Origin of the sequence: Kitasatospora sp. NPDC098652, assembly GCF_044760155.1 — a bacterium.
Lineage (GTDB): Bacteria > Actinomycetota > Actinomycetes > Streptomycetales > Streptomycetaceae > Kitasatospora.
On record NZ_JBIWAQ010000010.1, the window covers coordinates 238498 to 294694 of the forward strand.

Below are 56197 nucleotides of genomic sequence, written 5' to 3' on the forward strand. Positions count from 1 at the left end.
GTGGTCAAGGCCACCGCCTGGACGGTCGCCCTGGGCGCGATCGGCGTCGCCTCCTGGCAGTTCGTCGGCAGCCTGCGCAACAACAACCAGGCCGTCGCCACCCCGCAGACCTCGATCAGCAGCACCGCCGCGAGCGCCCGCCCGACGGCCCACCCGCCGGTGCCGATCCAGATCAAGGAAGCCTTCTCCTACAACCCGCGGGGCGACTCCCCGGAGTCCCTCTGGCTGCTCCCGAAGGTCTTCGACGGGGACCCGAACACCGCCTGGGTGACCAAGAGCTACAACGACCCCTTCGGCCCCAAGCCGCCGTTCAAGGACGGCACCGGCCTGCTGATCGACCTCGGCTCGGTGCAGTCGGTCAGCTCGGTGAGCGTCCAGTTCACCGGCACCCACACGGCCGAGCTCCGGGTGCCGAACGCCCAGGCCGCCGCGAAGCCGCAGGACGCCCAGCCCGAGGCCTTCAACGTGCTGGACAAGCAGACCGGCTCCACCACCGACTTCACCCTGAGCAGCCCGACGAACACGCGTTACCTCTTGATCTGGATGACCAGCCTGCCGAAGGATACGAGCGGCGGCGGTTATCGCGGTCAGGTCAACGAGGTGAAGGTCTTCGGCTGACCGCCCGCCCGCGCAGACCGGACGACGGCGACAAGGGGTAGCAGTGGCGGACGACGACGCGGCGCTGCTCGCCCGGCACGTCGCCGGCGACCAGGAGGCCTTCGGCCTGCTGGTGAACCGCCACCGGGACCGCCTCTGGGCGGTCGCCCTGCGCACCCTGGGCGACCGCGAGGAGGCCGCGGACGCCCTCCAGGACGCCCTGGTCTCCGCCTTCCGGGCCGCCGCCGGCTTCCAGGGCCGCTCGGCGGTCACCACCTGGCTGCACCGGATCGTGGTCAACGCCTGCCTGGACCGCGCCCGGCGCAGCGCCACCCGGCGCACCACCCCGCTGGACGAGGACCCGCAGCGGCTGGACCGCCTGGTCGGCACGGCCGAGCCGGCCGACTCCCCGGTGGTCCGGGCCGAGGTGCAGCGCGAGCTGACCGCGGCGCTCGCCGAACTGCCCCCCGAGCAGCGGGCCGCGCTGGTCCTGGTCGACATGCAGGGCTACCCGGTCGCCGAGGCCGCCGAGCTGCTGGGCGTCCCGGTGGGCACCGTGAAGAGCCGCTGCGCCCGCGGCCGGGCCCGGCTGCTCCCCCTGGTCCGGCACCTGCGCGAGACCGACGGCGAGACCAAGGGCGGGACCGACAGCGGGACCGACGGCGGGAACGGCGACGGGAACGGCGACGGACGGCACGTTTCACGTGAAACACCGGCCGGCCGGCCCCCGGGGCGCCCCGCCCCCGACCCGTCCGGAACCGCCCCGCCCCCGCCGGACGGGACCAGGGGGAACCCGACAGGCCCCCGCACCGTCACAGGGACAGGCCCGAGCACCGGCCGCACGATGCTGGAAGGAGACGCGAGCACACGATGACCGCCCCCCTCTCCTCCCCCGGACCCACCGACGCCCACCCCTCGGTCGACGAGCTGGCCGACCTCGCCGAGGGCCTGGTCGAGCCCGCCGGGGCCGCCGAGGCCCTGCACCGGCACCTGGACGGCTGCGCCGAGTGCCGCGGCACCGTCGAGGCGCTGGCCGAGGTGCAGACGCTGCTCGGCACCGTCGAGCCCGAACCGATGCCCGCCGACGTCGCCGCCCGGCTGGACGCCGCCCTCGCCGAGGCCGCCCGCGCCGACCACCTCTCCCCGGCGGAGTCCACCGGGCCCACCGGTGCCGCCGGACGCCCCGGGCGGGCCCCCGCCACCGCCCGCCGGACGGAGTTCCCCGCCACGCCCGTACGGGCCGCCGCGGCGCCCTCCGCGCCCCCGGCCCGCCCGTCCTCGACCTCCGGCCCCGGCCGCCCCCGCCCGCGCCGCCGCCGGTTCGCCCTGCTGCTCGGGGCGGCCGCCGCGCTGGCCGCCGTCGGGCTCGGCAGCGCCCTGCTGCTGCACCAGGACGACTCCCCCGCCCGCACCACCGCCTCCGCCGCCTCGGCGGGCACGGTGGGCTCCCCCGGCGAGCAGAGCGCCCGCACCCCGCACCTGACGGGCCCCGGCACCGTCTACCAGGAGGACCGGCTCGCCGACCAGGTGCAGCAACTGCTGGACCGCTCCGGCTCCCAGCCCGGACTGCGCGCCACCGGGCCCGGCAAGTCCGGCGCCGCGCCCGCCGACGGTTCCCGACCGGAGCTCTCCGGCCCCGCCTCGCCCACCGCACCGGTCTCCCCCGCCGACTGCCGCGCCCCCGCCCCGGGCCCCCCGCTGGCCACCGACCGGGGCAGCTACCAGGGCTCCCCGGTGGACGTCCTGGTCTACCCCGCCCCCGGTCGGCCCGGATTCGTGGACGTCTTCCTGCGCTCCCCCGACTGCGGCCCGGTCGTCCTGCAACGGACCGTCCCCGGCCACTGAGCAGCCCTTCCCAGCCACCGGACGGCCGTTCCCATGCGATCGACGACCGGGGCGGCACGCCACTTCCGGAGTTCGGGCGCCTGGTACTGATCCGCCTGGGAATGCGAGAGACTGGTCAGTCGTTGTCCCGGGCGGCGGAGCAGGACCGCCCTCCCCGCAGCAAACGCGGGTCGCGATGCGAACCAGGAGAAGCAGTGAGCGACGTCCGTAACGTGATCATCATCGGTTCCGGCCCGGCCGGGTACACGGCCGCGCTCTACACGGCCCGTGCCTCCCTCAAGCCGCTGGTCTTCGAGGGAGCCGTCACCGCCGGTGGTGCGCTCATGAACACCACCGAGGTCGAGAACTTCCCCGGCTTCCGGGACGGCATCATGGGCCCCGAGCTGATGGACAACATGCGGGCGCAGGCGGAGCGCTTCGGCGCCGAGCTGATCCCCGACGACATCGTCGCGGTGGACCTCACCGGTGAGGTCAAGACCGTCACCGACTCCGAGGGCAACGTGCACAAGGCCCGCGCCGTGATCGTCACCACCGGCTCCCAGCACCGCAAGCTCGGCCTGCCCAACGAGGACAAGCTCTCCGGCCGCGGCGTCTCCTGGTGCGCGACCTGCGACGGCTTCTTCTTCCGCGACCAGGACATCGCGGTGGTCGGCGGCGGTGACACCGCCCTGGAGGAGGCCACCTTCCTCTCCCGCTTCGCCAGGAGCGTCACGATCATCCACCGCCGGGACAGCCTGCGTGCCTCCAAGGCGATGCAGGAGCGCGCCTTCGCCGACCCGAAGATCCGCTTCGAGTGGGACAGCGCCGTCGACGCCATCCACGGCGACCCCAAGCTGACCGGCGTCACCCTGCGCGACACCAGCACCGGTGAGACCCGCGAGCTGCCCGTCACCGGCCTGTTCATCGCGATCGGCCACGACCCGCGCACCGAGCTGTTCAAGGGCCAGCTCGACCTCGACGCCGAGGGCTACCTCAAGGTCGACGCCCCCTCGACCCGGACCAACATCGAGGGCGTGTTCGGCGCCGGCGACGTCGTCGACCACACCTACCGCCAGGCCATCACCGCCGCCGGCACCGGCTGCTCCGCCGCACTGGACGCCGAGCGCTACCTGGCCGCCCTGGACGACGCCGAGAACAAGACCGCCGTCGCGGTCTGACCTCCCCGCCACCGACCGAACCCCGCGGGGGTGTTCCACGTGAAACACCCCCGCCCCGGCCAGGCAGAAACAGAACGGGCCCGCCCGTTGTTCACCTGGCAGCAGCCCCCTCCGTCCTAACCCGAGGAGTCCCCGTGGCCGGCGCCACCACCACCGTCACCGACACGACCTTCAAGACCGACGTCCTGGACAGCGACAAGCCCGTCCTGGTCGACTTCTGGGCCACCTGGTGCGGCCCGTGCCGCCAGGTCGCCCCGCTCCTGGAGGAGATCGCGGCCGAGCACGGCGACAAGCTGACCGTCGCCAAGCTCGACGTGGACGCCAACCAGGTGACCGCCGCCGAGTACAACGTGATCTCGATCCCGACCCTGATCCTCTTCAAGGGCGGCCAGCCGGTGAAGCAGATCACCGGTGCCCGTCCGAAGGCCGCGCTGCTGCGCGAGCTGGACGGCCTGTTCTAGGCCTCTTCCAGGCCTCCCGGGCATCTCCGGTCAACCCGGACCCGACGGCGGCGGGGCTCCCCCTTCGAGGGGAGCCCCGCCGCCGTCGTCGTACCGCTCAGAACGGCCGCAGGGCCGGCTCCTTCCGCGCACCGCCGAGCAGCCGCTCCAGCGCCCCCTCCACGTCGCCGCGCCAGGAGAGCGTGGTGCGCGCCTCCAGCCGCAGCCTCGGGTAGCGCGGGTGCGGCCGTACGGTCTTGAAGCCGACCGCGAGCAGGTGGTCGGCCGGCAGCACGCAGCTGGTGGGCACCCGGCCCGCCCAGCCGAAGGCCTCGATCGCCCGCACCCCGCGCCCCAGCAGGTCCTTGGCGACGGTCTGCACCAGCACCCGGCCCAGCCCCTGGCGCTGGTAGCCCGGCAGCACCCGGCTGACCATCAGCTGAACGGCGTCCGGCGCGACCGGGCTGGTCGGGAAGGACTGCGAGCGGGGGACGTACGCGGGCGGCGCGTAGAGCACGAAGCCGGCCGGCCGGTCGTCCACGTAGACGATCCGACCGCAGGACCCCCACTCCAGCAGCACCGCGGAGATCCACCCCTCCTTCTCCAGCTCCGGCTTCCCCGACTCCACCGCCTCCTTCGCGCTGACCGGGTCCAGCTCCCAGAACACGCAGGAACGGCAGCCCGTCGGCAGGTCCGCGAGGTTGTCCAGCGTCAGCGGAGCGATCCGGCGTCCCATGGCCCGCACCTCCTCCTCCCTTTCACGGTCGAGCATGCCCCCACCAACGCCGATGGGTGCATGTTTCACGTGAAACAGCGCTCACGTGGCACATGCACCCATCGGGTCGTCGCCCCTAGGGCGTGTCTGACAATTCGCGTCGGATCAGCGCGCGGCGTTGGGGTGCGTGCATCGCAAGGCGGAGGAGGGAGTCCATGCGGTGGGGGCACCTCCCGGCCGAAGGCTGGGGGCCATCGGCGACTGACGACAACGCGGCGAGGTGCGCTTGTGCCCTGGGGGTACCTCCCGGCCGAAGGCTGGGGGAGCGTCGCGCGCCCGGCGGGAATTGTCAGACACGCCCTAGGTCCGGCCGACCGGCTCAGCCCTGCGACAGCCGCAGACCGTCCTCGCCCGGGGCCATGCTGTCCAGGATCCGGTTCAGGTCCTCGACCGAACCGAACTCCAGCACCACCTTGCCCTTGCCCAGCTTCCCGCCGCGCTGCGACACCTCGACCTTGACCCGGGTGTCGAAGCGGTCCGACAGCCGGCTCGCCAGGTCGTTGAACGCCGGGGAGATGATCCTCCCCGCCTTCGGCGCCGGGCGCTTCTCCCCCTTCGGCTCCTCCGAGCGCAGCAGGACGACGAGCTCCTCGACGTTGCGCACCGTGAGGCCCTCGGCGATGATCCGCGCGGCCAGCTTCTCCTGCGCCTCGGGATCCGTCAGCGGCAGCAGCGCCCGGGCGTGCCCGGCCGTCAGCGTGCCGGCCGCCAGCCGACGCTGGACGGACGCCGGGAGCCTCAGCAGCCGCAGGGTGTTGGAGACGTGCGGACGCGAGCGGCCGATCCGGTCGGCCAGCTCCTCGTGGGTGCAGGAGAAGTCCCGCATCAGCTGGTCGTAGGCGGCCGCCTCCTCCAGCGGGTTCAGCTCGGCCCGGTGGAGGTTCTCCAGGAGGGCGTCCAGCAGCAGCTTGTCGTCCTCGGTGGCCCGGACGATCGCCGGGATCCGCTCCAGCCCCGCCTCGCGGGAGGCGCGCCAGCGGCGCTCGCCCATGATCAGCTCGTAGCGCTCGGCCGCGACCTGGCGCACCACGATCGGCTGGAGCAGGCCGACCTCCTTGATGGAGGCCACCAGCTCGGCCAGCTTGTCCTCGTCGAACACCTCGCGCGGCTGGCGCGGGTTGGGGGTGATCGCGTCCAGCGGAAGCTCGGCGAAGGAGGCACCGGGCACCGGCGCCGGCACCGGCTGCTCCGCCTGCCGCCCGACGGCCGCGCGGGCCGCCACCGTGGCGCGGCCGCCCGGCAGCACCGGCACCGAGGCCGGTGACGTCGTGCCGGTCGCCACCACCGAGGTCGGCGCGGACGTGGCGGCGGCGGGCTGCGCCGCCCCGCCGTCGGCCGGTACTGCGGGGCCGATCAGCGCCCCGAGCCCTCGTCCCAGACCCCTGCGACCACTCACTGATGACCCTCCGTCGTACCGTGCTGTGCCATCGGGGCGCCGTGCCCCGTACCGCTGCCGTCCCGCTGCTGACCGACCGACGAGCCGCCGCCCTGGCCCACCGCGCGCAGCGCGAGCTCGCGGGCGGCCTCCAGGTACGAGAGCGCCCCGGTGGAGCCCGGGTCGTAGGTCAGCACCGTCTGCCCGTAGCTGGGCGCCTCCGAGATGCGGACCGAGCGCGGGATCGCCGTGCTCAGCACCTCGGCCTGGAAGTGGGTCCGGACCTCCTCGGCCACCTGGGCGGCCAGCCTGGTCCGGGCGTCGTACATGGTGAGCAGGATGGTCGAGACGTGCAGCGTGGGGTTGAGGTGGGCGCGCACCAGCTCGACGTTGCGCAGCAGCTGGCCGAGGCCCTCCAGCGCGTAGTACTCGCACTGGATCGGGATCAGCACCTCCTGACCGGCCACCAGGGCGTTGACGGTCAGCAGGCCCAGCGAGGGCGGACAGTCGATCAGGATGTAGTCCAGCGGCTGCTCGTAGGCGGCGATGGCGCGCTGCAGCCGGCTCTCCCGGGCCACCAGCGAGACCAGCTCGATCTCGGCGCCGGCCAGGTCGATGGTGGCGGGGACGCAGAAGAGCCCCTCGACGTCCACGACCGGCTGGACCACGTCGGCCAGGGGCTTGCCCTCGACCAGGACGTCGTAGATGGACGGCACCTCGGCGTGGTGGTCGATGCCGAGGGCGGTGGAGGCGTTGCCCTGGGGGTCGAGGTCGACCACCAGGACGCGCAGTCCGTGCATGGCCAGCGAGGCGGCCATGTTCACGGTGGTGGTGGTCTTGCCCACCCCGCCCTTCTGGTTGGCGACCACGATCACCCGGGTGGCGGCGGGCCGCGGCAGCCCCTCCCCCGCCCGGCCGATCGCCTGAACCGCAGCCTGGGCAGCCCGTGCGATGGGCGTGTCATCGATCTGGTCGATGGTCTCCGAGTCCTGCATGGGGCTCAGTGTTTCACGTGAAACCGGAGCGGCAACAGTCGCGGCCCGAAAGCGGCTGAGCCCGAGGCGGAGCCGGAAATCGAGACCGTCGGAGAGCAGAGAGCGACGTTTCACGTGAAACACCATGCCCGCTATGCCGGAAATCTGACGTTGCGACACTCCGGTGTTCCACCGGAGGCCCACCCGTCACCTGAACGACGACGGGCGGACGGTTCCCCCCTTCCGAGGGGAGCCGTCCGCCCGTCGTTCCGAACCGAGGACCTCAGCGGGTGCCGCGGCGGCGCCCGCCCCGGGCGCGGTCACCGGTCTTGGCACCGGCGTTGCGCCCGGCCCGGGCCGCCTTGGCCCGCTTGGTCGCGGCCTTCACCCCGCCGGGGCTCTCCCCCGCCTTGACCTGCACCACCCGGGTGGAGGTCTCCAGGGTGCCCTCGCCGACCGAGATGACGGTCCACTCGACGGCGCCCAGCTTGGCCAGCCCGGCGCGCGAGTCGGCCAGCTCCTGCTCGGCGCTGTCGCCCTTGAGCGCCAGCATCTGCCCGTGCGGGCGCAGCAGCGGCATGCCCCAGCCGGCCAGCCGGTCCAGCGGTGCCACGGCCCGGGCGGTCACCACGTCCACCGCGAGCTTGCCGATCATCTCCTCGGCGCGGCCGCGCAGCACCGTGACGTTCTCCAGCCCCAGCTCCCGGACGACCTCCTCCAGGAAGGTGGTCCGGCGCAGCAGCGGCTCCAGCAGGGTCACCGAGACGTCCGGGCGGGCCAGCGCCACCGGGATGCCGGGCAGGCCGGCGCCGGAGCCGACGTCGCACAGGGTGGAGCCGGTGGGCAGCAGCTCGGCCAGCACCGCGCAGTTCAGGACGTGCCGGTCCCACAGCCGGGGCACCTCGCGGGGCCCGATCAGCCCGCGCCGGACGCCCGCCGTGGCCAGCAGCTCGGTGTAGCGGACGGCGGCGTCGAAGCGGTCGCCGAAGACCTCCCGGGCAGCGGCCGGCGCCTCGGCCAACACGTCCAGCTCGGGCAGCTCGGCCCGCTCCTCCGCGTCAGGGTTCACGTCCGCCCCCGGACGGCCGGTGGCCGCGTTCTCCGTGTCCATCTCGACCTCTCCGATCTCCGGATCCACCGACCCGCTCAACGCACTGTTTCACGTGAAACATCCCAGAAGGAACAACGACCCCGCCCGCACGAGGCGGACGGGGTCGCGTTCGACAAGACTCACCGGTCACCGAGGCGACCGGTCATCGTCCCGACGGCCTCAGGCCGGCAGCACGACCACGCACCGCTGGGGCTCCTCGCCCTCCGACTCGCTGCGCAGACCGGCGGCCGCGACCGCGTCGTGGACGACCTTGCGCTCGAAGGGCGTCATCGGCCGCAGCTTGACCTGCTCGCCGCTGCTCTTCGCCTGCTCGGCGGCCTTGGCGCCGAGGGCGGCCAGCTCCTCGCGCTTGCGGGCCCGGAAGCCGGCGATGTCCAGCATCAGACGGCTGCGCTCGCCGGTCTCCCGGTGGACGGCCAGCCGGGTCAGCTCCTGCAGGGCTTCCAGCACCTCGCCGTCCTGGCCGACCAGGCGCTGCAGCGCGCGGTCGTTGCCGTCGCTGACGATGGACACCAGGGCGCGGTCACCCTCGACGTCCATGTCGATGTCACCGTCGAGGTCCGCGATGTCGAGCAGACCCTCCAGGTAGTCCGCCGCGATGTCGCCCTCCTGCTCCAGGCGGGTGATGATGACGCTCTCGTCGGTGCTGGCGACGTCCTCGGCCTCGACGGCGGAGGTGGTGCCTTCCGTCACTGATGGACTCCTTCGGAGATGGGGCCCGGCTGGCGGGCGGGGAACGAAGCTCTTCGCAGAAGCCGGGTCAGGACTTCTTCTTCGGCCGCTGGCCGCCGCGCTTGGGCTGCTGCCGGGTGCCCTGCTTGGTGCCGCCGGGCTTGGCCGCGGTCTGCTTGGCAGCCGTCGTCTTGGCGCCGGAGTCCGCCGGGACGGCGTCCTCGGCGGCCTGCTCGACCTGGGTGGCCTCGCTCGCCTCGGTCGCCTGGCCGGCACCGGCCTGCTGGCGCTGGGCCTTGCTCTGGCGGCGGGGCTGCTGGCGGCTCGCCCGGACCGACTCCTCCACCACGGCGGCGGCGGAGGCCGCCTCGGCGATGGCCGTCTTGGACGGGGGCAGCATGCCCCAGAGCGCGCCCTTGATCTCCGTACCGTCCGAACGCAGTCGGCCGGCCTTCTTGAGCCGCGCCTGGCGCTCCTCGAAGGCCTTGCTGCCCGGGGTCGGGTTGTTGTGGATGACGACCAGCTGCTGGCCCATCGACCAGACGTTGGTGGTCAGCCAGTAGACCAGGACACCGACCGGGAAGTTGATGCCCATCACGGCGAACATGACCGGGAAGACGTACATCAGCATCTTCTGCTGCTGCATGAACGGCGTCTTGACCGTGAGGTCGACGTTCTTGGTCATCAGCTGGCGCTGGGTGACGAACTGCGACAGCGACATCATGACGATCATCACCGCGGTGACGATCTTGACGCTGGTCTCCGGGCTGCCGAGGAAGGTCGCGGACAGCGGGGCGCCGAAGATGTGCGCCTTGCCGGCGCTCACCAGCAGGCCGCCGTGGATCACGCCGATGTCGTGGCCCTTGGCGACGTTGGACAGCACGCCGTAGAGGGCGGTGAAGAAGGGCGCCTGGACGATGATGGGAAGGCAGCTGGAGAACGGGTTGGTACCCGCATCCTTGTACAGCTTCATCATCTCTTCGGACTGGCGCTGCCGGTCGTTCTTGTAGCGCTCCTGGATGGCCTTCATCTTCGGCTGGATCGCCTGCATGGCCCGGGTCGCCTTGATCTGCTTCACGAAGAGCGGGATCAGGCAGATCCGGATGACGACCACCATCGACGCGATGGCCAGACCCCAGGCCCAGCCACCGTCCGGGTCGAAGACGTTGCTGTACAGCGAGTGGAACTGGACGATGATCCAGGACACCGCTGTGTAGAGGGGACTCAGAAAACCGAAGGTCACCGGTCAGACTCCTTGGGCATCGGGCTTCGCCACCGGCTCCGGCTCGGCGGTCCCGCTCTTGGGGCTCAGCAGATCACGCAGCCGGCGGTGCCACACCGGGTGCTTGCGGGGCGGTACGTGGTCCACCCCGCCAGGTGACCAGGGGTTGCAACGGAGGATGCGCCACACGGTCAGTCCGCCGCCCTTGACCGCCCCGTGCACCTTCACGGCTTCGTAGCCGTAGTGCGAGCACGAGGGGTAGTAACGGCAGACCGGACCGAGCAGTGGGCTGATCGTCCACTGGTACACCCTGATCAGACCCATCAGCAGGTACTTCATCGCCCTGCTCCCGTCGGCGCCGTGGCGGCGGGCTCGGCCCTCAGCAACCGCTTGAGCGCCGCGTCCAGGTCGCGTTCCAGCTCCTGGTACGAGGCGGTCGCGGCCTGGGGCAGCGCACGCACCACTATCAGGCTACCGGCGGGCAGCCTGGACAGACGATCACGAACGAGATGGCGCAACCGGCGCTTCACCAGGTTGCGGACGACCGCCGGGCCAACGGCCTTGCTCACGACGAAACCCGCACGCGCCGAAGGAGTCCCCTCGGCGACGTGCGGGCGGAAGTCGCTGGTCCGGTCGGTCTGCCCCTGCGGGTCACCGTCTCTGCTGAGATGGACGACCAGAAGGGGCCGGCCGGCCCGACGACCGCGTTTCACCGCGGTCGCGAAGTCCTGGCGCCGCCGCAGCCGATTCTCGGAGGGCAGCACAACAGACTCTGGTGCGGATCAGGCGGACAGGCTGGCGCGGCCCTTGCCACGGCGGGCAGCCAGGATGGCGCGGCCGGCGCGGGTACGCATCCGCAGCCGGAAGCCGTGGGTCTTCGCGCGACGACGGTTGTTCGGCTGGAAGGTGCGCTTGCTCACTCGGGGGCTCCTGAGGTGAATCGTAGGATGACGGGGTGTCGCTTGGCCGTCACCGTGCGTCCGCGTGATCTCCCTGGAATTCGGAAATCCGGCCCATCGCCCCAGTTCGGCTGGGGTCTGAGGCAATCCACGGCGCCCGTGCTGCGCGCCTTATGGAGCGGGTGGACCCGCGGACATGCGGCAGCGGCCATCGACAACTCGACCTGGTTACGGTACGCGGGACGGGCGCCGAGGGTCAAACCAGCTGCTTCGGGACGCCGTTTACCCACAGCCTGTGGACAACGACTTGATCCGTCTCTGTTCGCTGACTACCGTTGCAGGACTTGTCTGGTTTGTTCTTCGAAAGCGTGCACCAGTGGCTGATGGCAACAGCGACCTCGTCCCGGTCTGGGCGAGGGTCGTCGAGCGGCTGGTCAACGACCCCGACGTCGGGGAGATGGACAAGCAGTGGGTGCAGCGCACCCAGCCCATGTGGATGATGCACGACACCGCCCTGCTGGCGACCCCGAACGAGCGGGCCAAGCAGGTGCTGGAGGGTCGGCTGCTGCCCCAGCTGACCGACGCGCTCAGCCGCGAGCTCAGCCGACCCGTCCGGATCGCCGTGATGGTCGACGCCAACGCGGTGCCCACCACCCCCGCGCCGGCCCCCCAGGCCCCCGTCGAGCCCTACCCGGGCCCGGCCGAGGAGGACTCCGGCTACGGCGACCAGGGCTACCAGCAGCCGTACGAGCAGGACTACGAGCGCCCCCGCTACGACACCGGCGGCTACGAGCAGCGCCCCGCGCCCTACGGCGGCGGCCAGCCCGCCCAGCCCTGGCCCGGCTACCAGGAGCCGCAGGCGCCGTACCACGAGCCCGAGGAGCCCTCGCCCCGCCCGGCGCCGCGGCACCTCCCCAGCCCGCCCGCCACGACCCAGGGCGACCTCTTCGGCGGCGCGTACGGCCCCGGCCCCGGCGAGCAGCCCCGCACCGGCGCCGGGCGCCGCGGACACGGCTCCCGGCCCTCCGGCGGACGCCCGGCCGAGAAGTCGGCCGCGGAGCCGCCGACCGAGCGCCCCGCCGTCCCCGGGGTGCCCGCCCCGCCCGGCGCTCCCCCGGCCGGCGGCTCCCGCAAGGACGAGCCGGCCGCCCGGCTGAACCCCAAGTACCTGTTCGACACCTTCGTCATCGGCGCCAGCAACCGCTTCGCCCACGCGGCGGCGGTGGCCGTCGCCGAGGCCCCGGCCAAGGCGTACAACCCGCTCTTCATCTACGGCGAGTCCGGGCTGGGCAAGACCCACCTGCTGCACGCCATCGGGCACTACTCGCGCAGCCTCTTCCCGGGCACCCGGGTGCGGTACGTGTCCTCGGAGGAGTTCACCAACGAGTTCATCAACTCGATCCGGGACGGCAAGGCGGACACCTTCCGCCGCCGCTACCGGGACATGGACATCCTGCTGGTGGACGACATCCAGTTCCTGGCGAGCAAGGAGTCCACCCAGGAGGAGTTCTTCCACACCTTCAACACCCTCCACAACGCGAACAAGCAGATCGTGCTGTCCTCGGACCGGCCGCCCAAGCTGCTGACCACGCTGGAGGACCGGCTGCGCAACCGCTTCGAGTGGGGCCTGATCACCGACGTCACCCCGCCGGAGCTGGAGACCCGGATCGCGATCCTGCGCAAGAAGGCGATCCAGGAACAACTCAACGCCCCCGCCGACGTGTTGGAGTTCATCGCCTCCCGGATCACCCGCAACATCCGGGAGTTGGAGGGCGCGCTGATCCGGGTGACCGCCTTCGCCAACCTCAACCGGGCGCCGGTGGACCTGGAGTTGGCGGGGATCGTCCTCAAGGACCTGATCCCCGGCGGGGACGAGGACGCCGGCCCGGAGATCACCGCGCAGGTCATCATGCAGCAGACCGCCGCCTACTTCGGCCTCGGCGTGGACGACCTCTGCGGCTCCTCGCGCAGCCGGGTGCTGGTGACGGCCCGGCAGATCGCCATGTACCTGTGCCGGGAGCTCACCGACCTCTCGCTGCCGAAGATCGGCGCCCAGTTCGGCGGCCGCGACCACACCACGGTGATGCACGCGGACCGGAAGATCCGCTCGCTGATGGCCGAGCGGCGCTCGATCTACAACCAGGTCACCGAACTGACCAACCGCATCAAGAGCTAGCCGTCCCGCGCGAGTTGGGGCGCGGACCGGAGCACCCCCGGAAGGGCGTCAGGAGCGATCCTGACGCCCTTTTGCCATATCCACAGGTGTGCACCGGGCCGCCGCCGGGCAGGTATCCGCGCGACGGACGTCCCACCGGTCCACAGCCCGCGCCGAACAACTGCCCGGTGATTCGAAAACCGGGGGCGCGCACGGCAGTTGTCCACAGGCCGGGCCCCTTCCGCGCCGTCCACAGGCCGAGGAGTCCGGAGTTATCCAGAATTCGTCCACAGGCCCGGCGCCGCTACGCTCTTCCGCGCAGGTCAGGTGCCTGTGGACTTGTGCACAACCGTTGTCCACAGGGTGTGGACAATTGACGGGCCACCAGTGGGCCGTCCGGGTTATCCACCGGTTGTCCCCAGGGCGGGGGCGGTTATCCCCAGGTTGTCCACAGCGGGGTCCACAGTTCGACAACCTTGGGCAGCCGTTCATACCCTGGTGTGAAAGGCGTCACGTAAAGTTGACCGGGGCCCGTGGATAACCGGTCCCGGATCTGGGGACAGTCCTGGGGATAACCTGTGGATACGCAGCGTGCCCTGTGGGTAACGCTCGGCTGTCCACAGCGCGGCCTGCCCGTCCACAGCCGCCGTCCACACCCACTGTGGACAAAATCCGGGCGCTGACCTGCGGAAACAGGGTTATCCACGGTTTCCACAGGCCCTACTACTACCGCTACACAGTTAGACCGTGAACCTGCTTTCAAAGTGGGTGGTCCCGAAATCTGTGGACAACCGCGCCCCGACATCTGTTCGGCCTCGCTTCCGCCCGTCTGCCCCGTCTGTCGGCGGAGTACGTCAGACTGTCCTCTGCGACTGGAAGCGGAGTGGTAGAGCTCGGCGGACAGGCGGACCCACGATCAAGATCAGACGAACCAGAGTGCGAGCGGGAGCGCTCGATCCAGGAGGCGGTTACCGGTGAAGTTCCGGGTGGAGCGTGACGTCCTCGCGGAGGCGGTGGCCTGGGCTGCCCGCAGCCTCCCGGCACGGCCGCCGGTGCCGGTGCTGGCCGGCCTGCTGCTGACCGCGCAGGAGGGCAGCCTGGCGCTGTCCGGCTTCGACTACGAGGTCTCGGCCCGGGTCGAGCTGGAGGCGGACGTCGAGGAGGCCGGCACCGTCCTGGTCTCCGGTCGCCTGCTCAACGACATCTCGCGCAACCTCCCCAACAGGCCGGTGGAGATCTCCACCGACGGCCAGCGGGTCAGCGTGGTCTGCGGCAGCTCCCGCTTCACCCTCCCCACCCTCCCGGTGGACGAGTACCCGGCGCTGCCCCAGATGCCGACCGCCACCGGCACCGTCTCCGGGGACGTCTTCGCCTCCGCGGTCAGCCAGGCCGCCGTCGCGGCCGGCCGGGACGACACCCTGCCGGTGCTCACCGGCGTCCGGGTCGAGATCGAGGGCGACCGGATCACCCTGGCCGCCACCGACCGCTACCGCTTCGCCGTCCGCGACCTGCTGTGGAAGCCCGAGCAGTCGGACATCTCCGCGGTCGCCCTGGTGCCCGCCAAGACCCTCCAGGACATCGCCAAGTCCCTGGGCAGCGGCGACACCGTCTCCATCGCGCTCTCCTCGGGCGGCGCGGGCGAGGGCCTGATCGGCTTCGAGGGCGCCGGCCGCCGCACCACCACCCGGCTGCTGGAGGGCGAGTTCCCCAAGTTCCGCAGCCTCTTCCCGACCGAGTTCAGCGCGGTCGCCGCGATCCAGACCCAGCCCTTCCTGGAGGCGCTCAAGCGCGTCTCGCTGGTCGCCGAGCGCAACACCCCGGTCCGGCTCAACTTCGAGCAGGGCGTGCTGACCCTGGAGGCCGGCTCGGGCGACGACGCTCAGGCCACCGAGCGGATCGAGGCCGACCTGGAGGGCGACGACATCTCGATCGCCTTCAACCCGGGCTACCTGGAGGAGGGCCTCAAGGCCATCGACTCCCCGTTCGCCCAGCTCAGCTTCACCACCCCGACCAAGCCGGCCCTGCTCAGCGGCAAGGTCTCGGTGGACGCCGAGGAGGACAAGGCCTACCAGTACCTGATCATGCCGGTCCGCCTCTCCGGCTGACGGCAGGCCTCGGCCGGCGATCTGCTCCGGCCGACCCCGGCCGGTCCGGTCACCCACAGGCTGTGCACACCCGTTGTGCACAGCCTGTGGACGTCCCGACCCCGTCGACCCGGTCGGCCCGACCACGCGGAGTCCGGATGCCCCGGAAGCGTAGGCTCGGGGATGCGGCAACGGCGCCGCCGCCAGCACGTCCCCACAGTAAGGATTTGGTCATGGAGCTCGGCCTCATCGGTCTCGGCAAGATGGGCGGCAACATGCGCGAGCGGATCCGCCGCGCCGGCCACACCGTCATCGGATACGACCGCAACCCGGAGATCTCCGACGTCGAGACCCTGCAGGAGCTCGTCTCCAAGCTCCAGGGCCCGCGCGTGGTCTGGGTGATGGTCCCGGCCGGTGCCGCGACCCAGGCGACCGTGGACGAGCTCGCCGAGCTGCTCTCCCCCGGCGACGTCGTGGTGGACGGCGGCAACTCCCGCTGGACCGACGACATCAAGCACGCCGAGGCGCTGGCGGCCAAGGGCATCGGCTTCGTCGACTGCGGCGTCTCCGGCGGCGTCTGGGGCCTGGAGAACGGCTACGCGCTGATGTACGGCGGCGACGCCGAGCACGTCGCCCTGGTCCAGCCGGTCTTCGATGCGCTCAAGCCCGAGGGCGACTTCGGCTCGGTGCACGCGGGCGCGGTCGGCGCCGGCCACTTCGCCAAGATGGTCCACAACGGCATCGAGTACGCGATGATGCAGGCCTTCGCCGAGGGCTGGGAGCTGCTGGAGGCCGCCCCCGAGGTCACCGACGTGCGCGAGGTCTTCCGCAGCTGGCAGGAGGGCACCGTCATCCGCTCCTGGCTGCTGGACCTGGCCGTCCGCGCCCTGGACGACGACGAGCACCTGGACAAGCTGCGCGGCTGGGCCGCCGACTCCGGCGAGGGCCGCTGGACCGTCGAGGCCGCGATCGACCACGCCGTGCCGCTGCCGGCGATCACCGCCTCGCTGTTCGCCCGCTTCGCCTCCCGCCAGGACGACTCGCCGCAGATGAAGATGATCGCCGCGCTGCGCAACCAGTTCGGCGGCCACGCGGTCGAGTCCAAGTAACCGAGAACCGGCCGGGGCCCCGGGGGCCGTTCCCCGGGTAGCCCCGGCCGGGTAGCCCCAGACACAGAAGGCGGGCGCAGTCCACAGCCATGCACGTCGCGCACCTGTCGCTCGCCGACTTCCGGTCGTACGCCCGGGCCGAGGTTCCCCTCGACCCGGGCGTGACGGCCTTCGTCGGGCCCAACGGCCAGGGCAAGACCAACCTGGTCGAGGCGATCGGCTACGTCGCCACCCTGGGCAGCCACCGGGTCGCCACCGACGCCCCGCTGATCCGGCTGGGCGCCGAGCGGGCGGTCATCCGCACCTCGGTGGTGGACCGCGGCCGCTCCACCCTGATCGAGCTGGAGCTCACGGCGGGCAAGGCCAACCGGGCCCGGATCAACCGCTCCGACAACGTCCGCCCGCGCGACGTGCTGGGCCTGCTGCGCACCGTGCTGTTCGCCCCCGAGGACCTCAGCCTGGTCAAGGGCGATCCGGGTGAGCGCCGGCGCTTCCTGGACGAGCTGCTGACCGCCCGGGCACCCCGGCTTGCCGGGGTCCGACAGGACTACGAACGGGTGCTCAAGCAGCGCAACGCCCTGCTCAAGACCGCCGCGATGGCCCGCCGGGCCGGCGGCGGCAAGGGGGCCGACCTGTCCACCCTGGAGGTCTGGGACGGCCACCTGGCCCGGGCCGGGGCCGAGCTGACGGCCTTCCGGATCCAGCTGGTGGCCGCCCTGCAACCGCTGGTGACGGCGGCGTACGGCCGGGTGGCCCCGGGCGGCGGGGAGACCGTCCTGGAGTACCGCAGCTCCTTCGAGGGCGAGCTGCCGAGCAGCCGGGAGCAGGCCGAGGAACAGCTGCTGGCGGCGTTGCAGGCGGTCCGCAAGCAGGAGGTCGAGCGGGGGATCACCCTGGTCGGCCCGCACCGCGACGAGCTGGTGCTCAAGCTGGGCCCGCTGCCGGCCAAGGGCTACGCCAGCCACGGCGAGTCCTGGTCGTTCGCGCTGGCGCTGCGGCTGGCCTCGTACGAGCTGTTGCGCGCCGACGGCGGCGAACCGGTGCTGGTGCTGGACGACGTGTTCGCCGAGCTGGACGCCGCCCGCCGGGACCGGCTGGCCGAGCTGGTGGCCGACGGCGAGCAGGTGCTGGTGACCGCGGCGGTGGCCGAGGACGTGCCGAAGGCGCTGGTCGGCGCCCGCTTCGCGGTCTCCGACGGCGCCGTGCGCCGGATCGACGCCTGAGCCCCCCACGCGTACCGGCCCGACCCTTACCGAACCGATGCGTTGCCTTCGGCACCCGCACCGCGGCGGGTGCCGACGTCCGGCGTGCGCGCGCTCCCGTAGGCTGGACGGCTCATCGGGTTGTCCACAGGCTGGGGAAAGGAGATCGCCGTGAGCGATTCGGCGGAGACCTCCCCCGGCCCCGGCACCGCCGAGCCCACCGGCGCCGACCTCGCCCGCTCCGCGCTGCGGGCGGCCCGGGCCCAGGCCCGTCAGCGCGGTGAGCAGGTCCAGCAGAAGCGCGAGGCGAAGCGGCACGGGCTGCGCAGCGGCGCCCGCTCGGACGACCGCGACCCGGTGCCGCTGGGGGCGGCGCTGAACCGGCTGCTGACCGAGCGCGGCTGGGAGTCCTCGGCCGCGGTCGGCGGGGTGATGGGCCGTTGGCCGCAGATCGTCGGCCCGGACATCGCCGCGCACTGCCACCCCTCCTCCTACGACGAGGCCGCCGCGGTGCTCACCGTGCAGTGCGACTCCACCGCGTGGGCCACCCAACTGCGCTGGCTGGCACGGCAGTTGGTGGCCCGTCTGAACCACGAGCTGGGCCACGGCACGGTCCGCACCATCAAGGTGCTCGGCCCGGCCGCGCCGGCCCGCGGCTACGGCCGGCTGCGCGCGCCGGGCAGCAAGGGCCCGGGCGACACCTGGGGCTGAGCCCGGCCGGCGGCGATCGGCCCCGGTCGGGATCGGACCGCGATCTTCCGGAACCCCTGACGGCCCTTCCAGGGGCCTCCGGCCCCCGGGTCGAGTATCGGGACACGTCCCGAGGGGATTCAGGGCGGCATATCTGCCTTCAAGGGCTGCCAAACGCCCATCTCTGTCAGTCGTACCGGTAGACTGAGAGCCAAACACTGTTGCTAGTGGCAACCGAGTCGAAACGCCGTGGTCGCACGCCCGCCCGCACGGGGCTGGAATGCGGCCCGCGCTGTGCCAGAGAGGGCGCTTCGTGGCCGATTCCGGCAACCCCAGCCAGACCCCAGACCAGACCGACCAGGCTTCCTACACCGGTAGCAACATCCAGGTGCTGGAAGGCCTCGACGCCGTCCGCAAGCGCCCCGGCATGTATATCGGTTCCACCGGTGAGCGCGGCCTGCACCACCTGGTGCAGGAGGTCGTGGACAACTCCGTCGACGAGGCGATGGCGGGGTACGCCGACACCATCGACGTGACGATCATGGCCGACGGCGCCATCCGCTGCGTCGACAACGGCCGCGGCATCCCGGTGGACATCGTCCCCGGCCAGGACAAGCCGGCCGTCGAGGTCGTGCTCACCGTCCTGCACGCGGGCGGCAAGTTCGGCGGCGGCGGCTACGCCGTCTCCGGCGGTCTGCACGGCGTCGGCGTCTCGGTGGTGAACGCGCTGTCCACCCGGCTCTCGGTGGAGATCCACAAGGACGGCCACATCTGGACCCAGGACTACAAGATGGGCGCGCCGACCGCCCCCCTGGTCAAGGGCGCCGAGACCGACCGCACCGGCACCACGGTGACCTTCTGGGCCGACCCCGACATCTTCGAGACCACCGTCTACTCCTTCGAGACGCTCTCCCGGCGCTTCCAGGAGATGGCCTTCCTCAACAAGGGCCTGTCGATCTCGCTGACCGACGAGCGCCCCGAGCACGTGGACGAGGAGGGCAAGCCGCTCACCGTCACGTACAAGTACGACGGCGGCATCGCCGACTTCGTCGCCCACCTCAACTCCCGCAAGGGCGAGGTCATCCACCCCTCGGTGATCGACTTCGAGGCGGAGGACAAGGACAAGGCGATCTCGGTGGAGATCGCGATGCAGTGGAACTCCTCCTACACCGAGGGGGTCTACAGCTTCGCCAACACCATCCACACCCACGGCGGCGGCACCCACGAGGAGGGCTTCCGCGCCGCGCTGACCGGCCTGGTCAACCGCTACGCGCGGGACAAGAAGCTGCTCCGCGAGAAGGACGACAACCTCTCCGGCGAGGACATCCGCGAGGGCCTGACCGCGATCATCTCGGTCAAGCTCGGCGAGCCGCAGTTCGAGGGCCAGACCAAGGACAAGCTCGGCAACACCGAGGCGAAGACCTTCGTCCAGAAGGTCGTCCACGAGCAGCTCAACGACTGGCTGGACCGCAACCCCAACGAGGCCTCGGACATCATCCGCAAGTCCATCCAGGCCGCCACCGCGCGCGTCGCCGCCCGCAAGGCCCGCGACCTGACCCGCCGCAAGGGCCTGCTGGAGTCCGCCTCGCTGCCGGGCAAGCTCTCGGACTGCCAGTCCAAGGACCCGTCCGAGTGCGAGATCTTCATCGTCGAGGGTGACTCCGCCGGCGGCTCGGCCAAGCAGGGCCGCGACCCGCGCACCCAGGCCATCCTGCCGATCCGCGGCAAGATCCTGAACGTCGAGAAGGCCCGGATCGACAAGGTGCTGCAGAACACCGAGGTCCAGGCGCTGATCTCGGCCTTCGGCTGCGGCATCCAGGAGGACTACGACGAGTCCAAGCTGCGGTACCACAAGATCGTCCTGATGGCCGACGCCGACGTCGACGGACAGCACATCCGCACCCTGCTGCTCACCCTGCTGTTCCGCTTCATGCGGCCGCTGGTCGAGTCCGGGTACGTCTACCTCGCCATGCCGCCGCTGTACAAGATCAAGTGGGGCAAGGACGACTTCGAGTACGCCTACTCCGACCGCGAGCGCGACGCGCTGATCGCGGCCGGCGTGGAGGCCGGGCGCCGGCTGCCCAAGGACGACGCGATCCAGCGCTTCAAGGGTCTCGGCGAGATGAACGCCGAGGAGCTCCGGGTCACCACCATGGACGCCGAGCACCGCCTGCTGCTCCAGGTCACCCTGGAGGACGCCGCCCGCGCCGACGAGCTGTTCTCCGTGCTGATGGGCGAGGACGTCGAGGCCCGCCGCTCCTTCATCCAGCGCAACGCCAAGGACGTCCGCTTCCTGGACGTGTGACGCCTGCGAACCAGGCCCCGCACGTACCAGTCCGCGTGAAAGGAAACTGACCACCAGTGGTCGACGACAACCGTCCCGAAGGCGACCAGCCCGAGACCCCCGAGTCCCCCGCCGCCGAGGCCACCACCCAGGTGACCATGCGGATCGAGCCGGTCGAGCTCGAGACCGAGATGCAGCGCTCGTACCTCGACTACGCGATGAGCGTGATCGTCAGCCGGGCGCTCCCCGAGGTCCGCGACGGCCTCAAGCCGGTGCACCGCCGCGTGCTCTACGCGATGTACGACGGCGGGTACCGGCCCGAGAAGGGCTACTACAAGTGCGCCCGCGTCGTCGGCGACGTGATGGGCAACTACCACCCGCACGGTGACACCTCGATCTACGACACCGTGGTCCGCCTGGCCCAGCCGTGGTCGATGCGGATGCCGCTGGTGGACGGCAACGGCAACTTCGGCTCCCCGGGCAACGACCCGGCGGCGGCCATGCGCTACACCGAGTGCAAGATGATGCCGCTGGCCATGGAGATGATGCGCGACATCGACGAGGAGACCGTCGACTTCGCGCCCAACTACGACGGCCGCTCCCAGGAGCCGACCGTCCTGCCCGCGCGCATCCCCAACCTGCTGGTCAACGGTGCCACCGGCATCGCGGTCGGCATGGCCACCAACATCCCGCCGCACAACCTGCGCGAGGTCGCCTCCGGCGCGCTCTGGTACCTGGAGAACCCGGAGGCCTCCGCCGAGGAGCTGCTGGAGGCCCTGATCGAGCGGATCAAGGGCCCCGACTTCCCCACCGGCGCGCTGATCGTCGGCCGCCGCGGGATCGACGACTACTACCGCACCGGCCGGGGCTCGGTCACCATGCGGGCCGTGGTCGAGGTCGAGGAGATCCAGGGCCGCCAGTGCCTGGTGATCACCGAGCTGCCGTACCAGGTCAACCCGGACAACCTCGCGCTCAAGATCGCCGACCTGGTCAAGGACGGCAAGATCGCCGGCATCGCCGACGTCCGGGACGAGTCCTCCTCCCGCACCGGCCAGCGCCTGGTGGTCGTGCTCAAGCGCGACGCGGTCGCCAAGGTCGTGCTCAACAACCTGTACAAGCACACCGAGCTGCAGACCAACTTCGGCGCCAACATGCTGGCCCTGGTCGACGGCGTGCCGCGCACGCTGTCGCTCGACGCCTTCATCCGGCACTGGGTCAACCACCAGGTCGAGGTCATCGTCCGGCGCACCAGGTTCCGGCTGCGCAAGGCCGAGGAGCGCGCCCACATCCTGCGCGCGCTGCTCAAGGCCCTGGACCTGATCGACGAGGTCATCGCGCTGATCCGGGCCTCGGCCAGCGCCGACGCCGCCCGCACCGGCCTGATGGGCCTGCTGGACATCGACGAGCTCCAGGCCAACGCGATCCTGGAGATGCAGCTGCGCCGGCTGGCCGCCCTGGAGCGCCAGCGGATCACCGACGAGCACGACGAGCTGCAGCGCAAGATCGACGAGTACAACGCCATCCTGGCCTCGCCGACCCGCCAGCGCGAGATCATCTCCGAGGAGCTCGCCGCGATCGTCGAGAAGTACGGCGACGAGCGCCGCTCGACCCTGATCCCCTCGGACGGTGACCTCTCCATCGAGGACCTCATCGCCGAGGAGGACATCGTCGTCACGATCACCCGTGGCGGCTACGTCAAGCGGACCCGCTCCGACCTCTACCGCTCGCAGAAGCGCGGCGGCAAGGGCGTGCGCGGTGCCCAGCTCAAGCAGGACGACATCGTCGACCACTTCTTCGTGACGACGACCCACAACTGGATCCTGTTCTTCACCAACAAGGGCCGGGTCTACCGCGCCAAGGGCTACGAGCTGCCGGACGCCGGCCGCGACGCCCGCGGCCAGCACGTGGCCAACCTGCTGGCCTTCCAGCCGGGGGAGCACATCGCCCAGGTGATGGCCGTCCGCACCTACGAGGACAAGCCGTACCTGGTCCTCGCCACCCGGGCCGGCCTGGTGAAGAAGTCCCCGCTCAAGGACTACGACTCCCCGCGCTCCGGCGGCCTGATCGCGATCAACCTGCGCCAGGACGAGGAGGGCCGGGACGACGAGCTGATCGGCGCCGAGCTGGTCTCCTCCGAGGACGACCTGCTGCTGGTCTCCAAGAAGGCCCAGTCGATCCGCTTCACCGCGACCGACGACGCCCTGCGGCCCACCGGCCGCGCCACCTCCGGCGTCAAGGGCATGGCCTTCCGCGAGGACGACGAGCTGCTCTCGATGAACGTCGTCCGTCCCGGGACGTACGTCTTCACCGCCACGGACGGCGGCTACGCCAAGCGGACCGGGGTGGACGAGTACCGTGTCCAGGGACGCGGCGGCTACGGCACCAAGGCGGCGAAGATCGTCGAGGGCCGGGGCTCGCTGGTCGGCGCACTGGTGGTGGACGACACCGACGAGATCATGGCGATCACCCTGTCGGGCGGGGTGATCCGCACGAGGGTTTCCGAGGTTCGTGAAACCGGACGTGACACCATGGGCGTCCAACTGATCAACCTCGGAAAGCGCGACGCGGTGGTGGGCATGGCCCGCAACGCGGAGGCCGAGGACGAGGAGACGGCGGAGGACGAGGTCACCGGCACCGAGTCCACCGAGACGACCGAAGGAACGGGGACGGCGGTCGGCGGCGACGCCGAGGTCTGAACCGAACCGCAGACCGGTGCCGCCGCGTCCAGAGAGTGGGCACGGCGGCACCGGACGCCGACCAGTACCGGGCAATCCCGCCGGGCGCTGGATGACGAGTGACGGATCAGGGCGGCGCCGCCCTGGTGGGAAGTGCGGGAGGACCAGGTGAGTGGAGCCACGGGTGCTGCGGGAGGACCCTCCGGCGGCCGTCCGGGCGCGCAGGGCGGGGGGTCGTACGGCGTGCCGGGGCAGCCGCCGACCGAGCACTCGGCCGCGTCCACCTCGCTGATGCCGCCGGTCGGCGGAGCGGGCCAGGCCGGACAGAGCGGCTTCTCGCAGCCGACGACGTACACCAAGGGGCAGCCGACCCCGGCCCGGGGCACCCGGACCGGCGGCAACACCCCGGCCGGCGGCACCCCGGTGCCCGGCGCGCCGCGCCGCCCCGCCGCGGGCCCGGCGACCGTCGGGGGCGGCCTCGGCCGGACCCGCAAGGCCCGGCTGCGGGTGACCAAGGTCGACCCGTGGTCGGTGATGAAGGTCAGCTTCCTGCTGTCGCTGGCCGTCGGCATCATCATCATCGTGGCCTCGGCCGTGCTGTGGATGACCCTGGACTCGCTCGGCGTCTTCGACTCGCTGACCAAGACCCTCAAGGACGTCACCGGCGGCGGCGCGGACAACGCCAGCAGCCAGCTGAACCTGATGGACTACATCGGCTTCGGCAAGGTCATGATGTTCACCACGCTGATCGCGGTGGTCGACGTGGTGCTGCTGACCGCGCTCTCCACGCTGTCGGCCTTCATCTACAACGCGGCGGCCGGCTTCACCGGCGGCGTCGAGCTCACCCTGGCCGAAGAGGACTGATCCGGCCGGATCCTGACCCCTGGTCAGTTCACCGTCCGCGGACGGAATGTACGGGCCCCGCAGGCTGTTGCAGCCTGCGGGGCCCGTCGGCATTTCGGGTGACTGCCGGCTCCCGCGGCGTGCCGCCCGGAAACGGGTCGGCCGCGGTGGGATTAGCTGGACGCCGCCCGTTCCCACCCGTGGGAGTGCCGCAGGCCGCCCCGGTCGGGCGACCGGGTCAGGAAGGTTTCCGCAGGAAGGCTGGACGGAGGCGCGCGGTGGCGAAGCTCGCAGATCAACTGGTCGAGGCCCTGGACGGGCTGTTGGGCATCCCGATCCCCCTGCGGGTGCAGGCCTGGGACGGCAGTGTCGCCGGGCCGCCCGGGGCGCCCACGGTGGTCCTGCGCAACCGCCGGGCGCTGCGCCGGCTGCTGTGGCAGCCGGGCGAGCTGGGCCTGGCCCGGGCCTACGTCTCGGGGGACCTCGACCTCGCCCCCGGCACCGACCTCTACGAGACGCTCTCCGCGGTCGCCCAGTTCGCCGAACTCCCCGAGATCCGCACCATGGCCCTCGGGCCGCGCGACGTCCTCGGCGCCGCGGGCCGCCGGGTGGTCGCCGCCGCCCTCCGGGCCGGGGCGATCGGCCCGGAGCCCACCCCGCCCCCGGAGGAGGTCCGCCGGGCCCAGGGGCGGCTGCACAGCCGCGGCCGGGACCGCGCCGCCATCAGCCACCACTACGACGTCGGGAACGACTTCTACGGCCTCGTGCTGGGCTCCTCCATGGTCTACTCGTGCGCCTACTGGACGCCCGAGGCGAAGAGCCTGGAGGCCGCCCAGGAGGCCAAGCTCGACCTGATCTGCCGGAAGCTCGGCCTGCGGCCCGGGATGCGGCTGCTGGACGTCGGCTGCGGCTGGGGCTCGCTGCTGCTGCACGCGGCCGAGCACTACGGGGTCACCGCGGTCGGCGTCTCGATCTCCACCGAGCAGGTCGCGCTGGCCCGCACCCGGATCGAGGAGGCCGGCCTGGCCGACCGGGTGGAGGTCCGGCTCCAGGACTACCGGGAGATCACCGACGGCCCCTTCGACGCGATCTCCAGCGTCGGGATGGCCGAGCACGTCGGTGCCGAGCAGTACCGGGTGTACGCCGACGGCCTGTTCCGGCTGCTGGCGCCCGGCGGCCGGCTGCTCAACCACCAGATCGCCCGGCGCCCCGACCACCCCGGCGAACCGCACCGCACCAGCCCCTTCATCGACCGCTACGTCTTCCCGGACGGCGAGCTCTCCCCGGTCGGTTCCACGGTGGCCCGGCTGGAGGAGGCCGGCTTCGAGGTCCGGGACGTCGAGGCGCTGCGCGAGCACTACGGGCTGACCCTGCGCGAGTGGGTGGCCAACCTGGAGGCGCACTGGACGGAGGCGGTCCGGCTGGTCGGCCTCGGCCGCGCCCGGGTCTGGCGGCTCTACATGGCCGCCTCCGCGCTGGCCTTCGAGCAGAACCGGATCGGGGTGAACCAGATCCTCGCGGTCCGCAGCACCGAGCAGGGCGGCTCGGGCCTGCCGCCGACCCGTGAGGAGTGGCTGGTGCGCCCGGCCGCCGAGGTCACTGCCGCGACCCCGGCCGGAACGGATTTGGGAGATCGGCGGTCGGTCCGCTAATCTTTCAGTGCGGCAAGGGCCTATAGCTCAGACGGTTAGAGCGCTTCCCTGATAAGGAAGAGGCCACAGGTTCAAGTCCTGTTAGGCCCACCACCGCGAAGGGCCCGGAGTGATCACTCCGGGCCCTTCGGCGTTTTCGCGGATCGGGCGGCTTCCGGTACGCTCTATGTGCAGCGAGGGCCTATAGCTCAGACGGTTAGAGCGCTTCCCTGATAAGGAAGAGGCCACAGGTTCAAGTCCTGTTAGGCCCACCGCCCCGAAGGGCCCGGAGTGATCACTCCGGGCCCTTCGGCGTTCCCCGGCGGACCGCCCCTGACGAGGGCTTCCCGGTCGGACCGGGTGCGGACGATCCGTACGGCATGAGGTGCGGCGTCAATCCTCGGACCGGACCGCCGGGTTGACGGTGCCGGTGGCTGGTCACGATTGGGACACCGGTGTGTATCATCGGCCGCAAGGGCAGTCCGGCACCCGACCGCCCGTTCGCGCTCGAAACACATCTGGACTCGTCGGCCCGGTCGGTCCGGCCGGAGCAACGGCTCCTGAGTCCACCAACGCTAGAAGGACGAGGTCCCGCGGTGAAGAAGCTTCTCCTGGTCGCCCTGGTCGCCCTCGGCGGCTTCTTTGTCTACCGTCAGGTCCAGGCGGACCGCGCCGAGCAGGACCTGTGGACCGAGGCCACCGACCCGGTTCCGGCCGGTCGCTGAGCCCCGGACGATCTGACGATCGACGGTCTTCGGAGGCGCTCTCCGGCGCCTCCCCATCGGCCGGTCCGGTCACTCGATCGGACCGGCCGCCCAGGAGTCGGAACCGCCCCAGGGGGACGGCTCTCGGAAACACGCCGGAACCCGGTACGCTAGTGCCCGTTGGCACGAGCCGTGCCGTCGAGGGGCATTAGCTCAGTTGGTAGAGCGCTGCCTTTGCAAGGCAGATGTCAGGAGTTCGAGTCTCCTATGCTCCACAGCGCCTGAACGGCGGTCGACCCTTCCGGGTCGGCCGCCGTTCGGCGTTTCCGTGGTTCTAGGGGGTGTCGTCCTCGGTGGGCTCGGCGGCCTCGGCCGCGTCCTCGGGGGTGAGGCCGTTCACCGGGGAGGTGGCGGCGGTCGCGCCGGCCGGCCGGTGGGACTCCGGCGCCGGGGGCTCGACCAGCCACTCCGGGTTGCTGTGCCGGCGCCACCACTGCCAGGCGACCAGCCCGCCGCCCACCGCCAGCACCCCGGCGAGCAGCAGCCCGGCGGCCGTCCGGCCGCCGCACCGCTGCTGCCGCTTCGCGTTCCGGGCGGCCAGCTCGTTGATCTCGGCCGAGCTGACGTGGCCCTGGAGGGCGGTCAGCGCGGCGGCGCCGCGGGACTGGGCCTCGTGCGCGACCGGGGAGACCGCGGCCCGGGCCTCCTCGACGGCCTGGGCGACCCTGGGGCCGACCGTGCTGCGGGCCTGGTCGGCGGCGCGGGCGGCGGACAGCCGGGCCGCCAGGGCGGCCTCCTGGGCCCGGTGGAGGGCCCGCAGGGCGTTCTGCTGGGCCTCGGGCGGCAGGTTGGCGAAGGCCTGGCCGAACTGCGGGGCGAGGTGCCGGTCGTACTGGACGCGGAGGTGGTGGGCGGCCTGGGTGGCCTTGGGACCGAGGGCGTCCAGGGCGGGCCCGAGGCGCTGCCTGGCGCCGTCCGCGAACTGTGCGGCGGAGTCCCGGGTCCTGGTGGCGGTGTCACGGGCCGAGTCCGAAAAGCTCACGAGTCTCTCCTCCTGGTGGCGTCCTTATATGCACATATCCACCTGAATGCTGATCATGCATCCGGATTCGCCCACCGGCACGCCGGGGTGGGCCGTACGCGGGCCCGGCGGGGCCGTTCGGGGGCCGTGCGGGGCACGGGCCGCAGTAGGCTGGCGGTTTCGGTGGTCGGTCAGGGGAAGGGGTAGCCGCTGATGCTCCCGGACGAGCCGCGAGGGTCCACGGACCGGTCCCCCGGGGCCGGGCAGCCCGACTGCTACCGGCACCCGGGGACGGCCACCGGGATCTCCTGCACCCGCTGCGAACGGCCGATCTGCCCGCAGTGCATGGTGGCCGCCGCGGTGGGCTTCCAGTGCCCCGAGTGCGCCGGCCAGGGGCACGCCGGGGCGCGACGGGCCACCACCCGCTTCGGCGGGGTGCCGGCCCTGGACGGTGGGCTGGTGACCCGGACGCTGGTCGGGATCAACCTGGTGGTCTGGGTGCTGGCCGCGTACGTCCTCAACCCGCGCCTGGGCGAGGTCTGGTCGCTGGCCAGCGCCGGCCGGTCGTACCCCGGGGGGCCGTACGGCGTCGCCGACGGCCCGGACCAGTGGTACCGGCTGCTGACCGCCACCTTCCTGCACCTGGAGTGGTGGCACATCGGGCTGAACATGCTGGTGCTGCTGTGGCTCGGCCCGCCGCTGGAGGAGGCGCTCGGGCGGCTGCGCTTCCTGGCCCTGTACCTGCTCGCCGGGCTGGGCGGCAGCACCTTCGCCTTCCTGGTGGCGGGTGACCGGATGAACTCGGTGGGGGCCTCCGGGGCGATCTTCGGCCTGATCTCCGCCACGATCCTGATGCAGCTGCGGGACCGGGGCCCGGTCGCCCCGGCGGTGGCCTTCCTGGTCTTCAGCCTGGTGGTGACCTTCGCCCGCCCGAACATCGACTGGCGGGCGCACATCGGCGGCCTGGTGTTCGGCGGCCTGGTCGCCTTCGGCCTGATGTACGCCCCGCGTGAGCGGCGCGCCCTGGTCCAGTGGCTGACGCTGGCCGGCGCGGTGGCGCTGGAGGCGGCGCTGCTGTTGACCGGGATGGCCTGGTACGGGGCGTGACTCCCTGCACGTTTGTCCACAGCGGGTGCGGAGTTCTGCACAGGCTGTGCGGCGGGCGGGCTGTGGACTGTTGTTCTACGCGTGTCCTGCTGTGCGGTTCGCACGCGCCCCGGGAGTTGTGCACAGCTGTGGACGGTGTCGCGGCACGGAGTTATCCACAGGCGGCGGGGACTTTTCCCCAGTGTGGATAACCATGTGGATAAGCCTGACGGTCCGATGGTGGGACCGTCGGATGATGGGCGGGCGGACGGCACCGCGACCGGTCGCGGGCACACCGAACCGCCGCTCCGGGACCGTGGTCCGAAGCGGCGGGGAGGACTCGGGACCGAGCCTCAGGACGCGCGGAGCGTCACTTCCACTGGGTGGAGACGCCGAAGCCGGCCGCGATGAACCCGAAGCCGACCAGGATGTTCCAGTTCCGCCAGCTCTCCACCGGGTAGCTGCCGCTGGTCACGTAGTAGGTGACGATCCACACCAGGCCGATCAGGAACAGTGCCAGCATCAGCGGTGCGACCCAACTACGGCCCGAACTGATCTTCACCGCGGTCGTCGCCGGCGGGGTGTAGTCGGACTTCTTGCGGAGTCGAGACTTCGGCACGAGGAGCTCTCCTGTCGATGCGCTGTGAGACCGCGCAGGGGTGCAGCGGGCGAGACGCCGACGGACGGTCGAGGAGAGCGCTCTGGGACCACTCCCACGCCTGCCACCGGCGTCCGTTAGCGTAGTGGTTCGGCGGGTCTCAAGGAGATAAGGGTACGGTGACTAATTTGTCGATTCCCCCCGGGAAGGCCGTCACCCCCCGTTCCGGTATCCGAATTGTCGGACGTGCCCTGACCTGCACCGTGTTCGCGCTCGCCGGTCTGCTCTTCTACATCAGCGCCCAGACCGCCCGCGGCACCGACCTGCGGACCGACAACTCGCTGCTGAGCCTCGGCGACGTGATCCGCCAGCGCAGCGCGCAGAACCAGCAGGCGCAGTCCCAGCTGGCCGACCTCCAGTCCCGGGCGCAGGAGCTCACCGAGCAGCAGGGCCACGACCCCGCCGACTCGGCCCGGCTGGACGGCCTGCGGCTCGGCGCGGCCCTGGAGCCGCTCCAGGGCGGCGGATTGACCGTCACCCTCAACGACGCCCCGCCGAACGCCACCGCGCGCATCCCCGGGGTCCCGGAGCCCGGCGTCAACGACCTGGTCATCCACCAGCAGGACATCCAGGCCGTGGTCAACGCGCTGTGGCGGGGCGGCGCGGCCGGCGTCCAGGTGATGGACCAGCGGCTGATCTCCACCAGCGCCGTCCGCTGCGTCGGCAACACCCTGCTGCTCCAGGGCCGGGTCTACTCCCCGCCGTACGTGGTCAAGGCGGTGGGCAGGACCGACGCCCTGCGCTCGGCCGTCGAGGGGGACCCGACGATCCGCAACTACCTGCAGTACGTCCAGGCGTACGGCCTGGGCTGGAAGGTCCAGGACAGCGGGGACCTCACGCTGCCCGGGTACTCCGGCACGACCGAGCTCCGGTCGGCGGGCGGCCAGCCGTAGCCCGGCGGCGGGGCAGTGCCGGACCGGCCTCACGGCCGTGGATCCCGGGTCTACTCTTGATCCCAGTCCGCTACCTAGAGGGAGCACCATGTACGGCTGGATCTGGCGCCATCTGCCGGGGAACACCCTGGTCCGGGCCGTCATCTCGCTGCTCCTGATCCTGGGGATCGTCTACCTCCTCTTCACCTACGTCTTCCCGTGGGCGGAACCGCTGCTCCCCTTCGGCGACGTCACAGTGGACGGCGGCGACGGCGCCCCGGCCGGCTGACCCGTCGGGCCCGGAACTTCCCCCCAGCACCGCACCCCACGGAGACCACGCGCGCATGACCACCCAGTCGACCCCGCCCCGCATCCTGGTCGTGGACAACTACGACAGCTTCGTGTTCAACCTGGTCCAGTACCTGTACCAGCTCGGCGCCACCTGCGAGGTGGTGCGCAACGACGAGGTGACCGTCGAGCACGCCGTCCGCCGGGCGGGGGAGGAGGGCTTCGACGGGGTGCTGCTCTCCCCCGGCCCCGGGGCGCCCGAGGAGGCCGGGGTCTGCATCGCGATGGTGCACCACTGCGCGGCGATCGGGTTGCCGGTGTTCGGCGTGTGCCTGGGCCTCCAGTCGATCGCGGTGGCGTACGGCGCGGTGGTCGGCCGGGCGCCCGAACTGCTGCACGGCAAGACCTCGCCGGTCGAGCACGAGGACGGCGGGGTGTTCGAGGGCCTGCCCTCGCCGCTGACCGCGACCCGCTACCACTCGCTGGCCGTCGACCCGGCCACCGTGCCGGACGAGCTGGTGGTCACCGCCCGGACCGGCAGCGGCGTGATCATGGGCCTGCGGCACCGCGAACTGCCGGTCGAGGGCGTGCAGTTCCACCCCGAGTCGGTGCTGACCGAGGGCGGGCACCGGATGCTCGCCAACTGGCTGGCGGAGTGCGGCTTCCCGCAGGCCGTGGACCGGTCGGCCGGGCTCGCCCCGGTGATCGGCCGGGGCTGAGCGGCGTGACCGCGGTACGTCCGGAGGGGCGTTACCAGCCGGAGCCGGGCCCGTACGGCGGCCCGCCGCAGTACGCCGGCGGCCCGTACCAGGGCGCGGAGTCCGGTGCCCCCCAGTACGGCGTCCCGCAGTACGGCGAGGCGCAGTACGGCGCCCCGCAGTACGGCGCGGCGGCGCAGGCCCGGCCGTACCCGGGGGAGCAGGACGCCCAGGCCGCGCCCGAGGACGGCTGGGGCGTCTACGAGCAGGCCGAGCGGCCGGTGGAGGGCGGGCCCGAGTACCCGTGGCTGCCCGACCAGACCCTCCAACTGCGGCTGCCCGTCGAGGACGGGGAGCCGGCGGCCGAGCCCGTCGCGCCCACCGGCGGCCGGGCCGAGCGTCGTCGGGCCGCCCAGGGCCGGACCGCCGTCCGTACCGGCGGTGGCCGGCGCCGGGCCAAGGGCCGGGCGGCCGGGGGGCCCCGCCCCAAGGAGTCCGCGGTCGTGGTGGCCGCCCGCCTGGTCGGCGAACTGTGCATCACCCTCGGCGTGGTGATGCTGCTGTTCGTCGCCTACCAGCTCTGGTGGACCAACGTGCAGGCCGACGCGGCCGCCAGCAGCGCCCGGGACCAGCTGGAGCAGCAGTTCGACGCCCAGCCGTCCGGTCCGGGGCAGCCCGCCGCCGACCCGAACAAGCCCGAGGCGTTCGCGCCCGGCAAGGGCTTCGCCATCATCTACCTGCCCAAGCTGGGGTTGAAGTTCCCGATCGCCGAGGGCACCGACAAGGCGGCGGTGCTCGACAAGGGCCTGGTCGGCCACTACCCCGGCACCGCGATGCCGGGCGACCAGGCGGGCAACTTCGCGCTGGCCGCGCACCGCAACACCCACGGCGAGCCGTTCCGGTACATCAACGAGCTGGGCAAGGGCGACAAGGTCGTGGTGGAGACCGCCACCGGGTACTACACCTACGAGATCACCGGGGGGATCCCGCAGACCTCCCCCAGCAACGTGAGCGTGATCAAGCCGGTGCCGAACGGCTCCGGGTACGCCGGGCCCGGCCGCTACATCACGCTGACCACCTGCACTCCGGAGTTCACCTCCAAGTTCCGGCTCATCGTCTTTGGCAAGATGATCGAGGAGCGGCCGCGCAGCCAGGGCAAGCCGGCCGCGATCACGGGTGGGTAGCCGCCCGCCGACCGGCTCCGGAGGGGGAACACCACAGATGCAGGACGACGGGACCGCGGGGTCGGCCGGTACGACCGGTGCGGCCGGTACGACCGGTGCGGCCGAGGAGGCCTTCCCCCCGCCCGGACGGGAGGGCCGGCGGGGCCGCAGCCGGGCACTGGCCGCGCTCGGGGTGTTCGGCGAACTGCTGATCACCGTGGGCCTGGTGCTCGGCCTGTTCGTGGCCTACTCGCTCTGGTGGACCAACGTGCAGGCGGACGCCTCCGCCGCGCACGCCGCGGACCGGCTGCGCGGCTCCTGGTCGGCCGGTCCGACCGCCGGCCCCCCGGGCGGGAGCAGCGCGGCGCCCGCGCCCGCCGCGGTCCCCGCGTTCGGGGACGACGTGGGCTTCCTGCACGTCCCGGCGATGGGCCGGGGCTTCCAGGTGCTGATCCGGATGGGCACCTCCACCGCCGTGCTGGACGAGGGCGTGGCGGGCGTCTACGAGCAGCCCTACCGGTCGGCGATGCCCTGGGACCAGGCGGGCAACTTCGCGCTGGCCGCCCACCGGGACGGGCACGGCGCCAAGTTCCACGACCTGGACGCCGTCCACCGGGGCGACGCGGTCGTGGTGGAGACCAGGGACAAGTGGTACGTCTACAAGGTCGACAACACCCTGCCGGAGACCTCCAAGTACGACACCGGCATCGTCGCGCCCGTCCCGGTGAGCTCCGGGTACACCGGCCCCGGCCGGTACATCACCCTGACCACCTGCACGCCGGTGTACACCTCGCGCTACCGGATGGCCGTCTGGGGGAGCCTGGTGCGGGTGGACGCCATGGACGCCAACCGCACCCCGCCGCCGGAGCTGCGCTGACCGTCCGACGGCCCGGCCGAACGGAACGCCGAACGGGACGCCGGAACAGAACGCCGGAACAGAACGCCCGAGGGCCCGTCGCGATCTCCGCGACGGGCCCTCGGGCGTTTCACCGGTCCCGCTCCCCGGCGTCAGAACCAGGGGAAGAAGGGCGGCTTAGTTGGTGCCCCCTCTGCCGGGGGGTGTGGTGTTGGGGTCCCCCCCTTTGGTCGGATCGGCCGGCCGGGTGATCAGCTGGACCTGGGTGTTCGGGTCCACCTGGGTGCCGGCGCCCGGGTTGCTCTGCACCACGACCGCGTTCGGGTCCTGCGGACCGGCGATCACGGTGTAGGTCAGGCCGAGCTTCGCCAGCTTGTCGCCGGCGTCCGACAGCTTGACGTTCTGCAGCGGCGGGATCTGGGGCTTGTCCGGCGCCTTGTAGATCGTCAGGGTGATCTTCGTGCCGGCCGGGACCTTGGTGTTGGGCGCGACCGACTGCTGGGCCACGAGGTTGGCCTTGGTCGGGTCGTTGGTCGTCGTGGTCTTCGAGGCGTCGACCTGGAAGCCGGCGGCCTGCAGCGTGTTCTGCGCGTCGTCCTTCTGCGCGCCGACCACGTTCGGGACGGTCTGCTTGGTCTTGCCCTGGGAGATCGTCAGCTTGACCGGGGCGCTCGGGTCGGCGGAGGCGCCGGCCGCCGGGTCCTGGGAGAGCACGGTGTCCTGCGGCGCGGTGTCGTCGTCCTTGTAGTCCGGCGCGGCGACGTTGGTGAAGCCGGCCGCCGTCAGGGCCTGCATCGCCTGGTCCTTGGTCTTGCCGGTCACGGTCGGCATCTGGGCCTTGGCCGGACCGGAGGAGACCTGGACGGTGATGTGGGCGTCCTCGGAGACCGAGGTGCCCGCCGTCGGGGTCTGGGTGCAGACCTGGTCCTTCTTGACGTTGGTGTCCGGGCAGGCGATCTTGTCGCCCTCGGTCACCACCAGCTTGGAGCCGGCCGCGGCCGCGGCGGTCCTGGCCTCCGCCAGGCTCTTGCCGACCAGGTTCGGCGCCGTGACCTTCGGGGTGTCCTTGGTGCCCTTGTCGCTGAACATGGCCTGGGCCACGAAGAAGGTGCCGACCAGGACCAGCACGGCGGCCACCGCCAGGACGATCCAGGAGGTGTTGCTCTTCTTCTGCCGGTCGTCGCCGCGCCGGCCGCCGCCCTGGCCGTAGCCGTCGTCGTAGCCGTCGCGGCCGCCCGCGCCACCGGCGGAGGTCTGGCCGTAGCCGTCGTCCTGGTAGCCGGAGGCCTGCGGCAGCATGGTGGTCGGGCCGCCGGGCTGCTGCGGCAGCACGTTGGTCTGGCCGTACGGGTCGTGCTGCTGCGGGTAGCCGTTCTGGTCGTAGCCGTACCCGGCGGCGCCCAAGCCGTAGGCGGCCTGCTGGGCGGCGGCGACCGGGAGGCCGTCGAGGAAGCGTTCGATGTCGTCACGCATCTCGTCGGCGCTCTGGTACCGGTAGTCGCGGTCCTTGGCGAGCGCCTTGAGCACGATCGCGTCGATCTCCGGGCGGACCTCGGGGTCGAAGGCCGACGGCGGCTGCGGCTCCTCCCGCACGTGCTGGTAGGCCACCGCGACCGGGGAGTCGCCGACGAACGGCGGCCGGACGGTCAGCAGCTCGTAGAGCAGGCAGCCGGTGGAGTAGAGGTCGGAGCGGGCGTCGACCTGCTCGCCCTTGGCCTGCTCGGGGGAGAGGTACTGGGCGGTGCCGATCACGGCCGAGGTCTGGGTCATGGTCATCCCGGCGTCGCCCATCGCGCGGGCGATGCCGAAGTCCATGACCTTGACGTTGCCCTGCCGGGTCAGCATCACGTTGGCCGGCTTGATGTCGCGGTGCACGATCCCGGCCCGGTGCGAGTACTCCAGGGCCTGGAGGATGCCGATGGTCATCTCCAGCGCCCGCTCGGGCAGCAGCCGGCGGCCGGAGTGCAGCAACTCGCGCAGCGTCGACCCCTCGACGTACTCCATCACGATGTACGGGATGGAGATGCCGTCGATGTAGTCCTCGCCGGTGTCGTACACGGCGACGATCGCGGGGTGGTTCAGGGACGCCGCCGACTGTGCCTCGCGGCGGAAGCGGGCCTGGAACGACGGATCCCGCGCCATGTCGGCCCGGAGCGTCTTCACTGCGACGGAACGGCCGAGCCGGGTGTCATGGCCGAGGTACACCTCGGCCATGCCGCCGCGTCCGAGGACGCCGCCGAGCTCGTACCTGCCGCCGAGGCGACGAGGCTCTTCCATAGTTCCGACCCTCTCCCTCACCCGCCGGTGAGGTTGTGACGTAGGTGTCCCCGCACGCTCTGGGTGACGCCGCGCGGGCCGAGACCGGTTCTCCGGCCGGGCCGTGCACCGCCTCGCGGGCGGCAACGGGCACACCCGCTGCTGGCGGATACGCTACCGGTCGCACCGCACCGGACCGGAGTCAGCCGTCGGCCGATATCAGACCGGTATCCGGACGGGGGTGCCGATCGTGACTTTCGCCTCACCGCCGCTCTACTTGCCGAGCGCGGCCTGCATCACCGCCTTGGCGATCGGGGCCGCGAGGCGGCCGCCGCTGATGCCGTCGCGGTTCTGGGAGCCGTCCTCGACCACCACCGCGACCGCGACCGACTGGCCGTCCGAGGTCTTGGCCCAGGAGGTGAACCAGGCGAACGGCAGGCCGGCGTTGTCCTCGCCGTGCTGGGCGGTGCCGGTCTTGCCGCCGACCTGGAGGCCGGGGATCTTGGCGTTGGTGCCGGTGCCGTTCTCGACCACCGAGACCATCAGGTCCTGCATCTTCTGCGCGGTGGCCGGGCTCATCGCCTGGGAGAACTGCTTCTCGGTGTGCTTGGAGATGGTGGTCAGCGAGGCCGAGCGCTCCTGGTCGACCAGGTACGGCTGCATCAGGCTGCCGTTGTTGGCGATCGCCGCGGAGACCATGGCCATCTGCAGCGGGGTGGCGCGGGTGTCGTGCTGGCCGATCGAGTCCTGGGCGGTGCCGTCCAGGCTGGGGCTGTCCGGGAAGATGCTCTTCTCGGAGCGGACCGGGGTGTCCACCGTGCTGTTGAAGCCGAACTTCTCGGCCTGCGCCCGCATCTTGTCCTTGCCGAGGTCGGCGCCCATCTTGGCGAAGACCGTGTTGCAGGACTGGTCCATCCCGGACTCGACGGTGGCGTTCTCGCAGCGCTCGTTGGGGCTCTCGTTCTTGAGCACCGTCTGGGTGCCGGGCAGGGTGTACGGGTCCGGCGTCCTGGTGGCGTCGTTGACGCCCTGGTAGAGGCCGTTCTCGAACGCGGCGGTGGCGGTGACCAGCTTGAAGGTCGAGCCGGGCGGGTAGGTCTCGCGCAGCGCCCGGTTGAGCATCGGCTTGTTCGGGTCCGCGTTGAGGTCCTGCCAGGCCTTGGTGTCGCCGCTCTCGCCGCCGGCGAAGGCGCTCGGGTCGTAGGACGGGGTGGAGACCAGGGCCAGGATCGCACCGGTCTTCGGGTCGAGCGCGACCACCGCGCCCTTCTTGTCGCCCAGGCCGTCGAAGGCGGCCTTCTGCACCTTGGCGTTGATCGTCGTGACGACGTCGCCGCCGCGCTTCTGCTCGCCGGTCAGCATGTCCAGGGTGTTGCGGAAGAACAGCCGGTCGTCGGTGCCCGAGAGGATGCCGTCCTCCAGGTTCTCCAGCCCGCTGGAGCCGTAGGCCTGCGAGGAGTAGCCGGTGACCGGCGCGTACATCGCGCCGTCCTTCCAGGAGCGCTTGTACTTGTAGCGCAGGCCGTTGACGAAGTCGGAGTTGGTGACCGGCTGGCCGCTGACGATGATGTTGCCGCGCGGGTGGGCGTAGCGGTCGTACAGCTGGCGCTTGTTGTTCTTGTCGGAGGCCAGCGCGTCGGCCTGGACGCCCTGCACCCAGTTGGTGCGCACCATCAGTGCCAGGATCAGCACCAGGCAGAAGATCGAGACCCGTCGGATCGGCTTGTTCATCGGGCGGGTCCTCCCTGGCCCTCGGGGACCGGGGCCGGTTCGACCCCGGGACGGCGGGCGCTGTCGCTGATCTTGAGCAGGATCGCGACCAGCGCCCAGTTGGCGACCACGGACGAACCGCCCTGCGCGAGGAACGGCATGGTCATACCGGTCAGCGGGATCAGTCCGGTGACCCCGCCGGCCACCACGAACACCTGCAGCGCCATCGCCGAGGCCAGCCCGACGGCGAACAGCTTGCCGAAGGGGTCGCGGGCGGCGAGGGCGGTACGCAGGCCGCGCTGCACCAGCAGGGCGTACAGCAGGAAGATCGCCATCAGGCCGGTCAGTCCGAGCTCCTCGCCGAAGGAGCCCAGGATGAAGTCGCTCTTGGCGGCGAAGTTGATCAGCCAGGAGCGGCCCTGGCCGAGGCCGGAGCCGGTCACCCCGCCGGAGCCGAGCGCCATCAGCGACTGGCCGATCTGCTCGGTGGCGCCCTTGGGCGGGGTCGGCGAGAAGGCGGCCATCGGGTCGAGCCAGGCGTCGATGCGGACCTTGACGTGGCTGGTGGTCATGGCCACCGCGACCGCGCCGCCGACCGACATCAGCAGGCCGAACAGGATCCAGCTGGTCCGCTCGGTGGCGACGTAGAGCATCACCACGAACAGGCCGAAGAACAGGAAGGACGTGCCGAGGTCGTTCTCGAAGACCAGGATCAGCAGGCTGAGCAGCCAGATCACGACGATCGGGCCGAGGTCGCGGCCGCGCGGCAGGTACAGGCCCATGAAGCGGCGGCTGGCCAGCGCCAGGGCGTCCCGCTTGACCATCAGGTAGCCGGCGAAGAACACGGTCAGGACGATCTTGGCGAACTCGCCGGGCTGGATGGAGAAGCTGCCCATCCGGATCCAGATCTTCGCGCCGAAGTCCTCCGCCCGGGCCGGGAAGAAGGCCGGCGCGGCCAGCAGCACCAGCGCCACCACCATCGAGATGTAGGTGTAGCGCTGCAGCACCCGGTGGTCCTTCAGGAAGACCATCACGCCGATGAACAGGGTGACCCCGAGGGCCGACCACATCAACTGGTTGCGGGCCGCCGGGAAGTTGCCGCTGAGCAGGTGGCCCGCCTTGTCCAGGCGCCAGATCATCACCACGCCCAGCCCGTTCAGCAGGGTGGCGATCGGCAGCATCAGCGGGTCCGCGTACGGCGCGAAGCGGCGCACCAGCAGGTGCGCGACCAGGGCCAGCGAGCCCATCCCGAGGCCGTAGCCGAGCATCCCGGCCGGCAGCCGGGAGTCCATCGCCAGGCCCACGTTGGCGTACGCCAGGATCGGCAGCAGCACGGCGAAGACCAGCAGGGCCAGTTCGGTGTTGCGGCGGTTCGGCGCGCCCTGGAGCGAGATGGTGGTGTTGCCGCGGCGTCGCGGCACGACACGCCCGCCCGCCGCCCGGCGTCGGGAGCCGGTGCGGCCGGTATCGCCGCTCAGGTCGTAGCTGCTCACGTGGTGACCGCTCCCTGACGGCCGGCGGGCCCGTTCCGGGCGGACCTATGTCGGATCACGGACGTCACTGCTTCGGGCAGGCTTCGGCCCGGCTGCGCTCGTCGTCGGACAGGGCGGGTTGCTGGGGCGGCTGGGCCTGCTCGCTCGGAACGGCCGCCGGGGGGGTGGCGTTCGGCGTCGGGGCGGCGGTGCCGGGGGCGGACGGGGTCGTCGTGGCGGACGGCGCGGCCGCGCCCGGGGAGCGGGGCTTCTCCCGCTCGCCCGGGGTGGTCGGGGTGGCGGCCACGAACGCGGTCTTGGTGGCCGTGGTGCCCTGGGCGCCCTGGGTGCCCTGCGGGGCCGCGGCGTTCGCGGTGGCGGCCTTCTGGCACAGCTTGGCCCAGTCCACGAGGGTGCCCATGGTCTTCTGGGCGTCCGACAGGCTGCCGACCGAGATGGTCCGGCTCACCTGGGCGCGCTGGTCCTGCGGCAGCCACCTCAACGGCGCGTCGCTGCGCGACTCGTGCACCGAGGACAGGCTCAGCCCGGCCAGGTTCTGGTTGACGCCCTGGTAGATGGCGACGTGGTCGCCGTCCTCGCCGATGTAGTACTGGTCCTGGGTCCACTGGTAGCCGAAGTACCCGGCGCCGCCGAGCAGGCCGAGCGTGACCAGGACGGCCAGCGAGACGGTCAGGCCCCGGCGCTTGCGCTTGGGGGGCTGCTCCTCGTCGAACTCCTCGGTGCCGTACACCGAGGGCTCGGCCGGGTAGCCGTAGCCGCCCTCGCCCTCGTAGCCCTCGGCGGGGCCGAAGCCGTTCCCGGCCGCGTCGTAGCCCTCGGCCGGGCCGAAGGCGCCCTGCGGGCCGCGGCCCAGGCCGGCGGCGCGGCCGGCCGGGGTGTCCGCGATCGAGCGGTCGGCGGCGGCCGAGGACGGCGGGGTCTCGGCGACCGCGCCGACGACCACCGGGATGTCGTTGAACTGGCCGCTCATGGTGTCCGTGGCGCCGACGTCGATGACGTCCGCCACGATGCAGGTGATGTTGTCCGGACCGCCGCCGCGCAGCGCGAGCTGGATCAGCTCCTGCACGGTCTGCTCGGGCGAGTAGTAGCTGCCCAGGGTGTCCTGGAGGGTCTGGTGGCTGACCGGGCCGGAGAGTCCGTCCGAGCAGATCAGGTAGCGGTCGCCGGCCCGGACCTCGCGGATCGAGAGGTCGGGCTCGACCTGGCCGCGGCCGTCCAGGGCCCGCATCAGCAGCGAGCGCTGCGGGTGGGTCTCGGCCTCCTCGGGCGTGATCCGGCCCTCGTCGACCAGGCGCTGCACCCAGGTGTGGTCCTGGGTGATCTGCACCAGCGAGCCGTCGCGCAGCAGGTAGGCGCGGGAGTCGCCGACGTGCACCAGGCCCATCCGCTGGCCGGTCCAGAGCATGGCCGTCAGGGTGCAGCCCATGCCCTCCAGCTGCGGGTCCTCCTCGACCATCTGCCGGAGCCGGTCGTTGGCGCCCTGGACGGCGTCGCCCAGCAGGGTCAGCAGGTCCGCGCCCGGCACGTCCTCGTCCAGCCGGACGATCGAGCCGAGCACCTCGGAGGAAGCGACCTCGCCGGCCGCGGCGCCGCCCATGCCGTCGGCCACGGCCAGCAGCCGCGGCCCGGCGTAGCCGGAGTCCTCGTTCCCCTCCCGGATCAGTCCCTTGTGGGAGCCGGCGGCGAAGCGCAGCACCAGGGTCATGCGACCTGTGCCCCCCTCTGGGTCTTGGACGGGATGCTGTCCCTCATGCGCTACTACTTCCGCAGTTCGATGACGGTCCTGCCGATACGGATCGGCGTCCCCGGCTGGAGCGGAGTGGGCGCGGTCAGGCGCTGCCGGTCCAGATAGGTGCCGTTGGTGGAGCCTAGATCCTCGACCGTCCACTGCCCAGTCTGATCCGGATAGATCCTGGCATGCCGGGAGGACGCGTAGTCGTCGTCCAGCACGATGGTCGAGTCGTGCGCGCGGCCCAGCGTGATGGTCTGGCCCTGCAGCGCGACCGTCGTCCCGGCGAGCGAGCCCTGGACGACCACCAGCTGGGTCGGGGCGCCGCGGCGGCGGCCGCCGCCGCCCTGGGTCGGGGCCGCCGGGGCGCTGTTGCCGGGGGCAGGGGCCGCGGGACGTCCGGGTGCCGTGGCGGTCGCCGCGGCACCGCCGGACGCGGTGGCGGCACCGCCGCCGCGACGGGAGCTGCGGGGGTTCACCTTGGTACCGAACAGGTCGCTGCGGATCACCTGGATCGCGACGATGACGAACAGCCACAGCACGGCCAGGAAGCCCAGCCGCATGACCGTGAGGGTCAGTTCTGACATGGCCGTCCCGCCAGTCGGTGAGCGAGGCGCGCGAACAACTCGGACACTACCCTTCGACCTGCCGGTAGACGATGGTGGTGGAGCCCACGACGATTCGGGAGCCGTCGCGGAGCGTAGCGCGCTGGGTGTGCTGCCCGTCCACCACGATGCCGTTGGTGGAGCCCAGGTCGAGGACCATCGAAGGGGTGCCCGGGCGGATCTCGGCGTGCTTGCGGGAGACCCCGGGGTCGTCGATCCGCACGTCCGCCTCGGTCGAGCGGCCGAGCACGCAGGCCGCGCCGGTGATCTGGTGGCGGGCGCCGTTCACCTCGATCCAGCGGCGGACCGAGGTGCCGTGGCCGGCACCGGGGAAGGCGCGGACGTTGCCGCCGGCCGGAGGGCCCGGGGGCATCGCGGGGGGCGCGGCCGGCGGCGGGGGCGCGTTGTACTGCCCGGCGCCGCCCTGCTGCCACGGTGCGCCGGGGGCCGGTGCGGCCGGCTGGCGGTCGTAGCCGGGCTGCTGCGGGGCGAACTGCTGGGGCTCCTCGGAGGCCAGGGTGCGGCTGCGCACCCGGTAGAGGCCGGTGTCCAGGTCGTCGGCCTTCTCCAGGTTCACCTGGAGCGGGCCCATGAAGGAGTACCGCTGGGCCTCGGCGTACTCGCGGACCATGCCGGCCAGCTCGGTGCCGAGCTGCCCCGAGTAGGGGCTGAGCCGCTCGTGGTCGTGCGGGCTGAGCTCGACGATGAAGTCGTTCGGCACGACGGTGCGGTCGCGGTTCCAGATGCTCGCGTTGTTGTCGCACTCGCGCTGCAGAGCGCCGGCGATCTCCACGGGCTGGACCTCGGACTTGAACACCTTGGCGAAGGTGCCGTTGACGAGACCCTCCAGCCGCTGCTCGAACTTCTTCATCATCCCCATGGGGCACCCCCTTCCAGGGTTCGTTCGCCTGCCTGCCGACCGGGGCCCGCCGGGGAGGTGTCCTCGGGGGAGTCGGTCGTGCCTACTTGCGGTACTTCCGTACTGATCGTATCCACGCCGGGCCCTTCCGTACGGTTCCCGGACCGCGTGGTGCCGGGGGGTGGGCTCGGACACACAGGGTGACGCATTCCGGGTACGGCACGCCAGGTCTGCCCGTCGGAGCGGTGCACCGCGCTTCGCCCGCCCGTTCGTCGCGCGGCCGTTCGGACGTGGTCGGTCTCCCCGGGAAACGGATTCGGAGCAGCCCCCCAGGTCGTGCTACTGTTTTCCACGTCGGAAGGGCCGCCCGGAAGGGAGCCGGACCGGGGAAACGCGAAGACCACATGGTACCGAGCGGCTCCGCGGAACGGACGGCAGTGAAGACAACACCCATGCGCGGGTGGCGGAATAGGCAGACGCGCTGGATTCAGGTTCCAGTGCCCGAAAGGGCGTGGGGGTTCAACTCCCCCCTCGCGCACAGCGAAGCCCCGCAGATCTTCGGATCTGCGGGGCTTTTTTGTTGCCCCGGAGGTCCCGCCCCGGCCCGGCCCCGTGCGGCCCCGGAGGGCCGGGCCGGCGGGCCGTCAGGACTGGCCGGCCGGGAGGTCGGCGCGGACCTCGAAGCCGCCGTCCTGGGTCGGACCGGCGGTGAGGGTGCCGCCCAGCAGCTGGGCCCGCTCGCGCAGCCCGACCAGGCCGTGGCCGCCGCCCGGCAGGGTCTCGGCCGGGCGGACCGGCGGCGCCTCGTTGCGGACCTCGACCCGCAGCCGGCGGCCCTTCGCCCGCACCCGCACGTGCACCACCGCCTCCGGGGCGTACTTGGTGATGTTGGTGAGCGCCTCCTGGACGGTGCGGTAGGCGGCGCGTTCGACCGCCTCCGGCCACGGGCGGTCGCCGGGGTTCAGCTCGGAGTCGGCGGTCAGGCCGCTCTCCGCGATCAGCCGGGGCAGGTCGGCCAGCCGGGGCTGCGGGGCGAGCGGGGCGTCCGGGCGGGGGCCGCCGGTGCTGCGCAGCACCCCGACCATCTGGCGCAGCTCGTCCAGGGTCCGGACGGACAGTTCGCGGATGGTGCGGGCGGTCGTCGCGGCGGCCGGGTCGGTGGTGCTCACCTGGAGCGCGCCGGCCTGGATGCTGATCAGGCTGACCTGGTGCGAGACCACGTCGTGCATCTCCCGGGCCAGCCGGCCGCGCTCGCTGATCAGCACCCGCTCGGCGAGCAGCCGGCTCTCCCGCTCCTGGCCGCGGGTCAGTTCGTCCAGACGGGCGGCCAGCTCCCGCCGGGTGCGGGAGAGCAGTCCGGTGGCGGCCGGGCCGGCCGAGAGCATCACGGCCTGGATGGCGTCCAGGGCGGTGTTCCGGCTGAGCTCGATCACCGGGTTCGGCAGCGGCCAGTGGAAGAAGTCGACCAGGGTGAACAGGGCCGCGCAGGGAAACAGCACCTTGGCCCTGGGGCGTTCGGTGGCGACCGTGTAGACGGCCGTGATCGGGGCCAGCCAGATCGCCTCCACCCAGGTGCCCGGCATGGTGAGCAGCAGCACCGTGACCGGGAAGCGGCGCCGCCAGAACAGCGCCACGGCGGCCAGTACGGAGAGCGTCACCTGCCACCAGGTGGAGTCCCGGGACACCAGGGCGGCGTCCATCAGGGAGTAGAGGACGGGCAGCAGCACCATCAGCCAGGGGGCGGTGCACCAGGCCGGCAGCCGTCGGGGCGGCAGCTGGTCGGCGGCCGTCATGCCCCGTCGCCGGGCTTGGGCCGCACCAGGCCGGCCCGGTGGGCGAGCACGGCGGCCTGTACCCGGTTGGCGGCGCCGAGCTTGCCGAGGATCGCGCTGATGTGGTCCTTGACCGTGCCGGTGCCGAGGAAGAGCCGGTCGGCGATCTCGGCGTTGGACAGGCCCTCGCCGAGCAGGGCGAGCACGTCCAGCTCGCGGCCGGTCAGGGTGCGGGCCAGCGCGGTGGCCCCGGCGTCCGGGCCGCCGCCGTCCACGTAGCCGCCGATCACGGTGCGGGTGACGGTCGGGGAGAGGATGTTGCCGCCCGCGGCGAGCACCCGGACGGCGTGCACCAGCTGCTCGGGGGCGGTGTCCTTGAGCAGGAAGCCGGTCGCGCCGGCCCGCAGCGCGGTGCCGATGTACTCGTCGGTGTCGAAGGTGGTGAGCATCGCGACGGCCGGCGGGTCGGGCAGGGCGCGCAGCCGGCGCAGTACGGAGATGCCGTCGAGGTCGGGCATCCGGATGTCGAGCAGCACCACGTGCGGGCGCAGGCGCTGGACGTGCTCCTCGGCCTGTCCGCCGGAGCAGTCGCCGACCACCTCCAGGTCGGGGGCGGAACCGACGATCAGGCCGAGGCCGGAGCGGACCAGGATCTCGTCGTCGACGATCAGCACGCGGGTGGTGGTGATGGGGGCCTCCTCGGTTCGGGCGGCCGGGTTCGGTCGGTCCGCGGGGGTCGCTTTTGAGAGTAGGGGTAGCCGGGGCGGGGCGCCGAACCCATGGGGGTAAGAACCCCCGCCGTTCGGCGGGGGTGTGAATCCGCTACCCGGTTCACGCAATTTTCAGGAATGGTGCGGAACCATGGAGTTGGCTGCCCTTTCTCCGGTCGGCCGCTCGACGCGGGCGGCCGGTGGGCAGGGGTGGCCGGTCAGCCCGTCGGGCCTGTGCCGGCGCCCGGCGCCGGGCCGCGTGCGGATGCGCCCCACCATCTGATCGTTTGGAATTGAGCTGTGTCGTCCACTGTGAAGTCGGAGCCGTCCGCCACCTCTGCCGGGCCCCGGCCCGACGGACCGCTCGACCGCTGGCGCCCGCGGGCCGCGGCAGCCTCGGTCTGGTACCTCAGGCTGCTGGCGCTGCTGAACCTGGCGACCGTGCTGCTGGTGCCCTGGGGGAACCAGGTCAGCGAGCACAACGAGGGCGAGTACTTCACCCCGTACCTGATGACCTCCGGCCTGGCGGCCGCGGTGCTGTCGGTCTTCCTGGCGGTCGCGATGCGGCGGCGCAAGCGGGCCGCGTGGATCTTCAATGCGGCGCTCAGCAGCGTCTTCGCGCTGCTGTACCTGGCGGCCATGGTGCTGCCCGGCGAGCGCTTCAACAAGCACCCGCTCAACTACGTCTCCACGGTGCTGACCTGCCTGTTCGTGCTGGCGCTGCTGATCGGGCGCAAGGAGTTCACCTCCAAGGGCGACCGCTCCAACCCGAAGACCGCGGCGGCCACCTTCGTCGGCGGGCTGTTCTTCGGCGGTGCCGTCGGCGCGCTGCTGGTCTGGATCACCAACCAGCTGAACGGGGCCGGCTGGTGGGACCTCTTCCGCTACTCGGTCGGTCGGATGATCACCATCAACCCGTCCGAGCACCTGCGCTCCGTGATCATGGCCCCGACCTGGGTGAACGCGGCGATCAACGCGATGGGCGCGGCGCTGTTCCTGCTGGTGCTGTACGTGGCCTTCCGCAGCCCGCGCGGCAAGGAGCTGCTCAACCCCGAGGACGAGGCGAAGCTGCGCGGCCTGCTGGACAAGCAGGGCGAGCGGGACTCGCTCGGCTACTTCGCGCTGCGCCGGGACAAGGCGGTGATCTTCTCCCCCAGCGGCAAGGCGGCGGTGACCTACCGGGTGATCGGCGGGGTCTCGCTGGCCTCGGGCGACCCGATCGGCGACCCGGAGGCCTGGCCGGGTGCGATCGAGGCCTGGCTGTCCGAGGCCCGCGAGCACGCCTGGGCGCCCGCCGTGATGGGCGCCTCCGAGGAGGCCGGGGTGATCTACGCCCGGCACGGGCTGGACGCGCTGGAGCTGGGCGACGAGGCGATCGTCGAGCTGGACGAGTTCTCGCTGGACGGCCGGGCGATGCGGGTGGTCCGGCAGGCGTACAACCGGGTCAAGCGGGCCGGGTACACCGTGCGGATCCGCCGGCACGAGGACATCTCCGAGCAGGAGATGGCGCGGCTGGTGTCCAAGGCCGACGAGTGGCGCGACGGGGCGACCGAGCGCGGCTTCTCGATGGCGCTGGGCCGGCTCGGCGACCCCGGCGACGGCCGCTGCGTGATGCTCGAGTGCAGTGACGGGGACGGCGAGCTCAAGGCGTTGCTGAGCTTCGTCCCGTGGGGCCCGGACGGGCTCTCGCTGGACCTGATGCGCCGGGCCCGGGACACCGAGAACGGCCTGATGGAGTTCATGGTCATCGAGCTGCTGCAGCGCGCCGAGGAGGTCGGGCTCAAGCGGGTCTCGCTGAACTTCGCGATGTTCCGCTCGGTCTTCGAGCGCGGGTCCCGGCTCGGTGCCGGTCCGGTGCTGCGGCTGTGGCGCTCCGTCCTCGGCTTCTTCTCGCGCTGGTGGCAGATCGAGTCGCTGTACCGCGCGAATGCCAAGTACCGGCCGATCTGGGAGCCGCGCTACCTGCTGTTCGAGAAGAGCAGCGAGATTCCGCGGATCGGTATCGCGAGCGCGCGCGCCGAGGGCTTCATCGTCGCGCCGAGCCTGCCCGCCCTGTTCCGGCGCCGGCACGCCGGGCCCACCGTGGTGGCGCCCCGGCTGCCGGTGACGGCCCGGGACGGGAAGGGGTAGCCCTCCGTCGGGGGGCGGAGGGGGGCCGGGGGCGGAGAACGCCATCGGTCGTACGGGGGGTCCGGAGGGGGGATCCGTCTCCCTCCTGAGGATGACGTCGATCCCCATCCATGCCGATGTGGATTTGTTAACAGGCTTCTAATGTGGGAGTAGCTGACAAGTCCGGGGATTCGGGAGAAACGGTTGTGATTCACAGAACCCACGCGGGGGGCGTGCGAAAGGGGCCGCTGGCGCTAGCCAGAAAGGCCGCTGTCGCCGAGTGGGGAGCGTTGTACCTGACGGTCCGCGGCGCGGTGGTGCGCAAGAAGTTCGCCGCCTTCCCGCTGGCCACGGCGGCGACGTTTCTGATCCTGCTGTTCAGCATCGTCCAGCACCTGCCGGGCGGCGAGCGGTTCGTCAACCACATCGGGGTGGTGCGGGCCTCGCTGCCGCTGGAGGTCTCGCTGCTGCGGACGCCGCTGTCGCTGTACGTGCCGGCCCTCGACCTGCCGGTGTGGGGAGCACTGGCCCAGGTCTTCGTGGTCTTCGCGATCGCCGAGGTCGTGCTCGGCCGGCGGATGACGCTGGTGGTCGCCTACGCGTGCACCCTGACGGGCACGCTGTTCGCCCGGGTCGGCGTCGCGATGGGGCCGAGCCACCTGTTCGGCTTCCCGAAGTGGGTCGCCTACGTGCGGGACACCGGGCCCTCGGCCGCGGTGGTGGCGCTGGCGATCTGCATCGCGTTCCGCACCCGGGCCTGGTTCACCGCCGCCACGGTGGTGGTGCTGATGGTCGGCGAGGCGGTCGTGCTGCCGAACCTGGCGGGCCTGGAGCACGTCGTCGCGGTGATCACCGCGCTGCTGATCGCCGTCTCGGTCGAGGTCTTCGGGGACTTCTGGCCGCGGGTGCTGGCCGGGGTCGGCGCCGCCACCTCGGTGGCCACCTCGGCCTCCCGGGAGGTCGCGGTGGAGGCCCGGCGCCGTTCGGCGGGGGCGCTCATCCCCTGAGGGACGCTTCACCTTTCCTGTCGGCCGCGTACGGGGCGTTGCCCGTACGCGGCCGTCATGCGTGCGGGAGGGGCAGCTCGAACCAGACGACCTTGCCCACCGCCTTGCGGGCGGTGCCCCAGTGTTCGGCGAGTTTGGTGACCAGGGTGAGGCCGCGGCCGGTCTCGCCGAGCTGCTCGGCCGGTTCCAGCGAGGGCAGGTTGTGGTTGTCGTCGCTGACCTCGACCAGCAGCTTGTCCACCCGGATCAGCTGGAGCTGCACCCGGTCCCGGGCGACCCGTACGGCGTTCGTGACCAGTTCGCTGACCAGTAGCTCGGTGGTGTCGCTGAGCGCCTCCAGGTGCCAGGCGGCCAGCTGCTCGCGGACCAGCGAACGGGCCCGGCGGACCTCGCGCTGGTCCACGGTGAGGTCCCAGGTGGCCACCTCGGACGGGGCGACCCCGTCGAAACGGGCCACCAGCAGGGCGACGTCGTCCTTGCGGTCGTCCGAGTGCAGCCGGCGCAGCACCTCGTCGCAGGCCTGCTCGGGGCTCTGCTGCGGGTCGATCAGGTTGCCGCACAGCGCGGCCAGGCCCGCCCCTATGTCCCCGCCCCGGACCTCGACCAGTCCGTCGGTGCACAGCACCAGCATCGAGCCGTCCGAGACGTCGATGGTCTTGGCGACGAACGGCACCCCGCCGACGCCGATCGGCGCGCCGGCCGGGATCTCCAGCAGTTCCCCGCTGCCGTCCGGGTGCACCAGGACGGGTGGGACGTGGCCGGCGCTGGCCAGCTCGCAGGTCCGGTTGATCGGGTCGTAGACCGCGTACAGGCAGGTGGCGAGGTGGTCGTCGCCGAGCTTCTGGGCCAGGTTGTCCAGGTGCCGGAGCAGCTGACCGGGCGGCAGGTCCAGGGCGGCGAGGGTCTGCATCGCGGTGCGGAAGCGGCCCATCGCGGCGGCCGAGTGGATGCCGTGGCCCATCACGTCGCCGACCACCAGGGCGACCCGGCTGCCGGGCAGCTGGATCGCGTCGAACCAGTCGCCGCCGACCTCGGCCTTCGGATCGCCGGGCAGGTAGCGGTGGGCGATCTGCACACCGGGGATCTGCGGTGGGCGGGTCGGGATCATCGAGCGCTGGAGGGTGGTGGCGACCCTCGCCTCGGCGCGGTGCAGCCGGGCGTTGTCCAGCGACAGCGCGGCCCGTACCGCCAGCTCCTTGAGGGTGGCGGCGTCGCTCTCGTCGAAGGGGGCGCGGTCCGGCAGCCGGAGCAGCTTGAGGATGCCCAGCACGGTGCCCCGGGCGGACAGCGGGACCACCAGCATCGAGCGGCCGGAGACCACCGGGGCCAGCCGGGCGCCGCCGAGCGCGATCGCGTAGTCCACCGCGACGTCCGCGCTGACCACCGGGACCAGCACCGGCTGGTTCAGTTGCAGGGCCATCCCGGGCGGGGTCCGGCGCGGCATGCTGACCAGCGAGCCCTCGGAGAGCACGTGGTCCCAGGCGCCGCCGGTCTGGTTGAAGACCAGGGCCACCCGGCGCAGCATGGTGTCGTCGTCGGGGCGGGAGACCGGCAGCTCGGAGTCCGAGATCAGGCCGTCCACGAGGTCCACGCAGGCGAAGTCGGCGACCCGGGGGACCAGCACCTGGCACAGCTCGTGGGCGGTGAAGCCGAGGTCCAGGGTGGTGCCGACCTTGCCGCCGACCTCGTTCAGCAGGGCCAGCTGTTCGCCGGCCTGGCCGTTGGTGAGGAACGGGCCCAGCCGGCCGCTCGATGGTCCCTCGCCGCCGGCGGGGGCGGGGACGGCGCCGGGCGGGGCCTGGTCGGGGCGGCGCGGCGGGAGGCCGTGGGCGGACGACTCGACGGCGGCCTGCGGCTCGATGGTGGCTCCTCCTCCGGTGCGTGGGGGTGCTGCCTCCCGGCCGGGGGCCGGGAGCGGGGCGGGCGGGGCACCGACGGCCGCGGTGGGCCGCTCGCCGGGGGCGTAAGGGGCGGGGTCGCGCCGGGCCGGGCCGTGGGGCGCCGGTTCGCGGTGGACCGGTTCGCGCTGGACCGGTTCGCGCTGGGCGGGCAGCGGGCCCTGGGGACGGCGGCCGGACGCGGACTGGTCGCCCTGCGGCGGCGCACCGAGCCGGGCCGCGCGCTGCTGGGGCGTCGGGTAGCGGCGGCCCAGGCCGGCGGCCACGTGGGCGGTGCCGGTCTGCGGATCGGAGGGCAGCACCGGCAGTACGGTGGTCGCGTCCAGCCGCAGCGCGGGCAGCCCGCCCAGGGCGGCGGCCTCGCGCAGCGGGGCCCGGAGGGCGACGGGCAGCAGCCGAGCCAGCGGCTCGGGCAGCTCGGCGGCGGGCGGGGTGAGGGCGGCGGTCAGCCCGTGGAAGCCGCCCCGGGCGCCGGGCGTCGCGGTGAAGGGCAGCAGGCGCTCGCCGAGGGCGAGCCGCGGCCCGGTGGTGCGCAGCGGGCGGGCGTCGGTGGCGAGCGCGAGCAGTCCGCCGGCCGGGCCGGGCAGCGGGTAGGCCCACCAGAGCACGTCGCGCTGGTGCTCCTCCCGGTCGGTCACGGTGAGCCGCCCGGCCCAGGGGCGGCCGGCCGCGGTCAGCTCGGCCAGGGTGTCGAGGGCGTCGCAGCGGCGGCGCACCGCGCAGCGGCCGAGCACCCGGGACTCCAGGGCCGGCAGCAGGCCCGAGGCCGGGCGGTCGGTGGCGGCCTCGGCGCGGTGCCCGAACAGTTCCTCGGCGGCCCGGCTCCACTGGGCGATCCGGCCGGCCCGGTCGACCACGACGAGGGCGAGCCGGACCAGGGCGGCCACGCCCGGAGGGTGGTCGCCCGGCGCGGTCTCGGCGCCCGCCGGAAGCGGTGTGGAGTTGGACTCGGCCACCATGGATTCGGTCTGCTCCCGCCTGGCCGCCGCGCCCGGGGCGGCCGTTTCTCCGGAGGAAGGCACGCTGTGCGGATACCAGCGAAGCACGGACCGGGCCGGGCCCGACACCGAAACGGGGAGATTCATCAGGATCGGTTGCGTGTCACGCGCCGCGCGCCGGTTCGTACGCCCGCTTCACCCGGACGGCGGCGCGGACCGCGACGGTAGGGTGGCAGGCCGGGCCGCCCGCGCGGTGGCTCCGAAGGAAGCCGGCCGGACGGACGAGACAGAGGTGAGATCGTGACCGCGCAGAGCCCTGCCCGCTGGACGGACCCGGAGCAGCAGGAGCTGGAGGAGCGGGTCGCCGCCGCCGAGCTGGCCTGGCTCAGCATGGACGTGGACGTCCAGACGCTGCGGGTCGAGATCGACAACTTCGCGCTGATCCACCACCAGCTGCTCGGCCCGCTCTACGCCCGGCTGGACGAGCTCGACGCGCTGGTCGCCGAGGCCGTCGCGGCCCGCACCGGCCACCCCGACGACCTGCGCCGGGCCGCCGAGGCGCGGCAGCAGGTCGAGGACCTGCCCGACCTGGACGCGCTGTTCGACTCGGTGCGCTCGGAGCGGGAGAGGACGGGCGAGGGCGCGGACGAGGCCGTCCCGCCGCCGCCCGCCGCGCCGGCCCGGGTGCGGCCCGGGAAGGAGGCCCAGCGGATCTACCGCGAGCTGGTCCGCCGCGCCCACCCGGACCTCACCACCGACCCCGGCGAGCAGCAGCGCCGGGCGGACTTCCTGGTCCGGGTCAACGAGGCCTACGCCTACGGGGACACCGTCGCGCTGGAGGGCCTCGCCGCCGAGTGGTCCACCGCGCCGGAGGCCGCGCCCGCCGTCGACTCCCCCGACCGGCTGGGCTGGCTGCGCCGCCGGCTGGACTGGCTGACCGCCAAGATCACCGAGACCGCCACCGAGCAGGTCCGGCTGGAGCAGACCCCGATGGGCCAGCTGCTGGCCCTCGCCCCGCAGGACCCGGACCGGCTGCTGGAACAGCTCGCCGAGGAGCTGCTCGCCAAGGCCGCCGCGCAGCAGGCCGAGCTGGAGCGGCTGCTCGGCACCCCGGATCCGGCCCGCCGGCCGACGGCGGTGGGCGACAATGGCACCCGCCCCACCGACTCCACCGACCCGTACCGAGCTCAGGAGAGCCCCACGATGTTCGCGCAGATCCCCTCCACCGACGCCGCCTCCGTGCCGGCCGACGCCGCCCTGCTGGACGTGCGCGAGCAGGACGAGTTCGACGCCGGCCACGTGGACGGCGCGCTGCACATCCCGATCGGCGAGGTGATCGCCCGGATCGACGAGCTGCCGGAGGACAGGCTGTACGTGCTCTGCCGGGTCGGCGGCCGCTCCGCGCAGGTCGTCCAGTACCTGGTGCAGCAGGGCCGGGACGCCGTGAACGTGGACGGCGGGATGTACGCCTGGGAGGGGGCCGGCCGTCCGATGGTCAGCAGCACCGGACAGGCCGCCTTCGTCCTGTAGGACCTGTAGGACCTGGAGGACCTCTGCGACCTCCAGGACCTCCGGAACCTCCGGTGCCCGCCCGGTGACGGGTAGGGCAGGATGGGCGCGCGACGCGCCGGTACCGGCCGGCGGCGCGCCGACCGGGCGGGGAGGCCATGACGGGGACCACGGACCGGGCCGCCCCGGGGAGGGTCTGGTCGACGCCCGCGCAGCTCGTCCTCGGCCTGGCCGCCGCGGTGCTGGTCAGCGGCACCGGGCTGTTCCTCGCTGCGGTGTTCCTGCACGTCGCCCCCGCCAACACGCTGTCCCGGCAGTACCGGGACGAGGTCGACGGGATCGTCTACCCGGAGTTCGAGCAGAACTGGAAGCTGTTCGCCCCCAACCCGCTGCAGCAGAACGTCAGCGTGGACGCCCGGGTGCGCACCGTCGCGGACGGCGGCGCCACCCGCACCCGGGACTGGACCGGGCTGACCGCGCAGGACATCGCGGCGATCCGGGGCAACCCGGCGCCCAGCCACGTCGACCAGAACCTGCTGCGCCGCGCCTGGGACTTCTACGACGGCTCGCACGACGCCCAGGACGGGAAGCCGACCGGCTCGCGCGGCAGGCTCGCCGAGCAGTACCTCAAGCGGATCGCGTTGCAGCGGATCGGCCGGGAGGTGGACGGCGAGCGGGTGCTGGAGATCCAGTTCCGGGCGACCACGGCCACCGTGCCGCCGCCGTCCTGGAGCGGTGAGTCCGCGCCGCCCGCGCCCAGGGTGCGGGAGCTGCCGTGGTGGCCGGTCGGGGACGAGGACTACCGGGGGCTGGGGTGAACGAGGGAGCGGTGGAGCCCGTGGCGCCGGCCGGGGAGGCCGGGCCGGTGGAGCCGCTGCTGGACGGCGTGCCGCGGCAGGGTGGACCGCCCGGCGCCCCGGCGGGCCCCGGGCCGGTCGCGGTGGCACGCGGGCCGGTCGCGGCCCTCGGGCGGGCGATGGAGGCTTTCAGCGGGCGGACGCTCGGACGGCACCAGGCCGCGGTGGTGCGGATCGGCTTCGGGCTGGTCTGGCTCGCCTACCTGCTGCGCGAGTGGCCCAACCGGCGGGTGCTGTACGGCGACCGCTCGCCCTGGTCGATGGAGCTGGCCCAGCGGCTACTGGCCGACGACGGGGCGTTCACCGTGCTGCCCTGGTTCGGCGGGCGGCTCTGGTTCGAGCTGGTCTACCACCTGGCCCTGCTGGCCGCCCTGGCGGTGCTGCTGGGCTGGCGGACCAGGGCGAGCACCGTGCTGTTCCTGGTCACCGTGCTGTCGCTGCAGAACCGCGACGTCCTCCTCGGCGACGGCGGCGACAACGTCGTCCACCTGATGGCCGTCTACCTGGTCTTCACCCGGTGCGCCGAGGTCTGGTCGCTGGACGCGCGCCGGGCCCGGCCCGGGCGGGGCGGGGTGGTGCTCTGGGCCCTGCTCGGCGCGGCGCTGGCGGTCTGTCAGGCCGGCGACTTCTCCGGGGACAGCCTCACCTGGACCGGGCCGGCCTTTCCGTACCTCGGCTGGGCGCCGCTGTTCTGGGGGCTCTGGGCGGTCGCCGGGATCTGGTGGACGCTCGGCCGGCTGCGGCCGGCGGGCGAGCCGCGGGCCGTGCTCGACGCGCTGGCGAACATGGTGCACAACTGCGCGATGCTGGTGATCGCCACCGAGGTGGCGCTGGTCTACGCCACGGCCGGCTGGTACAAGGTGCAGGGCTCGCGCTGGCAGGACGGCACGGCGCTGTACTACCCGCTGCACCTGGACTACTTCGCGCCCTGGCCGGGGCTGTCCGCGCTGGTCGGCTCGGCGCTGCTGCCGGTCTTCCTGATCTCGTACGGCACGGTGATCCTCCAGGTCGCGTTCCCGTTCACGCTGCTCAACCGGCGGGTCAAGAACGTGCTGCTGGCGGTGCTGATGGTGGAGCACCTGGGGATCGCGGTGGTGCTCGGGCTGCCGGTGTTCTCGCTCGCGATGGTCGCGGCGGACGCGGTGTTCCTGCCGACGGGTGCCCTGCTGTGGGTGGCGGCGCGGCTGGGGCGGCTCGGGCGGCGGTGGCGCAGGGCCACGGTGGCGTAGGGCAGCGGTGGCGGAGGCTGATGGCGGGGTAGGGCAGCGGTGGCGGAGGCTGATGGCGGGGTAGGGCGTGTCTAGGATGGCGGTATGTCCTGGTTCGCCGCCCTTCGTGACACCGCGCGGACCGGACTCACCCTCGACCGGGCGCTCACCGACCCCAAGCGCGCGCTGCGCGGGGCGGTCGCCGTGGCGCTGGTGCTCTTCCCCACGCTCGCCCTCGGCGGGGTCGGGCTCGCCACCTCGGCCGCGATGGGCGCGTTCATCGCCGGCTCGGCCACCTTCCAGCGCAGCTTCCGGCCCCGCGCCAGCCTGGCCGTCGCGGCCGGGGTCGGGCTCGGGATCAGCACCTTCCTCGGCTACCTCGCCGCCGGGGTGTACGGCCTGTTTCCGGTGCTGCTCGCGGTGTGGGCCTTCGGCGCGGGACTCGCCTGGGCGATCGGCCCCACCGCCGGAGTGGTCACCGCGAACACCCTCTCGGTGATGCTGATCGTGGTCCAACTCCCGGTCAGCGCGGCCGCCGCACTCGGCCACGGGCTGGTCGCCGCGCTCGGCGGCGTCGTCCAGGCCGTCGTCATCACCCTGTGGCCGATCGGCAGTTGGAGCGCCCAACGGGCCGCGCTCGCCGACACCTACGCCGAACTCGCCGACTACGCACGCCGGTTGCGTCAGGACCCGACCGCGCACGTGGACCCGGAACCGTTCATGACCGCCCGGCGCGCCTCTGCCGTCACCCCCTGGCAGGACCGCCACCGGCCGCCCGAACTGCGCGGCCTGCGCGGCATCGCCGAACGCATCCGCCCCACCCTCGCCGCGCTCGCCGACCCCAAGGTCGGCGCCCCCGAGGAGGGGCCGGAACGCGACCGGGCCCGGGAGGTGCTGGCGGCCGCCGCCGAGGTGATGGACGCCCTCGCCCGGGCCGTCCGCACCGGCGACCCCGTCCGGCTCCCCCGGTCGGCGCCCGCGCTGACCCTGGTGCGGCCGGACCAGGGGGTGCAGCTGCGAGGAGCGGCCCGGCGGTCCGCCCGGCGGCTCGGCGGGCTGCTGCGGAAGGCGGCGGACACCCTGGACCGCAACGACGAGGACACCATCACCACGCCCGTGGTCGGCGCGGGCGGGGCGCTGCACAAGCCGTCGATCTCGCGGATGCTGCCGGTCGCGCTGCGGGCCGTACGGCGGCAGCTGCGGCCGCGATCGGCGATCTTCCAGCACGCCGTCCGGCTCGCCGGGGTGGTCACCGCCGCCTACCTGCTGGCCCGGCTGGCCGGGTTCCACCACGGGTACTGGGCGCCGATGACCGCGGCCATGGTGATGCGGCCCGACTTCGCCCAGACCTACAGCCGGGGGGTCGCCCGGCTGGCCGGGACCGTGGTCGGGGTCGCGGTCTCGACGCTGGTGGTGCAGTTGGCCCACCCCGGGGAGTGGGTGCTGGCTTCGCTGGCGGTGCTGTGCATCGGTGGGGCCTATCTGGCGTTCCGGACGGGGTACGCGCTGACCACCGTCGGGATCTCCTCGTACGTGGTGTTCCTGCTCGGGCTGCAGGCCGGGGATCCGCTGGTCACGGCCTTCGAGCGGGTGGGGCTGACGCTGCTCGGGGGGTCGCTGGCGCTGCTGACGTACGCGCTGTTCCCGACCTGGCAGACCGCGCGGCTCGGGGAGCGGCTCGCCGAATGGCTGGCGGCGGCCGGGCGGTACGCGGCGGAGGTGGTCGCCTGCTACGAGGATCCGGCGGCGCCGCGGGGGCGGGCGGTGCGGGCGGCGCTGCTGGACTCGCGGGAGGCGCGGTCGGAGCTGTTGCAGGCGATGCAGCGGGCCGATGCGGAGCCGGGGCGGCATGAGTCGGGGCTTGATGGGGTGAGTCGGCGTCAGATCGAGCGGGCGCGGGCGGCGGTGGGGCACTTGGGGCGGGCGGCGGTGTTGTTGGAGGCGCATTTGCCGGGGGCCGATGCGGAGCCCGTGCCGGGGACGGCGGAGTACGCGGAGGAGTTGCGGTTGGCGACGGCGTTGGCGGCGGGGGCGTTGTTGACGGGGCGGGCGGTGGAGTTCTCGGGGGTGCGGGAGGCGCAGGTGCGGTTGGAGGAGGGGTTGGGGGAGGGGGGTGCGGCGGGGGTGCAGGGGGATGTGGTGCGGGCGGGGACTCGGTTGGTGGGGGTGGCTTTGCGGGATCTGGAGAGGGCTTTGCGGGGGGCGGGGGGCTAGGGGTGAGGGGGCCGCTGCGCGGGGCTGGGGTGTGGGGGTGGGCTTTCGGGAGGGTGGGTGGGTCCGGGGGCGGGTCCGGGGGTGGGCGCTCCGGGGGCTGGGTGATTTTCGGACCGCCGACCCTCATCGATGAGTGCTGGGCGCCGTTGGCGGTCTGAAAATCACCCGTCACGCCCCTCTCCGCACCCACCCCCTCCACCGCCCCCTCCCGCAGCGCGTCCCTCTCGCCTGGGTCGG

Annotated in this window: 47 protein-coding genes and 4 tRNA genes (1 of these 51 cut by a window edge); 31 read left to right on the top strand and 20 right to left on the bottom strand. The window is 72.4% G+C overall.

The window, feature by feature from the left end:
• From ACIQWA_RS22905 to trxA, 5 genes are all read left to right on the top strand, one after another.
• Positions 1-618, top strand: partial view of a serine/threonine protein kinase gene (locus ACIQWA_RS22905; RefSeq protein WP_402485170.1) — the 3' end only. It extends 1410 nt beyond the left edge of the window; the window shows 618 of its 2028 coding nt (coding positions 1411-2028); its start codon lies off the left edge, out of view; it ends in the stop codon at positions 616-618.
• Between the two features lie 43 nt (positions 619-661).
• A complete protein-coding gene (sigM, locus tag ACIQWA_RS22910) occupies positions 662-1471 on the top strand; it encodes an RNA polymerase sigma factor SigM (protein ID WP_402485173.1) in 810 nt (269 codons plus the stop codon).
• Positions 1468-2442 (top strand): hypothetical protein, encoded by a 975-nt coding sequence (locus ACIQWA_RS22915; protein WP_402485176.1) that lies wholly within the window; start codon positions 1468-1470, stop codon positions 2440-2442. The genes sigM and ACIQWA_RS22915 overlap by 4 nt, the downstream gene beginning before the upstream one ends.
• 194 nt (positions 2443-2636) lie before the next feature.
• Positions 2637-3599 carry a thioredoxin-disulfide reductase gene (gene trxB / locus ACIQWA_RS22920; protein WP_402485178.1) on the top strand — a complete coding sequence of 321 codons (963 nt, stop codon included), beginning with the start codon at positions 2637-2639 and terminating at the stop codon, positions 3597-3599.
• Between the two features lie 134 nt (positions 3600-3733).
• A complete protein-coding gene (trxA, locus tag ACIQWA_RS22925) occupies positions 3734-4060 on the top strand; it encodes a thioredoxin (RefSeq protein WP_402485180.1) in 327 nt (108 codons plus the stop codon).
• Between the two features lie 97 nt (positions 4061-4157).
• On the opposite strand, the gene ACIQWA_RS22930 is transcribed toward trxA, so the two are convergent.
• The 9 genes from ACIQWA_RS22930 to rpmH all read right to left on the bottom strand — a co-directional run bounded on the left by ACIQWA_RS22930 (position 4158) and on the right by rpmH (position 11088).
• Positions 4158-4775 carry a GNAT family N-acetyltransferase gene (locus tag ACIQWA_RS22930; RefSeq protein ID WP_360242915.1) on the bottom strand — a complete coding sequence of 206 codons (618 nt, stop codon included), beginning with the start codon at positions 4773-4775 and terminating at the stop codon, positions 4158-4160.
• Between the two features lie 358 nt (positions 4776-5133).
• Positions 5134-6210, bottom strand: a complete 1077-nt coding sequence (locus ACIQWA_RS22935) for a ParB/RepB/Spo0J family partition protein (protein WP_402485183.1) — start codon at positions 6208-6210, stop codon at positions 5134-5136.
• Positions 6207-7184 (bottom strand): ParA family protein, encoded by a 978-nt coding sequence (locus ACIQWA_RS22940; RefSeq protein ID WP_360242813.1) that lies wholly within the window; start codon positions 7182-7184, stop codon positions 6207-6209. The genes ACIQWA_RS22935 and ACIQWA_RS22940 overlap by 4 nt, the downstream gene beginning before the upstream one ends.
• Positions 7185-7446: 262 nt before the next feature.
• On the bottom strand, positions 7447-8274 hold the full coding sequence (gene rsmG, locus ACIQWA_RS22945; RefSeq protein WP_360242817.1) for a 16S rRNA (guanine(527)-N(7))-methyltransferase RsmG: 828 nt from the start codon (positions 8272-8274) through the stop codon (positions 7447-7449).
• A gap of 159 nt (positions 8275-8433) precedes the next feature.
• On the bottom strand, positions 8434-8967 hold the full coding sequence (locus tag ACIQWA_RS22950) for a protein jag (RefSeq protein WP_402485188.1): 534 nt from the start codon (positions 8965-8967) through the stop codon (positions 8434-8436).
• Positions 8968-9034: 67 nt separating this feature from the next.
• Entirely contained in the window at positions 9035-10189 is a 1155-nt protein-coding gene (gene yidC, locus ACIQWA_RS22955) for a membrane protein insertase YidC (protein WP_402485191.1), read from the bottom strand.
• Between the two features lie 3 nt (positions 10190-10192).
• A complete protein-coding gene (gene yidD, locus ACIQWA_RS22960; protein WP_316522234.1) occupies positions 10193-10507 on the bottom strand; it encodes a membrane protein insertion efficiency factor YidD in 315 nt (104 codons plus the stop codon).
• On the bottom strand, positions 10504-10932 hold the full coding sequence (gene rnpA, locus ACIQWA_RS22965) for a ribonuclease P protein component (protein ID WP_402485193.1): 429 nt from the start codon (positions 10930-10932) through the stop codon (positions 10504-10506). The genes yidD and rnpA overlap by 4 nt, the downstream gene beginning before the upstream one ends.
• Positions 10933-10950: 18 nt before the next feature.
• Positions 10951-11088, bottom strand: a complete 138-nt coding sequence (gene rpmH / locus ACIQWA_RS22970; protein WP_030059672.1) for a 50S ribosomal protein L34 — start codon at positions 11086-11088, stop codon at positions 10951-10953.
• Positions 11089-11443: 355 nt separating this feature from the next.
• Between rpmH and dnaA the strand changes: the two genes are divergently transcribed.
• The 13 genes from dnaA (at position 11444) to ACIQWA_RS23035 (ending at position 26719) form a co-directional block, all read left to right on the top strand.
• Positions 11444-13243 carry a chromosomal replication initiator protein DnaA gene (gene dnaA / locus ACIQWA_RS22975; RefSeq protein WP_360242828.1) on the top strand — a complete coding sequence of 600 codons (1800 nt, stop codon included), beginning with the start codon at positions 11444-11446 and terminating at the stop codon, positions 13241-13243.
• Between the two features lie 953 nt (positions 13244-14196).
• On the top strand, positions 14197-15327 hold the full coding sequence (dnaN, locus tag ACIQWA_RS22980) for a DNA polymerase III subunit beta (protein ID WP_360242831.1): 1131 nt from the start codon (positions 14197-14199) through the stop codon (positions 15325-15327).
• A gap of 212 nt (positions 15328-15539) precedes the next feature.
• Complete coding sequence (gene gnd, locus ACIQWA_RS22985) at positions 15540-16415, top strand: phosphogluconate dehydrogenase (NAD(+)-dependent, decarboxylating) (RefSeq protein WP_360242834.1); 876 nt, start codon at positions 15540-15542, stop codon at positions 16413-16415.
• Between the two features lie 89 nt (positions 16416-16504).
• A complete protein-coding gene (gene recF / locus ACIQWA_RS22990; protein ID WP_402485198.1) occupies positions 16505-17638 on the top strand; it encodes a DNA replication/repair protein RecF in 1134 nt (377 codons plus the stop codon).
• A gap of 150 nt (positions 17639-17788) precedes the next feature.
• Complete coding sequence (locus ACIQWA_RS22995; RefSeq protein WP_402485200.1) at positions 17789-18328, top strand: DUF721 domain-containing protein; 540 nt, start codon at positions 17789-17791, stop codon at positions 18326-18328.
• Between the two features lie 259 nt (positions 18329-18587).
• Positions 18588-20612 carry a DNA topoisomerase (ATP-hydrolyzing) subunit B gene (gyrB, locus tag ACIQWA_RS23000; RefSeq protein WP_402485201.1) on the top strand — a complete coding sequence of 675 codons (2025 nt, stop codon included), beginning with the start codon at positions 18588-18590 and terminating at the stop codon, positions 20610-20612.
• A 137-nt stretch (positions 20613-20749) separates the two neighbouring features.
• A complete protein-coding gene (gene gyrA, locus ACIQWA_RS23005; RefSeq protein WP_402485248.1) occupies positions 20750-23287 on the top strand; it encodes a DNA gyrase subunit A in 2538 nt (845 codons plus the stop codon).
• 147 nt (positions 23288-23434) lie between these two features.
• Positions 23435-24130 carry a DUF3566 domain-containing protein gene (locus tag ACIQWA_RS23010; RefSeq protein ID WP_402485202.1) on the top strand — a complete coding sequence of 232 codons (696 nt, stop codon included), beginning with the start codon at positions 23435-23437 and terminating at the stop codon, positions 24128-24130.
• A gap of 257 nt (positions 24131-24387) precedes the next feature.
• On the top strand, positions 24388-25761 hold the full coding sequence (locus ACIQWA_RS23015) for a class I SAM-dependent methyltransferase (RefSeq protein WP_402485204.1): 1374 nt from the start codon (positions 24388-24390) through the stop codon (positions 25759-25761).
• A 16-nt stretch (positions 25762-25777) separates the two neighbouring features.
• A tRNA-Ile gene (locus tag ACIQWA_RS23020) sits at positions 25778-25854 on the top strand.
• An 84-nt stretch (positions 25855-25938) separates the two neighbouring features.
• Positions 25939-26012 (top strand) — tRNA-Ile (locus tag ACIQWA_RS23025).
• Positions 26013-26336: 324 nt separating this feature from the next.
• Positions 26337-26465 (top strand): DLW-39 family protein, encoded by a 129-nt coding sequence (locus ACIQWA_RS23030; protein WP_014137031.1) that lies wholly within the window; start codon positions 26337-26339, stop codon positions 26463-26465.
• Positions 26466-26646: 181 nt separating this feature from the next.
• Positions 26647-26719 (top strand) — tRNA-Ala (locus ACIQWA_RS23035).
• Positions 26720-26778: 59 nt separating this feature from the next.
• On the opposite strand, the gene ACIQWA_RS23040 is transcribed toward ACIQWA_RS23035, so the two are convergent.
• Positions 26779-27486 carry a DUF5324 family protein gene (locus tag ACIQWA_RS23040; protein ID WP_360242855.1) on the bottom strand — a complete coding sequence of 236 codons (708 nt, stop codon included), beginning with the start codon at positions 27484-27486 and terminating at the stop codon, positions 26779-26781.
• 192 nt (positions 27487-27678) lie between these two features.
• Here ACIQWA_RS23040 and ACIQWA_RS23045 point away from each other — a divergent pair, with 192 nt between their 5' ends.
• Positions 27679-28572 (top strand): rhomboid family intramembrane serine protease, encoded by an 894-nt coding sequence (locus ACIQWA_RS23045; RefSeq protein ID WP_402485206.1) that lies wholly within the window; start codon positions 27679-27681, stop codon positions 28570-28572.
• 349 nt (positions 28573-28921) lie between these two features.
• Here ACIQWA_RS23045 and crgA read toward each other — a convergent pair whose 3' ends face one another.
• Positions 28922-29170: a cell division protein CrgA gene (gene crgA / locus ACIQWA_RS23050; RefSeq protein ID WP_360242861.1), complete on the bottom strand. Its 249-nt coding sequence runs from the start codon at positions 29168-29170 to the stop codon at positions 28922-28924.
• 167 nt (positions 29171-29337) lie between these two features.
• Here crgA and ACIQWA_RS23055 point away from each other — a divergent pair, with 167 nt between their 5' ends.
• The 5 genes from ACIQWA_RS23055 to ACIQWA_RS23075 all read left to right on the top strand — a co-directional run bounded on the left by ACIQWA_RS23055 (position 29338) and on the right by ACIQWA_RS23075 (position 33107).
• Positions 29338-30102, top strand: a complete 765-nt coding sequence (locus tag ACIQWA_RS23055) for a DUF881 domain-containing protein (RefSeq protein WP_402485208.1) — start codon at positions 29338-29340, stop codon at positions 30100-30102.
• Positions 30103-30190: 88 nt separating this feature from the next.
• Positions 30191-30370: a hypothetical protein gene (locus ACIQWA_RS23060; RefSeq protein ID WP_360242867.1), complete on the top strand. Its 180-nt coding sequence runs from the start codon at positions 30191-30193 to the stop codon at positions 30368-30370.
• A 55-nt stretch (positions 30371-30425) separates the two neighbouring features.
• Positions 30426-31088 carry an aminodeoxychorismate/anthranilate synthase component II gene (locus ACIQWA_RS23065; RefSeq protein WP_360242870.1) on the top strand — a complete coding sequence of 221 codons (663 nt, stop codon included), beginning with the start codon at positions 30426-30428 and terminating at the stop codon, positions 31086-31088.
• 5 nt (positions 31089-31093) lie between these two features.
• A complete protein-coding gene (locus tag ACIQWA_RS23070; protein ID WP_402485211.1) occupies positions 31094-32251 on the top strand; it encodes a class E sortase in 1158 nt (385 codons plus the stop codon).
• A 37-nt stretch (positions 32252-32288) separates the two neighbouring features.
• Positions 32289-33107 (top strand): class E sortase, encoded by an 819-nt coding sequence (locus ACIQWA_RS23075; protein ID WP_402485213.1) that lies wholly within the window; start codon positions 32289-32291, stop codon positions 33105-33107.
• Positions 33108-33263: 156 nt separating this feature from the next.
• Here the strand turns inward: ACIQWA_RS23075 and pknB are convergent, their stop codons facing one another.
• The 6 genes from pknB to ACIQWA_RS23105 all read right to left on the bottom strand — a co-directional run bounded on the left by pknB (position 33264) and on the right by ACIQWA_RS23105 (position 41759).
• Positions 33264-35363 carry a Stk1 family PASTA domain-containing Ser/Thr kinase gene (gene pknB / locus ACIQWA_RS23080; protein ID WP_402485216.1) on the bottom strand — a complete coding sequence of 700 codons (2100 nt, stop codon included), beginning with the start codon at positions 35361-35363 and terminating at the stop codon, positions 33264-33266.
• 252 nt (positions 35364-35615) lie between these two features.
• On the bottom strand, positions 35616-37073 hold the full coding sequence (locus tag ACIQWA_RS23085; protein ID WP_402485219.1) for a peptidoglycan D,D-transpeptidase FtsI family protein: 1458 nt from the start codon (positions 37071-37073) through the stop codon (positions 35616-35618).
• A complete protein-coding gene (locus ACIQWA_RS23090) occupies positions 37070-38473 on the bottom strand; it encodes an FtsW/RodA/SpoVE family cell cycle protein (RefSeq protein WP_360242921.1) in 1404 nt (467 codons plus the stop codon). Before ACIQWA_RS23090 ends, ACIQWA_RS23085 begins: the two co-directional genes overlap by 4 nt.
• A gap of 136 nt (positions 38474-38609) precedes the next feature.
• Positions 38610-40250 (bottom strand): protein phosphatase 2C domain-containing protein, encoded by a 1641-nt coding sequence (locus ACIQWA_RS23095; RefSeq protein ID WP_402485220.1) that lies wholly within the window; start codon positions 40248-40250, stop codon positions 38610-38612.
• Between the two features lie 53 nt (positions 40251-40303).
• A complete protein-coding gene (locus ACIQWA_RS23100) occupies positions 40304-40861 on the bottom strand; it encodes an FHA domain-containing protein (RefSeq protein ID WP_360242888.1) in 558 nt (185 codons plus the stop codon).
• Between the two features lie 46 nt (positions 40862-40907).
• A complete protein-coding gene (locus tag ACIQWA_RS23105) occupies positions 40908-41759 on the bottom strand; it encodes a DUF3662 and FHA domain-containing protein (protein ID WP_360242891.1) in 852 nt (283 codons plus the stop codon).
• A gap of 433 nt (positions 41760-42192) precedes the next feature.
• Here ACIQWA_RS23105 and ACIQWA_RS23110 point away from each other — a divergent pair.
• Positions 42193-42276 (top strand) — tRNA-Leu (locus ACIQWA_RS23110).
• 106 nt (positions 42277-42382) lie between these two features.
• Here ACIQWA_RS23110 and ACIQWA_RS23115 read toward each other — a convergent pair.
• Both ACIQWA_RS23115 and ACIQWA_RS23120 read right to left on the bottom strand, forming a co-directional pair.
• The gene (locus tag ACIQWA_RS23115; protein ID WP_402485223.1) at positions 42383-43531 is read right to left on the bottom strand and encodes a sensor histidine kinase; all 1149 of its coding nucleotides are present in this window, start codon (positions 43529-43531) and stop codon (positions 42383-42385) included.
• A complete protein-coding gene (locus ACIQWA_RS23120; RefSeq protein WP_402485251.1) occupies positions 43528-44178 on the bottom strand; it encodes a response regulator in 651 nt (216 codons plus the stop codon). Before ACIQWA_RS23120 ends, ACIQWA_RS23115 begins: the two co-directional genes overlap by 4 nt.
• A 342-nt stretch (positions 44179-44520) precedes the next feature.
• Between ACIQWA_RS23120 and ACIQWA_RS23125 the strand changes: the two genes are divergently transcribed.
• Both ACIQWA_RS23125 and ACIQWA_RS23130 read left to right on the top strand, forming a co-directional pair.
• Positions 44521-46350, top strand: a complete 1830-nt coding sequence (locus ACIQWA_RS23125) for a phosphatidylglycerol lysyltransferase domain-containing protein (protein WP_402485226.1) — start codon at positions 44521-44523, stop codon at positions 46348-46350.
• A gap of 269 nt (positions 46351-46619) precedes the next feature.
• Positions 46620-47336 carry a hypothetical protein gene (locus ACIQWA_RS23130; protein ID WP_360242900.1) on the top strand — a complete coding sequence of 239 codons (717 nt, stop codon included), beginning with the start codon at positions 46620-46622 and terminating at the stop codon, positions 47334-47336.
• Between the two features lie 55 nt (positions 47337-47391).
• On the opposite strand, the gene ACIQWA_RS23135 is transcribed toward ACIQWA_RS23130, so the two are convergent.
• The gene (locus ACIQWA_RS23135; RefSeq protein ID WP_402485228.1) at positions 47392-50256 is read right to left on the bottom strand and encodes a SpoIIE family protein phosphatase; all 2865 of its coding nucleotides are present in this window, start codon (positions 50254-50256) and stop codon (positions 47392-47394) included.
• Positions 50257-50472: 216 nt separating this feature from the next.
• On the opposite strand from ACIQWA_RS23135, the gene ACIQWA_RS23140 reads away from it, so the two are divergent.
• The 4 genes from ACIQWA_RS23140 (at position 50473) to ACIQWA_RS23155 (ending at position 55960) form a co-directional block, all read left to right on the top strand.
• Positions 50473-51702: a rhodanese-like domain-containing protein gene (locus ACIQWA_RS23140; protein WP_402485231.1), complete on the top strand. Its 1230-nt coding sequence runs from the start codon at positions 50473-50475 to the stop codon at positions 51700-51702.
• A 137-nt stretch (positions 51703-51839) separates the two neighbouring features.
• Positions 51840-52499 carry a DUF5819 family protein gene (locus ACIQWA_RS23145; protein WP_402485233.1) on the top strand — a complete coding sequence of 220 codons (660 nt, stop codon included), beginning with the start codon at positions 51840-51842 and terminating at the stop codon, positions 52497-52499.
• Between the two features lie 11 nt (positions 52500-52510).
• Positions 52511-53767 carry an HTTM domain-containing protein gene (locus ACIQWA_RS23150; RefSeq protein ID WP_402485235.1) on the top strand — a complete coding sequence of 419 codons (1257 nt, stop codon included), beginning with the start codon at positions 52511-52513 and terminating at the stop codon, positions 53765-53767.
• An 84-nt stretch (positions 53768-53851) separates the two neighbouring features.
• The gene (locus ACIQWA_RS23155) at positions 53852-55960 is read left to right on the top strand and encodes an FUSC family protein (RefSeq protein WP_402485237.1); all 2109 of its coding nucleotides are present in this window, start codon (positions 53852-53854) and stop codon (positions 55958-55960) included.
• Positions 55961-56197 lie beyond the last annotated feature (237 nt).

What these genes read in the sequence shown, in the direction of transcription:
- ACIQWA_RS23145 (WP_402485233.1), top strand. Translation starts at nt 51,840, where the DNA reads ATGACGGGGACCACGGACCGGGCCGCCCCGGGGAGGGTCTGGTCGACG.
- ACIQWA_RS23065 (WP_360242870.1), top strand. Translation starts at nt 30,426, where the DNA reads ATGACCACCCAGTCGACCCCGCCCCGCATCCTGGTCGTGGACAACTAC.
- ACIQWA_RS23095 (WP_402485220.1), bottom strand. Translation starts at nt 40,250, where the DNA reads ATGACCCTGGTGCTGCGCTTCGCCGCCGGCTCCCACAAGGGACTGATC.
- gyrB (WP_402485201.1), top strand. Translation starts at nt 18,588, where the DNA reads ATGCGGCCCGCGCTGTGCCAGAGAGGGCGCTTCGTGGCCGATTCCGGC.
- ACIQWA_RS22940 (WP_360242813.1), bottom strand. Translation starts at nt 7,184, where the DNA reads ATGCAGGACTCGGAGACCATCGACCAGATCGATGACACGCCCATCGCA.
- pknB (WP_402485216.1), bottom strand. Translation starts at nt 35,363, where the DNA reads ATGGAAGAGCCTCGTCGCCTCGGCGGCAGGTACGAGCTCGGCGGCGTC.
- recF (WP_402485198.1), top strand. Translation starts at nt 16,505, where the DNA reads ATGCACGTCGCGCACCTGTCGCTCGCCGACTTCCGGTCGTACGCCCGG.
- ACIQWA_RS23075 (WP_402485213.1), top strand. Translation starts at nt 32,289, where the DNA reads ATGCAGGACGACGGGACCGCGGGGTCGGCCGGTACGACCGGTGCGGCC.
- gyrA (WP_402485248.1), top strand. Translation starts at nt 20,750, where the DNA reads ATGCGGATCGAGCCGGTCGAGCTCGAGACCGAGATGCAGCGCTCGTAC.
- ACIQWA_RS22930 (WP_360242915.1), bottom strand. Translation starts at nt 4,775, where the DNA reads ATGGGACGCCGGATCGCTCCGCTGACGCTGGACAACCTCGCGGACCTG.
- ACIQWA_RS23115 (WP_402485223.1), bottom strand. Translation starts at nt 43,531, where the DNA reads ATGACGGCCGCCGACCAGCTGCCGCCCCGACGGCTGCCGGCCTGGTGC.
- ACIQWA_RS23060 (WP_360242867.1), top strand. Translation starts at nt 30,191, where the DNA reads ATGTACGGCTGGATCTGGCGCCATCTGCCGGGGAACACCCTGGTCCGG.
- ACIQWA_RS23105 (WP_360242891.1), bottom strand. Translation starts at nt 41,759, where the DNA reads ATGGGGATGATGAAGAAGTTCGAGCAGCGGCTGGAGGGTCTCGTCAAC.
- ACIQWA_RS23155 (WP_402485237.1), top strand. Translation starts at nt 53,852, where the DNA reads ATGTCCTGGTTCGCCGCCCTTCGTGACACCGCGCGGACCGGACTCACC.
- ACIQWA_RS23045 (WP_402485206.1), top strand. Translation starts at nt 27,679, where the DNA reads ATGCTCCCGGACGAGCCGCGAGGGTCCACGGACCGGTCCCCCGGGGCC.
- yidD (WP_316522234.1), bottom strand. Translation starts at nt 10,507, where the DNA reads ATGAAGTACCTGCTGATGGGTCTGATCAGGGTGTACCAGTGGACGATC.
- rsmG (WP_360242817.1), bottom strand. Translation starts at nt 8,274, where the DNA reads ATGGACACGGAGAACGCGGCCACCGGCCGTCCGGGGGCGGACGTGAAC.
- ACIQWA_RS22915 (WP_402485176.1), top strand. Translation starts at nt 1,468, where the DNA reads ATGACCGCCCCCCTCTCCTCCCCCGGACCCACCGACGCCCACCCCTCG.
- ACIQWA_RS23085 (WP_402485219.1), bottom strand. Translation starts at nt 37,073, where the DNA reads ATGAACAAGCCGATCCGACGGGTCTCGATCTTCTGCCTGGTGCTGATC.
- ACIQWA_RS23100 (WP_360242888.1), bottom strand. Translation starts at nt 40,861, where the DNA reads ATGTCAGAACTGACCCTCACGGTCATGCGGCTGGGCTTCCTGGCCGTG.
- gnd (WP_360242834.1), top strand. Translation starts at nt 15,540, where the DNA reads ATGGAGCTCGGCCTCATCGGTCTCGGCAAGATGGGCGGCAACATGCGC.